The sequence below is a fragment of the Cellulomonas sp. P5_E12 genome (assembly GCF_054049315.1).
Genome location: NZ_JBFUMP010000011.1, coordinates 56,940 through 114,168, shown reverse-complemented (window position 1 = coordinate 114,168; position 57,229 = coordinate 56,940). Strand labels below are relative to the sequence as shown.

Genomic DNA, 57,229 nt, shown 5'->3' with positions numbered 1-57,229 from the left:
CTGCTGCTCGAGTACACGCTCGAGTTCGCGCGGCAGACGCCCGCGGAGTTCGTCCAGCGGTACCTGGTGGACGTGCTGCACGCGCGGACCGTCGTGGTCGGCCGCGACGTGCGGTTCGGCGTCAACAACTCCGGCGACCTCTCGACGATGGTCGACCTCGGCCGCGAGCACGGCTTCGACGTCGAGGTGATCGAGGACGTGGCGCCCGCGGCCGCCGCGGACCCGGGCAGCGCCGAGGATCGTGCGGCGGACCCGCTGCGGCGACGCTGGTCCTCGACGTGGGTGCGCGAGCTGCTCGATGCCGGCGACGTCGTGCAGGCCGCGCGCGTGCTCGGCCGGCCGCACCGCGTGCGGGGCGTCGTGGTGCACGGGGACGCGCGCGGCCGYGACCTGGGCTTCCCGACCGCGAACCTCGGTCAGGAGTCGCAGGGCATGGTGCCCGCCGACGGCGTCTACGCGGGATGGCTGCGCCGGGTGCGGCAGGCGGACGGCTCGCCTGTCGAGGCCACCGATCCCGACCGCGTCCTGCCGGCGGCCGTGTCGATCGGCACGAACCCGACCTTCGACGGCGTCCAGCGCCGGGTCGAGGCCTACGTGCTCGATCGCACGGACCTCGACCTCTACGACCAGGAGGTCGTGCTCGAGCTGGTCGAGCGGCTGCGTCCGACGCTGCGTTTCGACTCCGTCGACGAGCTGCTGGTGCGGATGCACGAGGACGTCGACCGGGTGCGTCAGATCCTCGACGGCGCCGAGGTCACACGGCCCGGTGCGGGGAGCGGTCCCGCAGCCTGATAGTCTGTGTGCGCCGTCTGAACGGCCGCGGAACGAGAGAGCCCGGGTGGACAAGCCCCGGAGCACCGCGCAACGAGACAACCTGGAGAACCGTGCCGCTCGAAAGTGCCGTCAAGCAGTCCATCATGACCGAACACGCCACCCACGAGGGTGACACCGGTTCCCCCGAGGTCCAGATCGCGATGCTCACGCAGCGCATCAAGGACCTCACGGAGCACCTCAAGACCCACAAGCACGACCACCACAGCCGCCGCGGTCTGCTGCTGCTCGTCGGCAAGCGTCGTCGCCTGCTGGGTTACCTCCAGAAGATCGACATCAACCGCTACCGCGTCCTGATCGAGAAGCTCGGTCTGCGCCGATAACGCCGTGCACCAGCCCGGACCCGCTCAAGGGTCCGGGCTGGTGTGGCGTAACGGCCACGAAGCTCCATCCAGCACCACCCGCACGAACAGCACCACCACACCGCGTCGGTCCGCTCGGTCCGGTCCTCGGTAGTGGCTTCCGGAAGCTCCGCAAGGAGAGGTCCGGTGGCCTCGATCGAAGATCGCTCGCGGACGGCCGGCGCCTTCACCAAAGAGGAGGGCACCCGTGGAGGGTCCCGAGATCCAGTTCGCTGAGGCACTGATCGACAACGGTCGCTTCGGCACCCGCACCGTCCGCTTCGAGACCGGCCGCATCGCCAAGCAGGCCGCCGGTGCCGCTGTCGCCTACCTCGACGGCGAGACGACGCTGCTCGCCGCCACGACGGCAGGCAAGCACCCGAAGGAGCAGTTCGACTTCTTCCCGCTGACGATCGACGTCGAGGAGCGGTCGTACGCGGCCGGCAAGATCCCCGGCTCGTTCTTCCGCCGTGAGGGTCGCCCGTCCACCGAGGCCATCCTCGCGTGCCGCCTGATCGACCGCCCGCTGCGCCCCCTGTTCGTCAAGGGCCTGCGCAACGAGGTTCAGGTCGTCATCACCGTGCTGTCGATCCACCCGGACGACTCCTACGACACGCTGGCCATCAACGCGGCGTCCATCTCGACGCAGCTGTCGGGCCTGCCGTTCTCCGGCCCCGTCGCCGGTGTGCGCATCGCGCTCATCGACAACCAGTGGGTCGCGTTCCCGCGGTACTCCGAGCGCGAGCGCGCCACGTTCGACATGGTCGTGGCCGGCCGCGTCGTGGGCGACGACGTCGCGATCGCCATGATCGAGGCCGAGGCGCCCGAGAAGTCCTGGAACCTCATCAAGTTCGAGGGTGGCACCGCCCCCACGGAGGAGATCGTGTCCCAGGGCATCGAGGCGGCGAAGCCGTTCATCAAGGTGCTCGTCCAGGCCCAGCAGGAGCTGGCGTCGAAGGCCGCCAAGGAGACCCAGGCGTTCCCGACGTTCCCGGACTACCAGGACGACGCGTACGCGGCCGTCGAGGGTGCCTCGACGCAGTCGCTGAGCGACGCGCTGGGCATCGCCGACAAGCAGACCCGCGAGAACCGCCTCGACGAGATCAAGGCCGAGGTCGTCGCGCAGCTCTCCGAGCAGTTCGAGGGTCGCGAGAAGGAGCTCTCCGCCGCGTACCGCTCGGTGCAGAAGAAGCTCATCCGCCAGCGCATCCTCACGGACGGCTTCCGCATCGACGGCCGCGGCCTGCGGGACATCCGCACGCTCTCGGCCGAGGTCGAGGTCCTGCCCCGCGTGCACGGTTCGGCGATCTTCGAGCGCGGCGAGACCCAGATCCTGGGTGTCACCACGCTGAACATGCTGCGCATGGAGCAGCAGCTCGACACGCTCTCCCCGGAGACGCGCAAGCGCTACATGCACAACTACAACTTCCCGCCCTACTCCACGGGTGAGACGGGTCGCGTCGGTTCGCCGAAGCGTCGCGAGATCGGCCACGGGGCGCTCGCCGAGCGCGCGCTCATGCCGGTTCTGCCCAGCCGCGAGGAGTTCCCGTACGCCATCCGCCAGGTCTCCGAGGCGCTGAGCTCCAACGGCTCGACGTCCATGGGCTCGGTCTGCGCGTCCACCCTGTCGCTGCTCAACGCCGGTGTGCCGCTGCGCGCGCCGGTCGCCGGCATCGCGATGGGCCTCGTGTCCGACACGGTGAACGGTGAGACCCGCTACGCGGCGCTCACGGACATCCTCGGCGCCGAGGACGCCTTCGGTGACATGGACTTCAAGGTCGCCGGTACCCGCGAGTTCGTCACGGCCATCCAGCTCGACACCAAGCTCGAGGGCATCCCCGCCTCGGTGCTGGCCGGCGCGCTGACGCAGGCCAAGGAGGCTCGCCTGGCGATCCTCGACGTCATCGCCGAGGCGATCGACGTGCCCGACGAGATGAGCCCGTTCGCTCCCCGCGTCATCACGGTGAAGGTCCCCGTCGACAAGATCGGCGAGGTCATCGGGCCGAAGGGCAAGATGATCAACCAGATCCAGGAGGAGACCGGCGCCGACATCTCGATCGAGGACGACGGCACGGTCTACATCGGCGCCACCGACGGTCCGTCGGCGGAGGCCGCGCGTGCGGCGATCAACGCGATCGCCAACCCGCACATGCCCGAGATCGGGGAGCGCTTCGTCGGCACGGTCGTCAAGACCACGACGTTCGGCGCGTTCATCTCGCTCTCCCCGGGCAAGGACGGTCTGCTGCACATCTCGCAGATCCGCAAGCTCGTCGGTGGTCGTCGCGTCGAGAACGTCGAGGACGTCCTGGCCGTCGGCCAGAAGGTCCAGGTCGAGATCGGCGAGATCGACCCGCGCGGCAAGCTGTCGCTGCACGCAGTGATCGACGAGGGCACGGCTGGCGACGAGGAGCAGGCCGCTCCCGCCGAGGGCACGGCCGAGCCGGTCGACGCCTGACGATGCCGCTGGACCTTCCGCTCGTCCGCCCGGGTCAGCCCGGGGCCGAGCAGTCCGTCGGGCAGGACGGCGACGCGATCGTGCGTCGTTCCGTCCTGCCCGGCGGGGTCCGCGTGCTCACGGAGCACATGCCGGGCCTGCGCTCGGCGACCGTGGGCGCGTGGGTGGGCGTGGGCTCGCGCGACGAGTCCGACGGCCACCACGGCTCGACGCACTTCCTCGAGCACCTGCTGTTCAAGGGCACCGCGCGCCGCACCGCGATGGACATCGCGGAGGCGTTCGACGCCGTCGGTGGAGAGGCCAACGCCGCCACCGGCAAGGAGCACACCTGCTACTACGCCCGGGTGCTCGACACGGACCTCCCGATGGCGGTCGACGTCATCGCGGACATGGTCACCTCCGCGCGCCTGGACACCGACGAGCTCGAGACCGAGCGCGGCGTGATCCTCGAAGAGCTCGCGATGAACGACGACGACCCGAGCGACGTCGTCCACGAGCAGTTCGCCGCCGCTGTGCTGGGCGCTCACGCGCTCGGCCGGCCGATCGGCGGCACCCCCGACACCATCCGCGCGGTGCCGCGCGACGCGGTGTGGGAGCACTACCGCGAGCACTACCGACCCTCGACGCTGGTCGTCACGGCCGCCGGCGGCGTCGACCACGACGTGCTCTGCGCGCAGGTCAGCGAGGCGCTCACCACCGGTGGCTGGGCGCTCGACGCCGGCGCGGAGCCGCGCAGCCGCCGGATCCCGACGGACGTCGCGGTGCAGGCGGGCGAGGGCGGCATCCCGGCGAAGGGTGTCGAGCTGACCATCCGCCGGCACACCGAGCAGGCGAACGTCATCATCGGCGGCACCTCGTTGACCGCGACCGACCCGAGGCGGTTCACGCTCTCGGTGCTCAACGCGGTCCTGGGCGGCGGCATGTCCTCGCGCCTGTTCCAGGAGATCCGCGAGCGCCGCGGCCTGGCGTACTCCACGTACTCGTTCGCGTCCGGGCACGCCGACACGGGCGTCTTCGGGCTCTACGCGGGCTGCACGCCCGGCAAGGTCGACGAGGTCGTCGCGCTCATGGTCGCCGAGTGGGAGCGCATGGCCGACGCGCCGATCACGCAGGCCGAGCTCCAGCGGTCCATGGGCCAGCTGGCCGGCGGGCTGGTGCTCGGCATGGAGGACTCCGGGTCGCGCATGAGCCGCCTGGGCAAGTCCGAGCTGGTGCACGGCTCGCTGCTCAGCATCGACGAGTCGCTGGACCTCATCCGCGCGGTCACCGTGCAGGACGTGCAGGACCTGGCCGCCGAGCTGGCGTCACGCCCGCGCTCGGTCGTCCGCGTCGGACCGTTCGGCGACTGACCGCCCCCACGCGCGCCCGACGCGCGCGATGATGGGGCATGGCCCTCGACCAGGTCGTCTACCGGCGCTACGCGCCCCCGCCGAGCGCGCTCGGGATCGTCGAGCACCTCTGGGTGGTGCACGTGCCCGAGGGCGTCGTCGAGCGCGAGGTGCTGCTGCCCGACGGGCACGGTCTGGTGACGGTCGCGGTGGGCACCCCCGGTGAGCACGTCGACCCCCTGAGCCTCTCGCGCGCACCCGACGGCAGCGGCGTCCGGGGTCTCGCGGAGCGGGCGTTCGTCCGTGAGCAGCGAGGTCCCTCGGTCCGGCTCGGGGCGCAGCTCGACCCGGTGGCGCTGGCGCGGATGGGCGTCCGGGCGCCGTCCTACGACCCGATCGAGCTCGCGACGTTCCTCGGGGCACACGTCGAGCAGGAGTGCGCGGCGGCGTTGGGGGAGGGGCGCGACGCGGACGCGGCCGCCACCCTCGGCTCGGCGCTGGCGGTGCGGGCGGCGCCGGTCATCGTCGGGTCGACGCTCGAGGCCCTCGCGCCGGTGCTGCGCAGCGTGATCGACCAGCGCGGCCTGGTGCGGGCCTCGGACCTGGCGCGGCAGGCGGACCTCGCGGTCGGCGTGCTGTACCGGGAGGTCGTCCAGACGGTGGGGATCACCCCCGAGGCGTTCCTCGCCGCCGTCCGGTTCTCGGCGTTCGTGCGCGACGCGGTCGGGACAGGCCCGGTCCGTCCGGGCGACGCCCTCGCGGTCCTGCAGTGGTACCTGCGGGCCGGGTACCCGCCGCGGGAGGTCGAGCGCTTCACGGGGCTGAGCCACGTGGAGCTGCGCCGGCTGGAGACCGGCATCGCGGCGGCGCTCGGGGTCCCGGCCTGAGGTTAGGGTTGCTGGTCGTGAGCGAGCGCATCAGGGTGGCAGTGCTGGGTGCGGCGGGCCGCATGGGATCGACCGTCGTGGCCGCCGTCGAGGCAGCCCCCGACCTGGAGCTCGTCGCCGCGCTCGACGCCGACGCCGACCTGCGGGCGGTCGTCGACGCGGGCGCCCAGGTCGCGGTCGACTTCACGGTCCCGTCGGCCACCGAGGGCAACGTGCACGCGCTGGTCGACGGCGGGGTGCACCTGGTCGTCGGCACCACGGGCTGGACCGACGAGTCCCTGGCGCGCGTGCGCGACCACCTGGCGGACCGGCCGGGCGTCGGCGTGGTCGTGGCCCCCAACTTCGCGCTCGGCGCCGTGCTGGCCATGGCGTTCGCGGCGCGGGCCGCCCGCTGGTTCGAGTCCGTCGAGGTGATCGAGCTGCACCACCCGGACAAGGTCGACGCCCCCTCCGGCACCGCGCGGCACACAGCGTCGGCCATCGCGGCGGCGCGGGCGGCGGCCGGGCTCGGGACCGCTCCCGACGCGACGACACAGGCCCTCGACGGCGCCCGCGGGGCCGACGTCGACGGTGTCCGCGTGCACTCCGTGCGGCTGCGCGGGCTCGTCGCGCACGAGGAGATCCTGCTGGGCAACGCCGGCGAGCAGCTCACCATCCGGCACGACTCGTTCAACCGGGTGAGCTTCATGCCCGGCGTGCTGCTGGCCGTGCGCCAGGTGGGGGCGCGTCCCGGCCTCACGGTCGGGCTCGAGCACCTGCTCGACCTGGCGTGAGCGTGGCCACCTCGTCCAGCCGCGCCCGGTGGACCGCGCTGGCCGGCGCGGTCGCGCTCACCGGCCTGCTGGTCCTCTACGTCTGGGTCGTGGCCACCCGGGCCACCGCCCTGATCCGCACGGGAGAGCCCGTCGGCATCGCGTTGGGCATCGCCTTCTGGATCCTGCCGCCGCTGGTGATCTGGCTGGTCGCCCGCGAGTGGCGGCTGGCCGTGGACGTGCAGCGGATGGCCGACGAGCTGGCCGAAGCGGACGAGCTGCCCGTCGACGACCTGCCTCGCTCACCCGGTGGTCGCATCGACCGCGCGGCCGCCCGGGCGGCGTTCGAGCCGGCTCGCGAGCTGGCCGAGGCGGAACCCGACGACTGGCGGTCCTGGTACCACCTGGCGTTCGCCTACGACGCGGCGGGGGACCGGCGGCGCGCCCGCGAGTCCCTGCGCAAGGCGAGCCGCCTGCACCGCTCGTAGGGCGTCAGATCGACGCCGACCAGCGGTGCTCCGTCACCGTGCGCGTCGACCCGTCGGGCATCCGCCCCGAGATCAGCTCCCGGGCGACGTCGTCGGGACCCAGACCGGCCGACGCGAGGAACTGCGCACGCGCCGCGTCGCCGTCCAGGACCCACGTGTGGACCTGGTCGGCGCCGTCCTCGCGCAGGGTGTCGACGGCGGCCGCGAGCAGCCGCGAGCCGTGGCCGACCCGCTGGCGGGCCGGCTCGACCTCGAGCGCGAGGATCGCCCCGCCGGGCGCGTCGAACGGTCGGTCCTCGGGGGCCGGGACGGGCGCCACGGAGACCACGCCGACCACGGTCGGGCCGTCGCACGCGACGAGCACGCGGAAGCCGGCACCGGGGGGAGCGACGACAGCCGCGGCCCACTGCGCCTCGATCGCCTTCTCGTCGAGCAGGTCGAGGGCGCCGTGGCCCAGGACCTCGGCGTGCGAGACCCGCCACGCCTCGACCTGCACGCGGGCGATCGCGTGCTCGTCGCCGCGGACGGCGGGGCGGACGGAGACGTCCGCGTTGTCGGTGAACAGGGGCATCAGACCTCGACGAGTTCGGGGGTGGTCGCGGGCGCCACGGCCTTGGGCGGGTGCTTGACCGACATCTTGTCGATCCACGCTAGCGCCACCGCGGAGACGATGAACGCGAGGTGGATGACGGTCTGCCACAGCAGCACGTCGGTGCCGCTGGAGTCGATGATCGTGCGCGCCTCGATGAAGCTGCGCAGCAGGTGGATCGACGAGATGCCGATGATCGACATGGCCAGCTTCGTCTTGAGCACGTTGGCGTTCACGTGCGAGAGCCACTCGGGCTGGTCGGGGTGGCCGTCGAGCCTGATGCGGGACACGAACGTCTCGTAGCCGCCGACGATCACCATGATCAGCAGGTTCGCGATCATGACGACGTCCACGAGGCCGAGGACGCCGAGCATGATCGCCTCCTCGGAGAGGCCGCCGTGCAGGAAGACCTCCTCGGCGATGTGCCAGAGCTCGAGCATGAACTGCCAGACGTAGATCGCCTGCGCGACGATCAGGCCCAGGTACAGGGGCACCTGGAGCCAGCGCGAGAAGAAGATGAGCGAGCCGAGACGGTTGCGGTTGGTGGGAGCGGCCACGGGGTCCTCCGGAGGGTGACGGGTGCCGGGCGCGAGGGCGCGCCACGCGGCAGGGCGTTCGGACCCCCAACGGGTGGGGGCGGCGAATGGTGCCCGCTACGGCATGCCGAGCGCGCGCAGGATGGCCGCGGTGACCGCGGCGAGGAGCACGACGACGACGAACGGCGCGCGCAGGACCAGCGCGACGGCGGCCACGACGAGCGCCGGGAGCCGTGCGTCGAGCACGATCTCGTTCCCGCGCGTGGCGGCCTGGACCGCGACCAGCGCCGACAGCAGCGCGACCGTGACCAGCGCGGCGGTGCGGGCGACCCGCGGCTCCGCCAGCCAGTGCTTGGGCACCAGGTGGCCCGCCAGCTTGAGCGCGAAGCACACGGCGCTGGCGACGAGCAGGGCGACCCAGGTGACGGCGCTGCTCATACCGCGGGCTCTTTCGCGACGAACCCCACCACGATGGCCACGCCGCCGGCGAGCAGCACCGGGATCCCGGCGGGGGTGACCGGCGTGAGCGCCAGGGCGACCACGACCGCGCCGCCCGCGACGAGGCGCGCCAGACCGGTGCCGGGCCCGGTGACCCGCGGCCACACCAGGGCGAGGAACGCGGCCGCAGCGGCGGCGTCGAGCCCGTACCTGCGCGGGTCGCCCAGGCGGTCGCCGACGAGCGCGCCCGCGAGCGTGAACAGGTTCCAGAGCACGAAGACGCCGACGCCGGTCCACCAGAAGCCGAGCCTGGCGGCGTGCGGCGCCTTGTGGACGGTCGCGACCGCGGTCGACTCGTCGATGGTCAGGTGCGCGGCGAGCGGGCGGCGCCAGCCGTGGGCGTCGATCAGCGGCGCGACCTGCGGACCGTAGAGGCCGTTGCGCACGCCGAGCAGACCGGCGGTGGCGATCGCCGCGCCCGCCAGGCCGGCGGCGCCGACGACGCCGATGAACGCGAACTGCGAGCCGCCCGAGAACATGAGCAGGCTGAGCGCCATCGCCTGCGGCACGGACAGCCCCGCGGCGACGGCGAGCGCTCCGAACGAGATGCCGTAGAGCCCGGTGGCCAGCGAGACGGAGACGGCCTGCCGGATGGCGGCCCGTCCCTCGGCGTCCTGCGTCACGCGGGCAACTGTGGCACAGGGGTCGTGCGTCAGATGGCCACGTACACGCTGTCGAGATACTCCTCGATGCCGGCCTCGCCGCCCTCGCGCCCGAGTCCCGACGACTTCACGCCGCCGAACGGCGCGCTCGCGTCCGACACCAGCCCGCGGTTGATGCCGAGCATCCCGGTGTCGACGGACTCCGCCAGGCGCAGCGCCCGGGCGATGTCGCGGGTGTACGCGTAGGCGACCAGGCCGAACGGCGTGGAGTTGGCCAGCGCGACGCCCTCGTCCTCGGAGCCGAACGTCACCACGGGGGCGACCGGGCCGAACGTCTCCTCGGTGATCACGCGCAGGTCGGCGGACACACGGTCGAGCACGGTCGGTGCGTAGAAGTAGCCGGGCCGGTCGGGACGGCCGCCGCCGATGCGGACCCGCGCGCCGGCGTCGACGGCCTCCGCCACGACCTCCTCGACGCGGTCGACCGCCGACGCCTCGATCAGCGGACCGACCGTCGTCCCCTCGTCCGCCCCGTGCCCCACGACGAGCTTGTCGAACGCCGCGGTCAGCCCGGCGGTGAACTCCTCGGCCACCGACGCGTGCACCAGGAAGCGGTTGGCGGCGACACAGGTCTGCCCCGCGTTKCGCATCTTCGCCTGCACCGCGCCCTGCACGGCGGCGGGGATGTCGGCGTCCTCGAAGACCAGGAACGGGGCGTTCCCGCCGAGCTCCATCGAGGTGCGCAGGATGTTGTCGGCCGACGCCTTGAGCAGCGCGGCGCCCACCTCGGTCGAGCCGGTGAACGACAGCTTGCGCAGCCGCGGGTCCGCCAGGAGCGGGCCCGAGATCGTGCGCGCCGAGGCGGACGGCACCACGTTGATCACGCCGGTGGGCAGCCCGCGGCCCTCGAGCTCCTCGCGGATGATCTCCGCGACGTACGCCGTGGTCAGCGGGGTGAGCTGGGCGGGCTTGATGACGACCGTGCAGCCTGCCGCGAGCGCCGGGGCCACCTTGCGGGCGATCATCGCGATCGGGAAGTTCCACGGCGTGATGAGCAGGGCGGGGCCCACCGGGCGCCGCAGCACCAGCTGGTGGTTGGCCCCCGAGGGCGCGCGGCGGGCGAGGCCCTCGAAGCGCACGGCCTGCTCGGAGTACCAGCGGACGTAGTCGGCGCCGTAGGCGACCTCGGCGCGGGACTCGGCCAGCGGCTTGCCGCCCTCCGCCGTGACCAGGGCCGCGATGTCGTCGGTGCGCGCGGTCAGCGTCTCGTAGACGGCCCGCAGCAGCTCGGCCCGGACGCGCGGAGCCGTCGCGCGCCACTCCGGGAAGGAGTCGTGCGCCGCGGTCAGCGCGTCGAGCGCGTCCTGCTCGCCGCCGTCCGCGACGTCGAAGAGCGTCTCGGTGGTCGCGGGGTCGGCGACCTCGAACGTGCGGCCGGTGCTCGCCGGACGCCACGCCCCGCCGATGAGCACTCCCGTGGGCACGTGGGCGGCGACGGTGGGGGGCAGGGACGGCGGCGTCATACCCGGCAGTATGTCTCGCCGGGCGCGCCGACGCACGGACGGACGTGCCCGCGGCCGGGCGGTCCCGCGACCTACGATGGCGACCATGACGGACGCGCCAGTGCCTTCCCCGTACGAGGACCTCCTGCGGCTGGTCCTCGAGACCGGAACCCCGAAGGCGGACCGCACCGGGACCGGCACCCGCAGCGTGTTCGGCCACCAGATGCGGTTCGACCTGTCGGCCGGATTCCCGCTGGTCACGACGAAGCGGGTGCACCTGCGCTCGATCGTCCACGAGCTGCTCTGGTTCCTGCGCGGCGAGTCCAACATCGCCTACCTGCACGAGAACAACGTGACCATCTGGGACGAGTGGGCGAGCCCCGACGGCGAGCTCGGCCCGGTGTACGGGGTCCAGTGGCGCAGCTGGCCGACCCCCGACGGCGGCCACATCGACCAGATCACCGAGCTGCTGGCGAACCTGCGCCGGGACCCCGACTCCCGTCGGCACATCGTCTCGGCGTGGAACGTGGCCGACATCCCGTCGATGGCCCTGGCCCCCTGCCACGCGTTCTTCCAGTTCTACGTGGCCGACGGCCGGCTGAGCTGCCAGCTGTACCAGCGGTCGGCGGACCTGTTCCTCGGGGTGCCGTTCAACATCGCGTCGTACGCGCTGCTCACGCACATGGTCGCCCAGCAGGTGGGACTCGAGGTCGGTGACTTCGTGTGGACCGGCGGTGACTGCCACATCTACGACAACCACGTCGAGCAGGTGCGCGAGCAGCTGACCCGCACGCCGTACCCGGCGCCGACGCTGGTGCTGCACCAGGCGGCCTCGCTGTTCGACTACACGTTCGAGGACGTCGACATCGTCGACTACGCCTACCACCCGGCCATCAAGGCCCCGGTGGCCGTGTGAGCCTGGCGCTCATCTGGGCCCAGACGCCGGCGGGCGTCATCGGGCGCGACGGCACGCTGCCGTGGCACATCCCGGAGGACATGGCGCACTTCCGTGAGCTCACCCGCGGGCACCCCGTGATCATGGGACGGGCGACGTGGGCGTCCCTCCCGCCGCGGTTCCGCCCGCTGCCCGGCCGGGACAACATCGTGCTGACGCGCACACCCGGGCTCGAGGCGGCCGGGGCGCTGGTCGCGCACGGGATCGACGAGGCGCTGCGGCTCGTCGGGGACCGCCACGCGTGGGTCATCGGGGGCGGTCAGGTCTACGAGGCGTTCCTGCCGCTGGCCGACCGCGTCGAGATCACCGTCGTGTCGCTCGACGTCGGCGGCGACACGCGAGCTCCGGCGCTCGACGCGGGCACCTGGCGGCGCAGCGGGATCGACCGCGACGAGAGCTGGCAGATCTCCTCCGCCGGCGGGACGCGGTACCGGTTCGAGACCTACCTGCGCGCCTGACCGGCGGATCGTCCGGACGGCGAACCGCCCCGGGGCGGTACCGTGGCCCCATGCCGCGCACCTCCTCGTCTGCCCGCCCGTTCGGGACCGTGCTCACCGCGATGGTGACGCCGCTGACGGCAGACGGAGCGGTCGACATCGGCACCGCCGTGCAGCTCGCCCGGCACCTGGTCGACCACGGCAACGACGGGCTCGTGCTCAACGGCACGACGGGCGAGGCGTCCACGACGCACGCCCCCGAGAAGGCCGAGCTCGTCCAGGCGGTCGTCGAGGCCGTCGGCGAGCGCGCCTGGGTCATCGCGGGCGCGGGGTCCAACGACACCGCGCACGCCGTGCGGATGGCCGAGCAGGCGGCCGAGGCCGGCGCGCACGGCCTCCTCGTGGTCAGCCCGTACTACTCGCGCCCCTCTCAGGAGGGCGTCCGCCGGCACGTCCAGTCCGTCGCGGACGCCACCGCGCTGCCGGTCATGCTCTACGACGTCCCGGGCCGCACGGGCGTCCGGTTCGCCGCCGAGACCATCGAGGCGCTCGCGGACCACGACCGCGTCGTCGCCATGAAGGACGCCAGCGGCGACCTCTACGGCGCCGCCAAGGCCATCGCCCGCACGGGGCTGGCCTGGTACTCCGGCGACGACAGCGCGTTCCTCGCGCTGCTCGCGCACGGCGCCGTCGGGATCGTCAGCGTGTCCGGGCACGTCGCCGGCGACCAGCTCGCCGCGATCGGCCGCGCGTTCGACGCCGGTGACCACGACACCGCCCTCACCCTCTTCCGATCGATCATCCCCGCGATCGACGCACTCAACGGCGCCGGCTTCCAGGCCGTCGCCGCGAAGGCCGCGCTCCAGGTGCTGGGCGTGCTGCCCGAGCGCTCGGTGCGCCTCCCGCTCGTCCCCGCGTCCGACGACGAGCTCGCGCTGATCCGCGACGGCCTGCGGGCCGCCGGGCTGCTCGATCTCGCCGTCGGTTGACCGCACGTGATCCCACCAGGAGCCCCATGAGTCACCCGCACCCCGAGCTCACCCTGCCGCCGGCCCTCGCCGCCGGCGCCCTGCGAGTCGTCGCGCTGGGTGGTCTCGGAGAGGTCGGCCGCAACATGGCCGTCCTCGAATACGCCGGCCGCCTGCTCGTCATCGACTGCGGCGTCCTGTTCCCCGAGGACCACCAGCCCGGCGTCGACCTGATCCTGCCCGACTTCGAGTACATCAAGGACCGGCTCGACGACATCGAGGCGATCGTCCTCACGCACGGCCACGAGGACCACATCGGCGCCGTGCCGTACCTGCTGCGCCTGCGCAAGAACATCCCGCTGGTCGGCTCGAAGCTCACGCTCGCGTTCATCGAGGCCAAGCTCAAGGAGCACCGGATCCAGCCGACGACGCGTGAGGTCCGTGAGGGCCAGCGTGTGTCGTTCGGAGCGTTCGACTGCGAGTTCGTCGCGGTGAACCACTCGATCCCCGACGCCCTGGCGGTCGCCGTCCGGACCCCGGCCGGCACGGTGCTCCACACCGGTGACTTCAAGATGGACCAGCTCCCGCTCGACGGTCGCATCACCGACCTGCGCGCGTTCGCCCGTCTGGGCGAGGAGGGCGTCGACCTGTTCATGGTCGACTCCACCAACGCCGAGGTGCCCGGGTTCGTGGCGCAGGAGCGCGGCATCGGGCCGGTCCTCGACCAGGTCTTCGCCGACTCCACCAAGCGCATCATCGTCGCGTCGTTCGCCTCCCACGTGCACCGCGTGCAGCAGGTGCTCGACGCGGCGTACGCGCACGACCGCAAGGTCGCGCTCGTCGGCCGGTCCATGGTCCGCAACATGGGCATCGCGTCCGACCTCGGCTACCTCAAGGTGCCCGAGGGCGTGCTCATCGACCTCAAGCAGGTCGACTCGCTGCGCGACGACGAGATCGTGCTCATGTGCACCGGCTCGCAGGGCGAGCCCATGGCCGCGCTGTCCCGGATCGCCAACAACGACCACAAGGTCTCGGTCGGCCCCGGCGACACCGTCATCATGGCGTCGTCGCTGATCCCGGGGAACGAGAACGCCGTCTTCCGCGTGATCAACGGCCTGACCCGCCTCGGCGCGCGCGTCGTCCACTCGGGCAACGCCAAGGTGCACGTCTCCGGCCACGCCAGCGCCGGCGAGCTCCTGTACTGCTACAACATCCTCAAGCCGCGCAACGTCATGCCGGTGCACGGCGAGATCCGGCACCTCGTGGCCAACGCGGCGCTGGCCGTGCAGACCGGCGTACCGGCCGACCGGGTCGTGCTCGCCGAGGACGGCGTCGTGGTCGACCTGGTCAACGGCCGGGCGAGCATCGTCGGGGCCGTGCCCTGCGGCTACGTGTACGTCGACGGCTCGAGCGTCGGCGAGATCACCGAGGTCGAGCTCAAGGACCGCCGGATCCTCGGCGACGAGGGCTTCATCTCGATCTTCGCGGTGGTCAGCTCCGCCGACGGCAAGGTGCTCGCCGGTCCGCAGATCCACGCCCGCGGGTTCGCGGAGCAGGACGCCGTGTTCGACGACATCCTGCCGGAGCTCACCGCGGCCCTCGAGGAGTCCGCACGGAACGGGAACTCCGACGCCCACGTGCTGCAGCAGGTGATGCGTCGGGTGGTCGGCCGCTGGGTCTCCAACCGCCTGCGCCGCCGCCCGATGATCATCCCGGTGGTCGTCGAGGCCTGACCGAGCCCGCGCACGCCGCACGGCCCCGTCCTGTCCGCAGGGCGGGGCCGTGAGGCGTCGTGGGTCAGTTCGGCGTGACGCCGTCGGTCGCGAGCGTCTGCTCGACCGTCGCCGGGCCTGCTGGCTCCGACGGCACGGGTCTGTCGTCGCGCGGACGGCGCGAGGCGGCCGCCGACCCGAGCAGGATCAGGGCCGTCGCGGCGAGCACCGTGATCGTGATCGCCTCGTCGAGCACGAGGGCGCCGAGCGCCACCGCCACGACGGGGTTGAGGTACGCCACGAGCGTGGACCGCGCGGCGCCGACCTCGACGATCAGGCGGAAGAACAGGACGAACGCGAGCGCGGTGCACAGGGCGCCGAGTCCGACCAGCGCAAGCACGGCGTTCAGCGGTGGCCAGGGCTGCGGGCCCGTGGCCAGCACGAACGGGGCGTACACCAGGGCCGTGATCGCGAGGCACGTGGCGGTCAGCGGGATCGCCGGGACGTCCCGCAGCCAGCGGTCGGCGATGATCGGCGCCGTCGCGTAGCCCAGCGCCGCGAGCAGCACCTGCGCGACGGCCCACGGGTCGCCGCCCGCGGCGCCCGGACCGAGCAGCAGCGCCACGCCGCCGAGCCCGACCAGCAGCCCGATCCAGCGCACGAGTGCGACGGGCCGGTGGTCGACGAACCGGCCGAGGACGACCGCCGCGATGGGGACGGTGGCGACCAGCAGCCCGGTGGTCGAGCTGGACAGCGTCCGCTCGGCGTTGGACAGCAGGATCCACGGCAGGACGATCTCGAGCGTCGCGAACCCGAGGACGGCGCGCCAGTGCCCGCGCAGCACGCGCAGGCCCCCGCCGCGGACGGCGAACGGCAGCAGGAGCAGCGCACCCAGCGCCGTGCGGACGAAGACGACGGTCGCCGGGGTGACCTCCCCGACGGCGACCTTGATGAGCAGGTACGGGATGCCCCAGATCACGCCGACCGCGACCAGGAGGAACCAGCCGCGGCGGCTCACGTGGGATCCAGGCAGGGGAGCGACACCGTCGCCACGAGAACCATGGATCCACCGTAGGGCGCCCCACCGACACTCACGGCGACGTGCGGAACGTCGCCCGGTGCTGGCGCGGGCTCGTGCGGAACTCGCGCGCGAAGTGCTGGCGCAGCGCCGCGGACGAGCCGAACCCGGCGGCGGCCGCCACCTGCTCGACGGGCGCGTCGGTCGACTCGAGCAGCACCCTGGCGCGCACCAGGCGCTGGCGCAGGAGCCACTGCGCCGGGCTCGCACCGGTGCGCGCGCGGAAGTGGCGCGTGAACGTGCGCCGTGACTGGTGCACGCTCGCCGCCCAGGCGTCGAGGTCGAGGGGCTCGTCGAGGCGGGCGGCGGCCCAGCCCATGGCGACCTCGACGGGGTCGGCGGACGGCTCGGGGGCCACGGGTGCCGGGATGTACTGCGCCTGGCTGCCGTCGCGGTGCGGGGCGAGCACGAGGGTGCGCGCCACGTCGGCGGCGAATGCGGCGCCGTGGTCGCTGCGGACGACGTGCAGGCAGCAGTCGAGCGCGGCCGCGACGCCGGCGGAGGTGACGACGTCGCCCAGGTCGCACCACAGGACGTCCGACCGCACCGTGGCGGACGGGTGCCGCCGCGCGAGCTCCGGAGCCGCGGACCAATGGGTCGCGACGTCGCGGCCGTCGACCAGCCCGGCAGCGGCGACGACGAACGAGCCGAGGCAGAGCCCGACGACGCGCGCGCCGCGGGCATGGGCGCCGCGGATCGTCGCGAGGAGGGTGTCCGACGGCTCGAGGTCGGTGTGCCAGCTGGGGATCACCACGGTCTGCGCCTCGGCCAGGGCGTCGAGGCCGCGCGCGACGACGAGGTCGTAGCCCGCGTCGGTGCTGATCGGGCCGGGGGTCTCCGCGCAGACCGTGACGCGGTAGCGCGGGGTCGGCGCGCTGCGCGAACGGGCGGCGAAGACGGTGGACGGCACGGCCAGGTGGAACGGGCTGATCCCGGGGAAGGCGACGACGGCGACCTCGTGCATGGCCCGATCCTAGCGAACATCGTCCTGCGGGCCACTGGTCGTGCCCGCGCAGGTGGGCCGACGCTGGAGGCATGACCTCCTCGATCACCGCGACGTTCGTCGGCGGACCGACCCTGCACCTCACCTACGCGGGTCTCGCGTTCCTCACCGACCCGACGTTCGATCCGCCGGGCGAGCACTCGGGCGCCGGGATCACGCTGCACAAGCTGGTGGGACCGGCGGTCGCGCCCGAGCAGCTGGGCGCCGTCGACGTCGTCCTGCTCTCGCACGACCAGCACGCCGACAACCTGGACCGGGCGGGGCGCGCGCTGCTCGCCTCGGTGCCGACGGTCCTGTCCACACCGGACGCCGCGGCCCGCCTGGACAGCGTGCGGGGCCTCGAGCCGTGGGAGCGGGTGACCGTCGGCGCGGTGACGGTCACCGCCGTGCCCGCGCGGCACGGGCCCGAGGGGGCCGAGCCGGTGACCGGTGTCGTCACCGGCTTCGTCCTCGCCGCCGACGGGTGGCCGACGCTCTACGTGTCGGGCGACAACGCCTCGATCGACGTCGTCGACGCGATCGCCCGCCGCGTGCCGGGGATCGAGCTGGCCGTCCTGTTCGTCGGCGGGGCGGACGTCGGCCGGTTGGGTGACGAGCCGCTCACCCTCGACGCCGCCCGGGCGAGCGCCGCCGCGGACCTGCTGCCCGGCGCGCGGATCGTCCCGGTGCACCACAGCGACTGGGCGCACTTCGTCGAGCCGCTGGCGGCGGTGGAGGCGCGCTTCGAGGCCGGGGGCCGGCGCGACCGGCTGGTCGTGCTCGAGCGAGGGGTCCCGACAGAGCTCTAAGAAGGCGGCGCCTCAGGTCGGCGTCAGCCCGCGGAACTCGGCCAGCCGCTCGTGCTCGACGCCGACCGCGTCCTTGGTCCGCGCCGACCACGGCACCCACTGGTCGAGCTCGAGCGCGAGGGTGCTGCCCTTGGCGCGCGGTCGCCAGGTGCCGACGATCTCGCCGTCCGCCAGGACCGCGCCCGGGCGGCCGATGCTCTGCCAGAGCGCCTTGTGATGTGCCTTGTCGGGCACCAGGAGCTCGCGGTCGCGGCCCTGCAGGTACAGGTCGTACGGTCCGAGCAGCCGGACGACCGGCTCGTCCGGCGGGTCCTCGAGGGCAGCGCGGTCCGCGTCCAGGAGCCAGGCGGGGTGACCGTCGAGATCGATCTCAACGGCGTCGTCGGGCCACCGCTCCTTGACGTCCCGCACGGGCGAGTCGACGTACGCCGCCGCTTGCTTGTGCGTGAGCGGGCCGAGCAGGTGCAGGAGGCCGCGGACGAGGTCCAGCCGTCCGTCGTCCTGGGTCGGTGGGCGGTCCAGGACGCCCACCTGGCCCGCGGGCCAGCGCGGGATCCGCCGGAGGACCGGGGGAGAGGTGTAGGGCTCCAGCTCGAGGCCGGCGTGCAGTGCGGCGAGCCGGAACGGCATCTCGTACATGTGCGTGACGCCGCAGGCCTCGCACCACCGGAGGTACGGCACGGTCATCTCGGCGGTCATCCGCGTCGACACGGCGCCCTTGTCCCTCGGCTCGTCGACGACCCGCCGCATCGTGCGYGCCGTCTCGGCGAGGCCTTCCACCACCGTGATGTCCGCCGCCTTCAGTGACGGGGCCGCGTTGAGCACGCGCGACGCGGCGTCGGCCTCGGAGTAGGGCCGCAGGGCCTTCTCCACGGACGTCAGGTCGGCACGCCGGTACGCGTGCGGCGCTGCCCGGAGGGTCCACGCCAGCGCGAGCTCGCGGGGCCACTCGTGCGCGCGCACCGGCACGCCCCGCAGCGCGAGCGCCCACAGCGCGCCATCGGGACCGGTGTCCTGCACGCCGAGGTCGAGGATGGCGGCGTCGTCCGGTCGACGGTCCTTCCGCGTCGACCGGTCGAGCTGCTGTGCGTGCACCCGGTACCGCAGCACCTGCGTTCGGCTCACGGACATGGCTCCACGGTGGCACGAGCCTCCGACAACGGCAGGTCGGCCGCCGCCGCGCGGCTCAGAGCGCGTGCGCCGCGACCAGCGTTTCCAGCTGCCCGCGGTGTGCGTCGACGAACTCCTGCTGGAGCACGTGCCAGGCGGCCGTCGTGGCCTCGTCGTACCCCGTGGACGCGCGGCAGGTGAGGTCGGCGACCGCCAGAGCGATCTCCGCCTGCTGTACCTCCTCCGGGTCGGGGAAGGTGCCGTCGTTCGTGGCTGCGGACGCCTGCTGCTCGGCGTCGTCCGGAGAACCGACGTCGTAGCCGGCCTCGTCCATGCACGCGGACCACGGCTCGTCGGCCGCGTGCACGCGAGGGTCGTCGACACTGGCCAGCGCCCAGCCGATGAGCTCGGCGTGCAGGTCCGCGAACTCCGGGTCGTCCTGCCAGGCCCGCGCGGACTCCTCGACGTCGGCGGACGCACAGCCGGCGAGCGCGGCCTCGTATCGCTCGCGGTCCGGTCCGGACAGGCTGCGGACGAACGCGGCGTTGAGGTCCGCCGTGCTGACCGGGGAGATGCTCAGGCCGCCGTACCCCCACGCGCGCGCGAACGGCAGGGTGTCCTGCATGAGCTCGTGGTTCGGGTCGTCCGGCCAGTACATGAACCCCGCGTCGGCCACGCAAGCCCGGGTCCGCTCCTCGTTCACCCGCCTGGCGGCACTCACGTCGACCTGGTCGAGGTACGTCCACAGCGGTCCCGGAGCGGGCCGCTCGACGGGAGGGACCGCCGGTGGGACCGCCTCCGGGGCGGGTTGGCCGCAGCCCGCGACGAGCGACGTGACAGCGAGGGCGACCACGAGGGCGGTCCGGTGCGGCACGGTGCGCTCCCGTCGTCCGACGACCGGGCCCTGCGCCGGTCGCGTCCCGCCGACCCTAGCGACGGCAGGGGCGAGCTGTCCGGGGATCACGACGGCCGATCATCAGCCGCCGAGGATCGCCGGGCCCGCCGCCCGCAGCACGCGGGTGTACCGGTCGTCGGCCCCACCCGGCAGCAGGCCGTCGAGCTCCAGCTCGACCAGGCCGTGGACCAGCGCCCAGAGCCCCAGCGCCGGCTCCTGCGCCACGGCATCGTCGACGCCGAGCACGCGCGCGACGGCGTCGCGCAGCACGCCGAACGTCGCGCTGGCCGTGGCCGTGCCGCGCGTCCCGTCCTGGAGGCCGGCGCCGCGCGCGCCGAACATCACGCGGTAGAAGTGCGGGTCGTCCAGCGCGTGCTGCCGGTAGGCGAGCCCCAGGCCCAGCAGGTCGGCCGCGGGGTCGGCGGTCCGGGGGACCGCGGCGAGGCGCTCGGCGAACCGTGCGAAGGCCTCGTCGCCCACGGCCCGCACGAGGTCGTCGCGGCTGCCGAACAGCGAGTAGACGGCGGATGGCGACGTGCCCGCGCGGGCGGCGAGGTCGCGGACGGTCAGCGCGGCCGCGCCGCCCGTCGCGACGAGGGCCGACGCCTGCTCGAGCAGGCGTGCGCGCAGGGCGTCGTCGTGGACGCGGGGACGGGCCATCGGGCGAGTCTAGGGGTTGACGCACGTTTGCGAACAGCGTTCTATAACAGTGTTCGTAAACGAGGAGGAGCCATGATCGAGCTGACCGACGCCGCCCGGACCACCGCCGGGGTGGTGGCCCTCACGGTGGTCGCGATCGAGTCCGGGGGCGCGTTCCTGCTGCGGGTCGCCACCGGCAAGAACCAGGCGACCGACTTCCAGAAGGCCTTCTACCGCGCCGGCCACGCGCACGCCGGCGTGCTGGTCACGCTCGGGCTCGTCTGCCTGCTGCTGGGGGAGGCCACGTCGCTGACCGGGTTCTGGCGCTGGCTCGCGCAGACCGGCGTGCTGCTCGCGGCGATCGTCATGTCGGCCGGCTTCTTCTTCTCGGCCATGGGTCCGGGGCGTGAGCGGCCGAACCGGGCCGTCGCGCTGCTCGGCGTGGGGGCCGTGCTGCTCGCCGCCGGGGTGGTCACGCTGGGCGTCGGCCTGCTGCTCGGGTGAACGCGCGGCCGACACGCACCCGGGCGCGCCCGTCTCCGCGGCGCCGCCGACTACTTTGAGGACCATGGCGACTCGTACGTCCACCCCTCGCGCCCGCTCCGGTGCGCCGGCGACGTCGCGCGCCTCCGGCAGACCGTCCGGATCCTCGCGCCCGCAGGGCCGCAAGCCGGCCCCGCCGCCGCCGCGCCCGGCGCTGCCCGTGCGCATCGTCAAGGGCGTGTTCATGGGCACGGCGCACCTCGTCGGCGGCACCGCGCGCCGCGTGGGACGCGGCGCCCGGGACCTCGACCCGTCGCACCGCCGGGACGGTCTCGCGTTCACCCTGCTCGCGCTGGCGATCGTCATCGCCGCTCGCGAGTGGTGGGACCTGTCCGGCACCGCCGGGACGGCCGTGCACAACATCGTCGCCGGCACGTTCGGCAAGGTCGGCGTCGTGGTTCCGATCGTGCTGCTGGGGATCGCGATCCGGCTCATGCGACACCCGGAGCGCGTGGAGGCGAACGGGCGCATCGTCATCGGCCTCGGCGCGATCACGCTGGCCGTCTGCGGGCTCGTCCACATCGGCGCCGGGATGCCGGGCACCGACGACTTCGCGGCACTGCGCGCCGCGGGCGGGATCGTCGGCTTCCTCGTCGGCACCCCGCTGGCCAGCCTGCTCACGCCCGGGGTGGCCGTCGCGCTGCTGATCCTGCTGGCGTTCTTCGGCGTGCTCGTCGTCACCGCGACGCCGGTGCACCAGGTGATCCCGCGGCTGCGCGGCGTCTACGACAAGCTGACCGGTAACCACCGGGACGCGGCCGAACCGGTCGAGGTCGACGACGACGCGCCGCTGGTCATCAACGCCTTGCATACCGCGGTGCCCGAGATCGAGGCACCGCCCGCCAAGCGGAGCCTGCTCGGGCGCCGGCGCAAGCGTGCCGACGAGGTCGACGAGCCCGAGGACACCCGGCTCGACGAGTACGACGGCGACGAGGCGTTCGCGCGCGCGGCGATCGTCGCGGCCGCCGAGGCCGAGGCGGAGGCGCAGGCGGCGCGCGACGCCGCGCCGGACACCGTGCCGACGACGGTCGTCGCGAAGGCGCCGCTGGTCGCCCCGGAGACCACGCCCGTCCCGCGGGGCGAGCAGCCGATGCTCGGCGGCGACGTCCTCTACACGCTGCCGGCCGAGGACGCCCTCGCCAAGGGCGCACCGCACAAGGTGCGCTCGGCGGCGAACGACCGCGTCGTCGAGTCCCTCACGTCCGTGCTCGAGGCGTTCGAGATCGACGCGCAGGTCACGGGCTTCACGCGCGGCCCGACCGTCACGCGGTACGAGGTCGAGCTGGGCCGGTCCGTCAAGGTCGAGCGCGTCACCGCGCTCAGCAAGAACATCGCGTACGCGGTGGCCAGCGCGGACGTCCGGATCCTCTCGCCGATCCCGGGCAAGTCCGCCATCGGCATCGAGATCCCCAACACCGACCGGGAGACCGTGTCGCTGGGCGACGTGCTGCGCTCCAGCGCGGCCAAGCGCACCGAGCACCCGATGGTGATCGGCGTCGGCAAGGACGTCGAGGGCGGCTACGTCACGGCCAACCTCGCCAAGATGCCTCACCTGCTCGTGGCCGGCGCCACCGGCGCGGGCAAGTCGAGCTTCGTCAACTCGATGATCGTCTCGATCCTCATGCGCGCGACGCCCGACGAGGTGCGCATGGTGCTGGTCGACCCCAAGCGGGTCGAGCTGACGATCTACGAGGGCATCCCGCACCTCATCACGCCGATCATCACGAACCCGAAGAAGGCCGCCGAGGCGCTCGAGTGGGTGGTGCGCGAGATGGAGGCGCGCTACGACGACCTGGCGAACTTCGGGTTCAAGCACATCGACGACTTCAACACAGCGGTCCGCGCGGGCAAGGTCAAGCCGCTGCCGGGCTCCGAGCGCAAGATCGCGACCTACCCGTACCTGCTCGTGATCATCGACGAGCTGGCCGACCTCATGATGGTCGCCCCCCGTGACGTCGAGGCGTCGATCCAGCGCATCACGCAGCTCGCCCGCGCGGCCGGCATCCACCTCGTGCTGGCCACGCAGCGCCCCAGCGTCGACGTGGTCACCGGCCTCATCAAGGCCAACGTGCCGTCCCGCCTCGCGTTCGCCACGAGCAGCCTGACGGACTCCCGCGTCGTGCTCGACCAGCCGGGCGCCGAGAAGCTCATCGGGCAGGGTGACGCGCTCTTCCTGCCGATGGGCGCGGCCAAGCCCATGCGCACCCAGGGCGCGTGGGTCTCGGAGTCGGAGATCCACGCCGTCGTCGAGCACGTGAAGAAGCAGCTCAAGCCCGTCTACCGGCAGGACGTCACCGTGGCCGCGGTGAAGAAGCAGGTGGACGAGGACATCGGCGACGACCTCGACCTGCTCCTGCAGGCCGCGGAGCTGGTGGTGACCACGCAGTTCGGCTCGACGTCGATGCTGCAGCGCAAGCTGCGCGTCGGGTTCGCCAAGGCCGGCCGCCTCATGGACCTGCTGGAGTCGCGCGAGATCGTCGGGCCGTCCGAGGGCTCCAAGGCGCGCGAGGTGCTGGTGCAGCCGGACGACCTCCCGGGGACGCTCGCGATGCTCCGCGGGGCACCGGGCGAGGAGGAAGACAGGTACGCCACGGTCGACGGCGCCCTCCCGGGCGAGCCGCCGGTGGCCACCGACTACTTCGACGGCGCGGAGGAGGACGACGCCGGACGCTGGTCCGGCGGGGGTCGGTGACCGCCGCGACCTCCGACCCACTCGGGGTCGTCAGCACGGTGATCGCGATCGTCGCGATCGTGTCCCTGGTCGCCGTGCTCATCCTGCTGGGCAAGCAGCGCGCCCAGGTGCGGCGGGCGAACGAGCTGCTCGAGCTGTCGCGGGAGCTGCGGCACCGGTACGACGCCCTCCAGTCCGTGACCAAGGAGGGCGTGCTGGTCCAGTCGCTGTCCGGCAAGGTGCTCGACATCTCCGAGCGGGCGGCGGCGATCCTCGGCATCGACGCGGCGTCCTCCGTCGGGCGGTCGGTGGGTGACCTGCCCGTCGTGCTGGTCAACGAGATGGGCCTGGCGATGAACCCGGCCGCGGTCCTGGGGCACCGGTCCGGGGTGGCGCGCGCGGGGTGGACGGTCGACTCCGAGCTCGTGGGCGTCGCGCTGCCGGGCACCGACACCACGCAGGCGCGGATGGTCCAGGTGGCCAGCCAGCTGGTCCCGGCCGGCGACGGTGACGCCGCGGCCGTGCTCACCACGCTGGTCGACGTGACGGGCCGTCGGGAGGTCGAGGCGGCGCTGTCGCGCAGCGAGATGCAGTTCCGGGTCGCGATGGAGAACGCGCCGATCGGCATGGCGCTCGTCGACGTGGAGTGGCGGATCGTCGAGGCCAACGCCGCCTTCGCGGAGCTGCTGGGCACCAGTGTGGGCGCCCTGCGCGGCTACCGCATGGAGGACCTGAGCACCCCGGAGGGGCGGCCCGCCGAGCGCCTCGAGGTCGACCGCCTGCTGGGCGGGGGGCAGCATCGGTTCTCCCTCGAGAAGCGCTACCAGCGGGCCGACGGGCACCAGGTGTGGGTCGCGCTGGACGCGGCGCTGGTTCGCACGCCGGCCGGCGCGCCGGACCACTTCGTCGTGCAGGTGCGCGACTCGACCGAGTCGCGGCTGCAGGCCGAGATGCTCACCCACCGTGCGATGCACGACCCCCTGACGGGCCTTGCCAACCGCACCCTCCTGCAGGAGGTCCTCCAGTCGGTCCTCGAGCAGCCGGGCATCGTCGACCGCGTCGCCGTGCTGGCCTGCGACCTCGACGGCTTCAAGGAGATCAACGACCGGTACGGCCATGCCGCGGGCGACGAGGTGCTGGTGCACGTCGCGGGCGTGCTGCGGGCCGCGACCGCCCGCCGGGGGACCGTCGCGCGGCTCGGTGGCGACGAGTTCGTCGTCGTCGTGCAGGACCTCGACGGTCCGCGGGCGGTGTTCGAGGTCGCGGCGGCGATCCACTCCGGCCTGCTGGAGCCGGTCCGGGTCGGTCGGCGACGACTGACCGTGGCGGCGAGCATCGGGATCGCCCTCGCGGACCCGGACACGATCGAGGGCGGGGCGCCCGCGCTGCTCGCCGCGGCCGACGCGGCGCTGTACCGCGCCAAGGGGTCGGGCCGCGGTCGCACGGAGGTCTACGAGGCGTCGATGACCCAGGGTTCGGCGTCCGACCTGCACCGCGAGCTCACCGCGGCGATCGCGGAGAACCAGCTGGTGGTCCACTACCAGCCGATCGTCGACCTGTCCGACGCCCGGGTGGTCGGGTACGAGGCCCTGGTCCGCTGGGAGCATCCGACGCGCGGCCTGCTGCTGCCGGCCTCGTTCCTCTCGCTCATCCAGGAGACGGGCATGTCCGTCGCGCTCGGCCAGCTCGTGGCCACGCGTGTCGTGGAGTTCGTCGCGTCGATCCACGACCGCACCCGCTGGGTGTCGGTCAACGTCTCCGCCGACCAGCTGGGCGACGGGGAGTTCGCGACGACGCTGCTCGCGGAGATCTCGCGGCACCGCCTGACCGCGGGCCGGATCGTCGTCGAGCTCACCGAGTCCTCGCTCGTGGCGTCCGGTACCCGGATCCGCCACGAGCTCACGCAGCTGTCCGCCGCGGGCGTCCCGATCCTGCTCGACGACTTCGGCACGGGGGTGTCCCCGCTGTCCTACCTGCGGGACCTGCCCGTCGCCGGCGTCAAGCTCGACATGTCCTTCACCTCCGGCATCCCGGAGGACCCGACCGCCGGCAAGGTCGCCCGCGCCCTCGGCGCCCTGGCCCGCGAGCTCGCCATGGTGACCATCGCGGAGGGCATCGAGCACGAGGAGCAGGCCGAGTACCTGCACCGCAACGGGTGGCGCTACGGGCAGGGCTGGCTGTACGGCAGCGCACAGCCGGGCGACATCAGCCGCTGACGCGGGCCACGACGACGGGCGCCCGCCCGGTCGGTGCGAGGGGAGAGGTCCGCTGCGGCGCGGCGGTGCCGGCGGCGGCGACCACCCGGGCCGTCCGGTCCGCCACCTGCGCGGACGTCAGCGTGCCCGTGCCGGCGGGGATGTCGACGAGCGCGTGGACCTGGTGGCCGCCGAGGCGGTCGACCGTGACCGGCGTCCACTCGACGCCGGTCACGCGGGCGGGTCCGGCCTCGCGGCCCTGCGCCGGGAAGGCGCCGGTGGCCTCCACGTGCGCCGTGAGCAGCAGCCCCGAGTCGGTGTTCTCCACGCAGCACTCGCTGTCCTGGTTGGAGACGTAGTTGCCGAGGCCGTAGGCCACCCACATGCCCTCGCCGCGCGGCCCGCCGGCCAGGTGGACCACCGGCTGCGGGACGTGCGCGTGGTGGCCGATGACCAGGTCGATCGCGCCGGAGTCGGCCAGCTGCTGGTCGATCGCCACCTGCTCGGGCGTCGGCTCCGTGCGGTACTCGACGCAGCAGTGGATGCTCGCGATCACGAGGTCCGCGCCGGCCGCCCGCGCGGCGCTGGCCTGCGCCACCAGCGCCGGGACGTCGATGAGGTTCACCGACCACGGCTTGTCAGAGTCGATCGGCATCCCGTTCGTGCCGTACGCCGCGGCGACCTGCGCCACGGTGATCGTCCGCCCGGCCCGCTCGAGCATGTACAGCTGCGGCTGCGACTGCTCGAGCGCGCTGCGGGCGGTGCCCACGTGGCCGAGCCCGGCGGCGTCCAGCGCGTCGAGCGTCGCGGTGACGCCCGCGAACCCCTGGTCGACCGAGTGGTTCGATGCGGTCGAGCAGCCGTCCCAGCCCTGCGCCTCCAGGGACGACGCGATTTGCGCCGGTGTGCCGAACATCGGGTACCCGCTCGGCGGTGTGCCGGCGGGAGCGATGGGCACCTCGAGGTGGCACAGGGCGAGGTCGGCACCCTGGATCCACGGGTCCATCGAGGAGAGCACGGGAGCGAAGTCGTAGCCGCCGCCGGCCACCCGGGCGTCCGCGAGCACCGGCAGGTGCGGCAGCACGTCCCCGGCCGCGACGATCGAGAGCTCCGCGTCGGGATCGGCCGTCGGGGTCGGCGTCGGTGTCGGCGTGGTGGGGCCGGCCGTCGGCGCGGTGGGTGCGGAGGTCTGCGAGGCGACCCTCTGGTCCGACGAGCGCAGGGCGGCGGCTCCGGCGGCACCGAGGCTCACCACGACGACCAGCAGGACCGCGAGGCCGACGGCTACGGGCAGGCCTCGGCCGGCGCGGGCATGGCGGGTCACGGGCGGACTGTAATGGGTGGACGGGCCACCTTCCGCATCGCTCTAGGCTGTCTGGGTGTCCGACGCCGTACCCCCAGCGCCCTCCGTGCCCGCAGCGTCCTCCGGGCCGTCCGCCTGGAACCTGGCGAACGCGCTCACGGTGCTGCGGATCGCGATGGTGCCGTTCTTCGCCTGGGCCCTCCTGATCGACGGAGGTCACAGCACGACCGGTCGCCTCGTCGCGACCGCGCTGTTCGCCCTCGCGGCGGCCACCGACCGCCTCGACGGCTGGCTCGCCCGCCGCTCGGGCCAGGTCACCAACCTCGGCAAGCTCCTCGACCCGATCGCGGACAAGGTGCTCATCGGCACGGCCCTGATCCTGCTGTCTTACCTGGGCGACCTGTCCTGGTGGGTCACGGTCATCATCCTGGTCCGCGAGCTCGGCATCACGGCGATGCGCTTCTTCCTGCTGCGCTACGTGGTGCTGCCCGCCTCGCGCGGCGGCAAGCTGAAGACCGTGCTGCAGTCCGTCGCCATCGGCCTCTACCTGCTGCCGCTCGACCAGCTGCCGACGTTCGTCATGGTGGTCGCGCAGATCATGATGGCCGCAGCGCTCGTGGTGACGGTCGTGACCGGCCTCGACTACGCGCGCACCGGGCTGCGGATCAGCCGCGCCGCGAGCCGGCCGCCCGCCGCCGGGCTGTGACGTGTCGCTCGCCTCGGACCTGCTCGCGGCCGTCGGTGCACGCGGCTGGACCCTGGCCGTCGCCGAGTCGCTGACCGGCGGGCTGGTCAGCGCGACCCTCGTCGACGTGCCCGGCGCCTCGTCCGTGCTGCGGGGTGCCGTCGTCGCCTACGCCACCGAGCTCAAGGCGGCGCTGCTCGACGTGGACCAGGTGCTGCTGGCGGAGCGTGGCGCCGTCGACCCCGACGTCGCCCGCGCCATGGCCACCGGCATCCGTGCGCGGCTGGGCGCCGACGTCGGCCTCGCGACCACCGGCGTCGCCGGTCCCGACCCGCAGGACGGGCACCCGCCCGGCACCGTGCACGTCGCGGTCTCGACGCCCGGCGGCACGCACGTCCGGTCGCTCCGGCTGGTCGGCGACCGGGGAGCCGTCCGCGCGCAGAGTGTGGAGGCGGTGCTGGCGCTCGGGGTGGAGATCGTGGCCGATCGGGGTGAATCTCGCGCGTCCGAGGGTGCACCGGGCAGGTGAGCGGGAACACTTGCGCTCGACGGACCGTTACTACGACCGTGATGAGCACTCGACCCCCGGCACGACGCATGCCTTCGCGTGTCGGCGGTGCAAGGTACGGTGGAATCCTCCCGGTCAAGGGACAGCAGGGTTCTTCGGTTGTTCGGACTCCGGTTCCCGGAGTGGATGTGGCACGTGACGCGAGAGGGGGAGCCCGGATGGTTGTACTCCGTCGAGAGATCGGCGATGTGCTGCGGGATGCGCGACAGCGCCAGGGGCGCACCCTGCGCGAGGTGTCGTCGGCCGCCCGCGTCTCGCTCGGGTACCTGAGCGAGGTGGAGCGGGGTCAGAAGGAAGCGTCGTCGGAGCTGCTCAACAGCATCTGCGAGGCGCTCGATGTCCCGATGTCGCTCGTCCTGCGCGAGGTCAGTGACCGCGTCGCAGTCGCCGAGGGTCTGCTGATCCCCGACACGGTGCCCGCGGACCTCGCGGCGTCGGTGGCCGGTGCCGCCGACTCCGGCTGGGCGCGGTCGCGGTCGGAGCTCGCCGCCATCGGCTGATCGGATGGCCTCGGCCATCCTTCGATGATCGGGCGGATCCGTCCGTCCGATCGGTGGGTCGCTCTGGGGCGCGCCCACGACGACGGACAGCGATGTCCGGACGTCCTCATGCACGGTCCGTGGACGATGTCCGCGGGCCGTTGCTCGTTTCCGGTCCGACGCCGTGAAAGGCCCGTGGAAGAAGTCCGCGGGCCGGTGCTCAATCCCGCTCCGACGTCGTGCACGGTCGGTGGAGGAAGTCCGCAGGCCGTTGCTCGTTCCCGCTTCATGCACGGTCCGTGGAAGAAGTCCGCGGGCCGTCGCTCGTTCCCGCTCCGACTTCATGCACGGTGAGTCGCGACGTCCGCTGCTCGTTCCCTCTTCGACGCCCGAGGCCCAGTCGGGGGCCCATGGGGGACTGCGGGCTCAGCCGCGGTCGGCCTGGCAGCGCGGGCAGTAGAAGATCGGCCGCTCCATCGGCGGCTTGCGGGCCTGGCGCACCTCGATCCGGGCACCGCAGCGGTGGCATGGCTGGCGCAGCCGCCCATGGACGTGCCCCGGCGGCCTCCCGTCGGCGACGGCGCGCTGCAGCAGTCGGCGCGCGACGGCGAGCAGCCGGGACGGGTCCGGTATCGCGTCGGCCGGCGTCCAGGGCCAGAGGCGCTCGGCGAACAGCGACTCGGCGGCGAAGATGGTGCCGATCCCGGCGACGACCGTCTGGTCGAGCAGCACCTCGGCGACCGGCGTCGCTCCGCGGGCCGCCCAGCGCCGCAGCGCCTCGTCGACGTCGACCGTCTCGCCGAGGAGGTCGGGTCCGAGGTGACCGATGAGGGTGCGCTCGTCCCGCGTGCGCACCACGTCGAGCATCCCCAGGTGATGTCCGACCGCGGTCCAGGCGTCGGTGGCCAGGACGGCGCGGACCTGCGGTGAGCGCGCGGCGGCCTCGCGGGTTCCCGTCCGCCAGATGCGCCAATAGCCCTCCATGCGCAGGTGGGTGTGCAGCGTGCGGCCGTCGTCGAACCGGGTGAGCAGGTGCTTGCCGTAGGAACGGGTCTCCAGCACGGTCGTGCCGACGAGGTCCACCGTGGCGGCGGACGGCCAGCGCAGGTCGGAGCGGACCACGACGTGCCCGGTGAGCGCGAGCTGGAACCGGTCGGCGGTCCGGCGCAGGATGTCGCCCTCAGGCACGGGGGCTCGCCGTCACGGGCGGTCCCGCAGGCGCAGCCCGCGGGGCGTCGTCGCGAATCCCGCGCCGACCAAGGCCTGCCCCAGGGTGCCGTGCAGCGCGCCGGCCAGGACCTCGACGCCGTCGATGCGGACGATCGTCAGCCGACCGGAGCGCCGGGTGCGCACCGTCGACGCGAGCCCGTCGGCGGCCGCCGTGAGCACCGCGGCATCGGGTGTGAACGACAGCACCGTGCGGCCGCCCCGCTCGAGGTAGAGCACCAGCGCCCCGTCGACCAGCACGACGAGGGCTCCGCCMTTGCGGCCCGGTCGGTGGCGCCCGGCGGCCGGGTCGTTCGGCGTGGGGCCGGGTGGCGGCCACGGCAGCGAGGCGCCGTAGGGGTTCGCGGGGTCGGTCGCGGCGAGGACGACCACCTGCCTGTCGTGCGCGGCCTGCTCGTCGGCTGCCCGGTCGACCACCTGGGCGTCGACGCGCAGCCGGTCGACGGCGCCGGGCAGCGCGAACTGCGAGCCGCCGAGCCGCTCCACGAAGTAGCCGCGGCGCACCTGCCCGCCCTGCTCGAGCGCGGACAGCACCTTGTAGACGTCGCCGAACCGGGCGCCGATGCCCTCAGCCGGCGCGACCGCCCGCGTGAGGATCCCGTGCCGGTCGAGCAGCTGGGCGGCGAGCGCGTGGGCGCGCAGGGTCGGATCGGCCTCGCGCGCCGGGAGCAAGGACCACCGGCCGCCGCTCGCGGCCCCGTTCACGCCGAGCGCGGACGACCGTGTGCCGGGGTCCCCGGCCAGCTGGACCGCGGCCCGCAGCCCGAGCCGCGGACGCAGGGATCGACCGCGCGGCGCGGCCGCTCGGGTCTTGTGCGCCGTGCTGCCGCTGCCCAGCCAGGCGCGCAGCGGCGCGAGCCCGTCGTTGGTCACGTGCCCGCTCCACACGAGGTCCCAGACCGCCTCGGCGACGGTCGCCTGGCTCGGCGAGGCCTCGTCGGCGTGGAGCTGGCGGACACGCTCGGCGAGCGCGCCGAGGAACCAGGCGCCGCCCCCGTCGAGCGCCTCGAGGATGGCGGCGTGCAGCGGCTCGTCAGGCAGGGCCAGGGCCGGCGGCAGGGTCAGGTCCGCCACGGCCGCGGGGTGCAGCGAGATGAGTCCGTCGTGACCGGCGAGCGCTCCGTGGCCCGCCCAGACGACCTCGCCGGCGGCGGTCAGCTCGTCGAGCATCGCGGGGGTGTAGTCGGCCACGCGCGCGGGCAGCACGTGGGTCTCGAGCGCCGACGCGGGCAGCACGGCGCCGGCGAGCTGCTCCACCACCCGGGCGACCCCGTCGACGCCGCGCAGCGAGCCGGTCGCGGAGCTCCGCCCGGACCCACCGACCGGCTGGACGCCCTGCCAGCGCGGCAGGAAGACCCCCAGAGCCTGCGGGGCGACCGGTTCGACCTCGGCCCGCAGCGCGGCGAGCGAGCGTCGTCGCAGCGTCCGCAGCACGTCCGCGTCGCAGAACTCGTCGCCCGTGCCGCCGAGCACGTCGGGGCGCAGCCGCCCCTGGACCAGCACCCCGAGCCGCTCGAGCCGGCGCAGGGTCTCGGTCACCACCGCGACGCCCCAGCCGAACCGGGCGGCGGCCTGCGCGGCGGTGAACGGGCCGTGCGTGCGCGCGTGCCGGCGCAGCAGGTCACCCACAGGATCGGGCACGATCTCGGTGAACACCTCGGGCACACCGACCGGAAGGGCGACCCCGAGCGCGTCTCGCAGCCGCCCTGCGACCTCCACGGCCGCCCACTGGTCCGCACGCTCGGGGCTCACGGCACCGAGCCGCACACGGATCAGGCGCCGAGCGCTCTCGAGCTCGGTCAGCCAGGGCGGCACCTGGTCCCGGACCTCGGGCCGGGTGCGCTCGCGGAGCTCGTCGGCGGTGAGCGGGCCGTGGCGCCGGACGGCGTCCGCGAGCTGCTCGAGCGTGCCCGCCTGGCGCTCGGGCGCGCGACCGCTGAGCTCGGCCTCGGTGCGCACGACCGCCTCGGGGTCCAGAATGTCGGCCAGCTGGGACTCCCCGCCCTGCCCGAGCAGCTCGGCCAGCAGGGTCGGGTCGAGGGTCAGGGCCGCCGCGCGGCGCTCGGCCAGCGGTGCGTCGCCGTCGTAGAGGAACTGCGCGGTGTACCCGAACAGCAGCGACTGCGCGAAGGGCGACGGCTGCGTCGTGGTGACCTCGACGACGCGGATCCGGCGCGCCGCGACGTCCCGCATCAGGGTGGTGAGCGCGTCGGTGTCGAAGTCGTCCTGCAGGCACTCGCGGACGGCCTCGAGGAGGATCGGGAAGTCGGGGTACTCCGCCGCGACCGCCAGCAGCTGCGCGGACCTCTGCCGCTGCTGCCACAGCGGCTGGCGCCGGTCAGGCCGGCGCCGGGGGAGCAGCAGCGCTCGGCTGGCGGCCTCGCGGAACCGCGCGCCGAACATGGCCGAGGAACCGAGCTCGGCCCGCACGGCATCGAGCACCTCGTCGGGGTCGATCAGCAGGTCTGCCATTGCGATCGCCGGGCCGGTCGACTCCGCCCACGGGTCCTCGACCCCGAGGCCGCCCTCGAAGCCCGCGTCGAGCATGTCCGGCAGCCGCAGCACGATCCCGTCGTTCGAGTGCATCGCCGCCGCGTCCACCCCGTACCGCTCGCGCAGGCGGGCACCGATGACGATCGCCCACGGGGCGTGCACGCGCGCGCCGTACGGGGAGTGCACGACCACCCGCCAGTCGCCCAGCTCGTCGCGGAACCGCTCGACCACCAGGACGTTGTCCGACGGCACCTCGCCGGTCGCCTCGCGCTGCTCGCCCAGGTAGGTCAGGAGGTTGTCGGCGGCCCACGGGTCCAGGCCCGCGCCCTCGACGCGGGCGCGGGCGTCGTCGGGCGACAGTGCGCCCAGCTCGCGCACCCAGGCGCCCATCGCCTGGCCCAGCTCTGCGGGGCGGCCGGGTGCGTCGCCCTTCCAGAACGGCAGGCGGCCCGGCACCCCGGGGGCCGGGGTGACCAGGACGCGGTCGGGCGTGATGTCGTCGATGCGCCAGGTGCTCGAGCCGAGCGTGAACATGTCGCCCACGCGCGACTCGTAGACCATCTCCTCGTCCAGCTCGCCCACGCGCTTGCCGCCGCGGACGGTGCCGCCCGTGCGCTCGGCGTCGACGGGCACGTCGCTCGTGGTCGCGCTGCTGGCGAGGAACACGCCGTAGAGCCCGCGGTCCGGGATGGTCCCGCCGCTGGTCACCGCCAGGCGCAGCGCGCCGGGACGGCCGCTGAGCACGTCCCGCACGCGATCCCACACCAGCCGGGGGCGCAGCTCCGCGAACTCCTCGCTGGGGTACCGCCCGGCGAGCATGTCGAGCACCGCGCGCAACGTCGCCTCGCCCAGCCCGGAGAACGGCGACGCGCGGCGCACGACGGCGGAGAGCTCCTCGAGCGACCAGTCCTCGATGGCGACCATGGCCACGATCTGCTGCGCGAGCACGTCGAGAGGGTTGCGCGGGATCCGCAGCGCCTCGAGCGCGCCGTCCCGCATCCGCTGCGCCGTCACCGCCGCGGGCACCAGCTCGCCGCGGAACGTCGGGAACACGATTCCGCGGGACACGGCCCCGACCTGGTGGCCCGCGCGGCCGACGCGCTGCAGCCCGCTGGCCACGGACGGCGGCGAGCCCACCTGCACCACGAGGTCGATCGCGCCCATGTCGATGCCGAGCTCGAGCGAGCTGGTCGCGACGACCGCGGGCAGCAGCCCGGCCTTGAGCTCGGACTCGGTGCGGGTCCGCTCCGCGCGGCTCATCGAACCGTGGTGCGCGCGCGCCAGGATCGTCGCGGCCTCGCGGGTGTCGACGCCGACGGCGGTGCCGGACTGCGCCGGGACCTGCGCCGCGCGGAGGGTCGCGGGATCGGGCACGTCCTCGCCCGACCGCTCGGCCCACACCTCGTTCATCCGCGCCGTGAGCCGCTCGGCCCCCCGGCGCGAGTTGGTGAACACGAGCGTGGAGCGGTGCGCGGCGACCAGGTCGACCACGCGTTCCTCGACGTGCGGCCAGATGGAGGGGCGCGGCAGCTCGCCCGCCGCCGCCCCCGACAGGTCGGGCTCGTCCGCCGGCGACGCGCTGCGCAGGTCGGAAAGGTCCGGCACGGGGACGACGACGTCGACCACGATCTTCTTGGTCGACGGTGGCTGCACGACCACGACCGACCGGCCCCCGTCCTCAGGCGTGCGGGCACCGCCCAGGAACTCGGCGACCGCGTCGACCGGGCGCACCGTGGCCGACAGGCCGATCCGCTGCGCCGGCCCGGGACCGCCGGGGTGGTCGAGGAGGGCGTCGAGCCGTTCGAGCGACAGCGCGAGGTGCGCGCCCCGCTTGGTGCCGGCGACCGCGTGGATCTCGTCGATGATCACCGTGCGCACGCCCGCGAGGCCGGAGCGGGCTCCCGACGTCAGCACGAGGTACAGCGACTCGGGCGTGGTGATGAGGATGTCCGGCGGCTTCGTCGCGAAGGCCCGGCGCTCGCTGGGCGGTGTGTCGCCGGTGCGGATGCCGACGGTCACGTCCGGCAGGGTCAGGCCCAGGCGCGTCGCGGCCTGCCGGATACCGACCAGGGGCGAGCGCAGGTTCCGTTCGACGTCGGTGGCCAGCGCCTTGAGCGGCGAGACGTAGACGACCCGGCACCGCTCGACGGGGTCCTCGGGTGCCTGACCGGTGAGCAGACCGTCCAGCGCCCAGAGGAAGGCCGCGAGCGTCTTGCCCGACCCGGTCGGTGCGACGACGAGCGCGTGGTCGCCGCCCGCGACCGCCGTCCAGGCGCCCAGCTGCGCGCTGGTGGGCTCGAGGAACGCACCCGTGAACCACGCCCGGGTCGGGTCGGAGAAGCTCCTCAGCACCACCGGGCCATTCTGTCGGCCCCCACCGACACCCGCGCCCCCCGGGGGATGGCAGTGTGTCCCCGTGAGGCTACGAGAGTTCTGGCAGCTGGTGGACGAGGTGCTCGGCAGCGCGCACGGGCGTGAGCTCACCCGCGAGCTGGTGCTGCGTGGGCTCGACCAGCGGACCGCGATGCAGGCGCTCGACGACAACGTCGAGCCCCGCACGGTCTGGCACGCGCTCTGCGACGAGCTCGAGATCCCCGACAACGAGCGCTGGGGGGCTGACGCCAGGCGTCCGGCCCCGCCGCGGGCATAGGAGCGGCACCCCCGATGACCTCATCGACCGGCATGCGCACCCCGACCTGGATGCCGACCCTGCGCGACATCGGGGAGGCGGTGCTGACGCTCGCCACGACCACCCTGGGTCTCGCCATCGCCGTCTGGCTCATCGACGGCGTCCGCGCGGACAGCCCGTGGGCCATCGTGCTCGCGGCGGTCGTGGTGGCGGCGGGCGACCTGCTGCTCCGGGCGCCGCTGCGGTTCCTGGCCCGGCGGGGGAGCGCCGCGCTGGCGCTCGGGCTCGGGCTGCTCGCCCAGGTCGCGGTGCTGTGGCTCGCCCTCGGGCTGGTACCCGGCATCGGCGCGGACAACCTCTGGTCCGTCCTCGGGGTCCTGGTGCTCACGGCGGTCGTCATGGCGATCGGCCGGTGGGTGATCGGCGCGAGCAACAGCGACTACGTCGTGTCCGACCTCGTGCGGCGGGCGCGGCGGCAGGCTCGTCGAGAGGGTGTCAGCGCACCCGTGGCAGGCGAGGAGCGCCGGGCCGGGATGCTCGTCGTGCAGCTGGACGGAGTCGCCGCGCCGGTGCTCCGGGAGGCCATCGAGGCCGGGCTTGCACCCAACATCCAGCGCTGGTTGAGCACGGGCGGCCACACCCTCGAGGACTGGTGGGCCCGGATCCCGTCCACCACGCCCGCGAGCCAGGCGGGCCTGCTGCACGGCGACTCGTCGCAGATCCCGGCGTTCCGCTGGTGGGACCGCGACCTGGGCCGGCTCGTCGTCACCAACCACCCCGAGGACGCCGCCCTGGTCGAGCAGCGGCTCACCACCGGCAAGGGGCTCCTCGCGGGCGGCGGGACGGCGGTCTCCACCATGTTCTCGGGCGATGCCGCCACGGCCTTCGTGGTGATGAGCCGGTCCCGGACCAAGGGGCCCGACGGAGGTCTCGGGCCCGGTCCCGCGTACGTGCGGTTCTTCGCGAGCCCGTTCGTGCTGGCCCGCGCCGTGACCCTGTCGGTCGGCGAGATGCTCAAGGAGCTGTACCAGGCCCATCGGCAGCGGGTGCGCGAGGTCCAGCCGCGCATCTCGCGCGCCGGCTGGTACGTCGTGCTGCGGGGGATCACGAACGTTCTCCTGCGCGACCTCAACACGTCGCTCGTGGCCGAGGCGCTGCTGCGCGGTGCGCCGACGATCTACGTCGACCTCGTCGACTACGACGAGATCGCCCACCACGCCGGGCCCACCCGGCCGGAGTCGCTGCGCTCGCTCGAGGGCCTCGACCGGGTGCTCGGCACCCTCGAGCGCGTGGTGGCGGTCGCGCCGCGCGACTACGAGATCGTGGTGCTCTCCGACCACGGCCAGGCGCTTGGTGCCACGTACGAGCAGCTCGGCGGCGAGACGCTGCTCGACTCCGTGCGCGCGCTCATGGCGGAGCCGGCTGCGGACGGCGTCGAGAGCAGCACCGGCGAGGACTGGGGGCTGCTCAACGCCCTGGTCAACAGCGCCCTCAACCTCTCGCGCGGCTCGACCGTCCTCGGGCCCGACCAGGGGCGCCCCAAGAAGCCCGCCGACGTCGACGACCTGCCCGACGTGGTCACGGTCGGGTCGGGGAACCTGGGCCTCGTCTGGTTCCCGCAGGTGCCGCACCGGCTGACGCTCGAGGAGTTCCAGGAGCGCTGGCCGGGCCTGGTGACCGGGCTCGCCGAACGGCCAGGGGTGGGCGTCGTCGTGGTCGACACGCTGGCCAGCGGCCTGGTCGCCATCGGCCCCCGCGGTCTCGTGCTCCTCGAGCAGCCCGGCGCCGAGCCGGAGGGCGAGGACCCGCTCGCGCCCTACGGCCCCCGCGGGCACGCGGACCTCCTGCGCGCGGCGCGGCTCTCGCACACGGGGGACCTGCTGCTCATCTCGACCGTGACCGACCGCGGGCACATCCACGCGTTCGAGGGCCAGGTCGGCTCGCACGGTGGCATCGGCGGCGCCCAGAACCACGCCTTCCTGCTCCACCCGACGCGATGGGCCCTGTCCGACGAGCTGCGCGAGCCCGTCGGCGACCACGAGATCCTCGTGGGCGCCGAGGCGGTGCACGAGCAGCTGGTCCGGTGGGCGGACGCCGCGGGCCTGCGGCCGTGAACCTGCAGGTCCGCTGGCTCGGCCACGCGAGCACCGTGCTCGACGTGGACGGCGTCCGGCTGCTCACCGACCCGTTGCTGCTCCGGCACGCGGGGCTCCTGCGTCGCCGGGGCGCCGCGCCCCGCCGCGGAGACTGGCAGGACCCCGACGCCGTGCTGATCTCGCACCTGCACCACGACCACGCCGAGATCGGCTCCCTGCGCCTGCTCGACGACGTCCCGGTGGTCAGCGCGCCCGCCAACGCCCGCTGGCTGCGCCACAAGGGGATCGGTGGCGCCGTCGGCCTCACGGACACCGAGTGGTGGTCGGTCCCCGGCTCCGACGTGCGGGTGCGCCTGGTCCCCGCGATCCACGTGCACCGGCCGATGCCCCACCGGCCGAACGCGACCCACGGGTTCGTCGTCGCGACGGACTCCCTGCGCGTCTGGTTCGCGGGGGACACCGCGCCGTTCGCGGCGATGGCGGACATCCCGGCGCTCGCGGGCGGCCCGATCGACCTCGCGCTGGTGCCCGTCGGCGGGTGGGGTCCGCGCCTGTCGGGCGGCCACATGGACGCCGTCCAGGCCGCGCGCGCCTGTGCCGTGGTCGGCGCACGGGTGGCCGTCCCGGTGCACTGGGGGACGCTGCACGCGCCCGTGTCGCGACGCCTGCCGCCGGGGTGGATGGACCACTCCGGCCCCGCGTTCGCCGCCGCCGCCGCCCGCGTCGCGCCCGGCCTGCAGGTGCACGTGGCGATGCCCGGGGAGCAGATCAGCGTCGCCTGAGACACGCTGCGACACGCTCACGGCGTGTCGCGTGCATCGAACATCTGTTCGGCTAGGGTGGATCGTGCGGGTGAGCGACCGAGCCTCCCACAGCCCCTCCGGCGTCTGCCGGATCCCCGGGGCGGGGGTGGTCCGGTCGGGATGTCGGTGGTCGGGCATAGCGTCACTCGCGACGAGACCAGCCCCCGTACCGCAGCACCACGCTGCTCGAGACAGACGAGGTCGGACATGCCCGCACCCCAGGATCGTGCCAAGGCCCTCGAGGCCGCACTCAGCCAGATCGACCGCCAGTTCGGCAAGGGATCGATCATGCGCCTCGGCGACGACGGGCGCGCCCCGGTCGAGGTCATCCCCACCGGCTCCATCGCGCTGGACGTCGCGCTCGGCATCGGCGGGCTGCCCCGCGGCCGCGTCGTGGAGATCTACGGCCCGGAGTCCTCGGGCAAGACCACGGTCGCGCTGCACGCCGTGGCCAACGCGCAGCGGGCCGGTGGCATCGCCGCGTTCATCGACGCGGAGCACGCGCTGGACCCGGAGTACGCCAAGAAGCTGGGCGTCGACACCGACGCGCTGCTCGTCTCGCAGCCCGACACCGGGGAGCAGGCGCTCGAGATCATGGACATGCTGATCCGCTCCGGCGCCATCGACATCGTCGTCATCGACTCGGTGGCCGCGCTCGTGCCCAAGGCGGAGATCGAGGGCGAGATGGGGGACAGCCACGTCGGCCTCCAGGCGCGGCTCATGTCGCAGGCGCTGCGCAAGATCACCGGTGCGCTCAACCAGTCCGGCACCACGGCCATCTTCATCAACCAGCTGCGCGAGAAGATCGGCGTGTTCTTCGGCTCGCCCGAGACGACCACGGGTGGCAAGGCGCTCAAGTTCTACGCCTCGGTCCGCCTGGACATCCGCCGCATCGAGACCCTCAAGGAGGGCACGGAGGCGGTCGGCAACCGGACGCGCGTGAAGGTCGTGAAGAACAAGATGGCGCCGCCCTTCAAGCAGGCGGAGTTCGACATCCTCTACGGCGTCGGCATCTCCCGCGAGGGCAGCCTCATCGACATGGGCGTGGAGCACGGCTTCGTGCGCAAGTCCGGCGCCTGGTACACGTACGAGGGCGACCAGCTGGGGCAGGGCAAGGAGAACGCCCGCTCCTTCCTCAAGGACAACCCCGACCTGGCCAACGAGCTCGACAAGAAGATCAAGGAGAAGCTCGGCATCGGCGCCCGCGTCGATGCGCCGGCCGACGCCTCTCCGGCCGTCGACTTCTGAGCAGTCCCATGACCGGTGGTACCCGACGTCGGGGGCGGGACGGCAGCGAGCCGCCTCCGACCGGCTCGGCGGCTCAGGACGTCGAGCCGGACCAGGAGTCGGTGGCGCGAGCGATCGCGCTCCGGCTCCTGACGTCGTCGGCGCGGAGCCGGTCGCAGCTGGCTGAGGCGATGGCGCGCAAGGACGTGCCGGACGACGTCGCGCAGCGGGTGCTCGACCGGTTCACCGAGGTCGGGCTCATCGACGACGCGGAGTACGCCCGGATGGTCGTGCGGACCCGGCACGCGGAGCGCGGCCTGTCACGCCGGGCCATCGCGGTCGAGCTGCGGCGCCGGGGGATCGACGACGAGCTGGCCGGCGAGGCCCTCGAGCAGGTCGACTCCGACGACGAGGAGACCGCCGCGCGGGAGCTCGTGCGGCGCAAGCTGAGGTCGACCGCCGGGCTCGACGCGCAGACGCGGGCGCGGCGGACGTTCGCCGCCCTGGGTCGCAAGGGGTACCCGCCGGGCCTGGTCGCGCGGCTCGTGCGCGAGGAGCTCGACGCCGTCGGCGCGGCGGACGGCGCCGGGCTCGACGGCTCCGACGTGGGCCTCTGACCCGTCGAGAGCCGGGATTCCGCCGGTTTCGACCGGGTGGCGATGTCCCGGGCGGCCGGTCCCGGTGAGGGACAATGAGCCGGACCGCGCACCGGCTTCGTTGCGGGTCCCACCCGGACGGACCAGGAGAACGACGTGGACGCAGGCGCCATCGCCACCATCGTGGGGCTGCTCGGTGCCTGTCTCGTCGCTCTGGTGCTCGTTCTCGTGGCTCGCCGCGAGGCGGGCGTGCTGCGCGCCCGGGCCGAGCACGACGTCGCCTCGATCAAGGACGAGGCCCGGGCCATGCTGGCGGACGTCGAGCGACGCGAACGGCGGCTGACCGAGCGCGAGCAGCTGGTCGCGGCGGACCGCTCGGCGGTGGACGAGCTCGAGCGCCGCAGCCGGGTGGACGCCGACGCCGCGGCGGAGGCCCGCCGCGCGGGTGCGCGGGTCGTCGAGGAGGCCGAGCGCGCGGCGACCCAACAGGTGGCCGATGCCGAACGGTCCGCGCGTGCGGAGCTCGAGGCCGTCAGCGGCCTGACGGCCGACGACGCTCGCGCCGAGCTCACGCGGCGGATCGTGGCGGACGCCCAGAACAATGCGGCGGCCCAGGTGCGTCGCGCGGAGGCGCAGGCGCGCCGGACCGCGGAGGCGCGGGCGCGACGGATCGTCACGACGGCCGTGCAGCGGCTCGCGGTCCCGACCAGCTCGCAGTCGGCGCTCACCGTGCTGGCGCTGCCCTCGGACGAGATGAAGGGCCGGATCATCGGCAAGGAGGGCCGCAACATCCGGTCCTTCGAGGCGCTGACCGGCGTGAACGTGCTCATCGACGACCAGCCGGACGCCGTGGTGCTCTCGTGCTTCGACACCGAGCGCCGGGAGGTCGCCCAGGTCGCGCTCGAGGCGCTCATGGCCGACGGTCGGATCCATCCGCAGCGGATCGAGCAGGCGTACGCCGAGGCCCTGGCCGGGGCGGAAGAGCGGACCGACGCGGCGGGCCACGACGCCGCCGAGCGCGCGGGCGTGCGGGGACTGCACCCGACCCTGGTCCGGACGTTGGGTCGGCTGCGGCTCCGCACGTCCTACGGGCAGAACGTGCTCGAGCACCTGGTCGAGTCCGCCGTGCTCGCCGGCGCGATCGCCGCGGAGGTGGGTGCCGACGTCGAGGTCAGCCGGCGTGGGGCGTTCCTGCACGACCTCGGCAAGGCGCTGACAGCCGAGGTCCCGGGCACGCACGCGCTCGTCGGCGCCGACCTGGCGCGTCGCCACGGCGAGTCGGCGACCGTCGTCAACGCCATCGCTGCGCACCACGACGAGGTCCCCCCGGAGACCGTCGAGGCCGTGCTCGTGCAGGTGGCAGACGCCATCTCGGCCGCACGCCCCGGCGCGCGCCGTGAGGAGCTGGACCAGTACGTCGAGCGCATCGACAAGCTCGAGCAGCTCGTGGCCGCGCACGCCGGCGTGCGACGGGCGCTCGCCATGTCCGCGGGCCGGGAGGTCCGGGTGGTCGTCGAGCCGTCCGAGGTGGACGACTACGCCCTCCCGCAGCTCGCCGTGGCCATCGCCCGGCACATCGAGGCCGACCTCGCGTACCCGGGCGAGATCAAGGTGACCGTCGTCCGCGAGATGCGCGCGAGCGCGACGGCGGGCTGACCCTCAGTCCTTCCCCGTGGCGACCACGAGGCTCGGTGCCTCGGCCCGCGGTCGTCCGGCCGTGCGCTTGCCGACGCGCCCGGCGAGCAGGGACGCCAGCCGCGTGAGCGCGTAGTTGATGACGATGAAGATGAGCGCCGCGACGACCAGCGACTGCAGGATGTTCCCGTTCCCGGACCCGAACCGGCGGGCGGCGTCGAGGAGCTCCGGGTACGTGATGATGACGCCGAGCGCCGTGTCCTTGAGGATGACGACGAGCTGGCTCGCGATCGCGGGCAGCATCGCGATGAGGGCCTGCGGGACCTCGATCATCCGCAGCGACTGCCCGTCGCGCAGCCCGATCGCGAGGGCCGCCTCCCGCTGGCCGCGGGGCAGGCCGTGGACGCCGGAGCGCACCAGCTCGGCGAACACCGACCCGTTGTAGAAGGTGAGCCCCAGGACGACGGCGACCAGCGGCACGTCGGAGGGCTCCATGACCCTCATCTGGCCGAGCCCGAGATAGAAGAAGATCATCATCAGCAGCACGGGGACGGCGCGGAAGAACTCGACGATCGCGCCGCTGACCGTGCGCACGGCCCGCGACGGCGACAGCCGCCCGAGCCCGAACACGAAGCCGAACAGGGCGGACGTCACGATGGAGATCCCGGCGGCCTTGAGGGTGTCGCGCAGGCCGGGGAGGAGGTAGTTGGTCCACGGGTTGGCGGTGAGGAACGGCTTCCAGAGGGCCGGGTCGAGCTGACCCTTGGCGCCGAGCCGCGCGAGCACCCACACCCCGATCCCGGCCACGACCACGGTCGCGGCGAGGTTCACCCACACCATGCGGCGCCGGGCGACGGGCCCGGGGACGTCGAACAGGGTGCTCATCGGGCCACCGCCAGTCGTCGGGACAGCGCGGTGGTCGCCAGGCCGATCGGCACGACGATGATGACGAAGCCGAAGGCGAACGTGAGGAAGATCGCGACGATGACGTCCGGCCGGAACTCGATCATCGTCTTCATCAGGCCGGACGCCTCCGCGACGCCCGCCGCCGAGGCGACGGTCGAGTTCTTGGTGAGCGCGATCAGCACGTTGCCCAGCGGGGCCACGGAGCCGCGGAACGCCTGCGGCAGGATGATCAGCCGCGCTGCGGGCCAGAACGACAGCCCGATCGCCCGGGCCGCCTCTGCCTGACCGACGGGCACGGTGTTGACGCCGGAGCGCAGCGCCTCGCAGACGAACGCCGCGTGGTAGACGGCCAGCGCGAGGACGGCGAGGCGGAAGAAGTTCGTCTGGAAGTTGGTGGAGAGCGTGAACCCGAGCTGGCCCCACAGGCCCAGCACGCAGAAGACCATGATGATCGTCAGCGGCGTGTTGCGCAGCAGCGTGACGTAGGTCGACCCGGMCCAGCGCAGGCTCGGCACGGGGGAGATCCTCATGGTCGCCAGCACGGTGCCGAGGATCAGGGCGAGGATGCCCGCGAAGAACGTCAGCTGGATGTTGACCCAGAACGCGGCGGGCACGTCGAACTCGCTGAACAGCGACACGAACTGCTGGAGGAAGCCGTCGTCCACCGACGCTCCTTGCTCTCAGAGGTTCCGAGGGCCCGCGCGACCACCGCGCGGGCCCCCGGAGGACGGATCAGGCGCAGGCGGCGGGCGTCGGGGGGTTCAGACCCTCGTTCGCCTTGTAGCCCGAGGCGCCGACGTTCTTGTCGAGCAGCTTCTTCCAGGTGCCGTCGTCGATCATCTCGGTGATCGCGGCGTTGATGTCCTCGCACTTGTCGCTGTCCTTGGGGATGCCGACCCCGTAGTTCTCCTCCGAGAACGGGTTGCCGACGACCTTGACCTTGCCCTTGTTGGCGGGCACGGCGGCCAGGCCGGCCAGGATGATGTCGTCGGTGGTGACCGCGTCGACGGTCCCGGCGGTCAGGGCCGTGACGCACTCGGCGTACCCGGGCTGCTCGAGCAGGTTGGTGCCCGTGGCGTACTCGTCCTTGATGCGCTGCGCCGACGTGGACCCGGTGACGGAGCAGAGGTTCTTGCCCTCGAGGTCCGCGGGGCCCGTGATGGAGTCGTCGTCCGCGGCGACCAGGAGGTCCTGCCCGGCGACGAAGTACGGACCGGCGAAGGACACGACCTGCTTGCGCTTGTCGTTGATCGAGTAGGTCGCGAAGATCATGTCGACCTGGCCGTTCTGCAGCAGCGTCTCGCGCTGCGCCGACGGCGACTGGACCCACTCGATCTGGTCCTCGCCGTAGCCGAGCTTGCCCGCGACGTACTTCGCGACGTCGACGTCGAAGCCGGTGTACTCGCTGCCGTCCTGGTAGCCCAGGCCGGGCTGGTCGAACTTGATGCCGATCTTGACGGTCCCCTCGGCGCCGCCGCTGCTGCTGGCGGACGTGTCGCTGGTCGCGCCGGCGTCGTTGTCGTCGTCGCCGCTCGAACAGCCGGCCAGGCTGAGCGTGGCGGCGGCTGCGAGAGCCAGTACCAGTCGTCCTCGTCGCATGGTGTGTCCCCTTCGTGTGGTGTGCGGTGTCGGTTCGGTTCCTGTGTGGGGTTCTCGGGGTCTCAATGGGTGAGGATCTTGGACAGGAAGTCCCGTGCGCGGTCGCTCGCCGGGGCCGTGAAGAACGTCTCGGGGTCGGCCTCCTCGACGATCTGGCCGCCGTCCATGAACACGACGCGGTTCGCCGCCTTGCGGGCGAAGCCCATCTCGTGGGTGACGACGATCATCGTCATCCCGTCGTGCGCGAGGCCGACCATGACGTCGAGGACCTCGTTGATCATCTCGGGGTCGAGCGCCGACGTCGGCTCGTCGAAGAGCATGACCTTCGGCTGCATGGCCAGGGCACGCGCGATGGCGACCCGCTGCTGCTGACCGCCGGACAGCTGGGCGGGGAGCTTGTCGGCCTGGTCCCGGACGCCGACGCGGTCGAGGAGGTCGAGCGCGATCTCCCGGGCCTTCGCCGGCTTCACGCCCTTCGCCTTGACCTGGCCGAGCACGACGTTCTGCAGGACGGTCTTGTGCGCGAACAGGTTGAAGGACTGGAAGACCATGCCGACGTCGGCCCGCAGCCGGGCGAGCGCGCGTCCCTCCGCGGGCAGCGGCTGGCCGTCGAGCGAGATGGTGCCGGAGTCGATGGTCTCGAGGCGGTTGATCGTCCGGCACAGCGTGGACTTGCCGCTTCCGGACGGCCCGATGACGACGACGACCTCGCCGCGACGTACGGCGAGGTCGATGTGCTGGAGCACGTGCAGCGGGCCGAAGTGCTTGTCGACGCCGCGGAGCTCCACGAGGGCGTCGGACGTCGTGTCGGGCGGGGCGGGCGAGACGGCTGAGATGTCCACCATTGGATGAACCTACGGGGGGTTTGCCCGATCTGGCGAGCGTCGACGGTCACGGTTCGGCAACGTACCCGTCAAGCAAGACCCCAGGTGAGGGGCTCACGGCGGGCGGCCGTACCCTTGTCGGTGATGTCCACGACCCTGCCCTTCGCCCTGCCGTACGCCCCGTCGGCGACCCCGGAGGCGCGCACCTATCTGGTCAAGACCCTCGGCTGCCAGATGAACGTGCACGACTCCGAGCACATGGCGGGCATGCTCGAGCAGGCCGGATACGTCGCGGCCAGCCCCGCGGACGCGGCCGCGGAGGACGCCGACGTCATCGTGATCAACACGTGCGCGGTCCGGGAGAACGCGGCCGACAAGCTGTACGGGAACCTGGGCCGGCTCGCCGGCACCAAGCGCGCGCGCCCCGGCATGCAGATCGCCGTCGGCGGCTGCCTGGCACAGAAGGACCGCGCGGGCATCGTGGAGCGCGCGCCGTGGGTCGACGTCGTGTTCGGCACCCACAACCTCGACGTCCTGCCGACGCTGCTGGAGCGGGCCCGGCACAACGCCGAGGCACAGGTGGAGATCGAGGAGTCGCTGCAGGTCTTCCCCAGCACGCTGCCCACGCGGCGCGAGTCGGTCTACGCGGGCTGGGTGTCCATCAGCGTGGGGTGCAACAACACCTGCACGTTCTGCATCGTGCCGCACCTGCGCGGCAAGGAGCGCGACCGCCGGCCGGGGGAGATCCTGGCCGAGATCGAGGCGCTCGTCTCGCAGGGCGCCATCGAGGTCACGCTGCTCGGCCAGAACGTGAACTCCTACGGCGTCGGCTTCGGCGACCGTGGCGCGTTCGCCAAGCTGCTGCGCGCCGCCGGGGCGATCGAGGGGCTCGAGCGGCTGCGCTTCACGTCCCCGCACCCGGCGTCGTTCACCGACGACGTCATCGCGGCGATGGCGGAGACGCCCACGGTGATGCCGCAGCTGCACATGCCGCTGCAGTCCGGCTCCGACCGGGTCCTGCGCGCGATGCGCCGCTCGTACCGGTCGGACAAGTTCCTCGGCATCCTCGACCGCGTCCGGGCCGCCATGCCGGACGCGGCCATCACGACGGACATCATCGTCGGGTTCCCCGGGGAGACCGAGGAGGACTTCGCGGAGACGCTGCGCGTGGTCGAGGCGTCGCGGTTCTCGTCCGCCTTCACTTTCCAGTACTCGCCGCGCCCCGGCACGCCTGCGTTCGACCTGCCGGGCGAGATCCCCAAGGCCGTCGTACAGGAGCGCTACCTGCGCCTGACCGCCCTGCAGGACCGCATCTCGCACGAGGAGAACCTCGCGCAGGTGGGCCGGACGGTCGAGGTGCTCGTCTCCGAGGCCGACGGGCGCAAGGACGAGGCCACGCACCGCGTCACGGGGCGCGCGGCCGACAACCGCCTGGTGCACCTGGCGCTGCCCGGCGGGGACGCCGACGTGCCGCGCCCGGGCGACCTGGTGGCCGTGAGCGTCACGCGCGCCGCGCCGTACCACCTCGTGGCCGACTCCGCCCTGACCGGCGGCACCTTCGCGGTGCGTCGCACCGCGGCCGGCGACGCGTGGGAGCGCCGGCAGAGCGGCGACGACGAGCACAGCCACGGCGGAAGCGGTGACTCCTGCGGTACCGGCGGCCCGACCGGCCCGGTCGTGCTGGGCCTGCCGACGATCGGCCGGCGCTGACGGTCGGTTAGTTGTCGGGCACGTCCGGCGGCGGGGCGCCGTCGTGGGGGAGCACGGCCTCGAGCGACGAGAACATCTGGACGCCCGTGCCCAGCCCGCAGGCCAGCAGCTGCGCCAGCTGGGGGTCGGTGACCCCCGGCTCGAAGTCGGCCGACACCTCGGAGTAGAGGGCGAGGACGCCCTCCTCCTCGCGCAGGTACGCCTTGGGCCAGATCCGCTCGCGGTTCCAGTCGTTGACCGCCAGGGACGCGATCTCGCGCTGGTCGAGCGGCAGGCTGCGGTGCCAGCGCCCACGGACCTGCAGGATCTCCTGCTGCTCGCCCAGGAGCAGGAACCAGAACCGGCTCCCGTCCCACGTGCCGGTGAGGTCGCCGTCGTCGTCGATCACGAACCGGTAGCCGCGGCCCACCAGGTAGTCGGCGATGCGCTCGCGCGTGAGCGGACCCGGCGGCTCGTCGTCGGGCGTCGGACGCTTGGTGGGCTTGGGAAGCCCGCCGAGCACCCGCAGCAGCCATCCCGGGCCGCTCACGGAGCCACTCCCGCCGGGTCCGGGTACCGCTCGTCGAGGGCGTCGAAGAACATGCTGCCGGTGGACAGGCCGCAGAAAAGCATCTGGCTGAGCTGGGAGTCGGTCGCGCCGTGCTCGAGGTCGGTGGCGACCTCGGAGACGACGTGCACGCGCCCGTTGTCCCGCACCCGCACGTACGCCTTGGGCCAGATGCGGTCGGCGTTCCACTCGTTGCACACGTCGAGCACCTCCTCGAGGCGCTCGATGGCGACCTCGCGGTGCCACTGCCCGCGGACCTGGAGGATCTCGGACTTCTCACCGAAGAGGAAGAAGTAGAACAGGCGCCCGCGCCACAGCCCGCCCAGGTCTCCGTCGTTGTCCACGAAGTAGCTGAACTGGTTGTTGGTCATCCACGCCGCGATGCGTGCGGGGGTCACGTCCGTGGGCAGGTCCGTCGCGGGCTCCGCGACGCCGAGCTCGCGCGCGAGGAGCTCCGCCACCCGGTCGTGCAGCTCGTCGTCGTCGGCTACCGGCGCCGGGAGCCGGTCGGGTGCCTCAGGGCGCGGACGCCCCGAGAACCATCGCCGCGCACGTTCCCCGAACGACCCCATGCGCACGACAGTACCGGCGCTCGCCCACACACGGAGGCAGTCATCCGGGGGACGCCCGTGTCGCGTCGGCGTCGCGTAGGTTCACCGCATGCTCGTCCGCGCAGCCCTCGTCCCCGACACCGCCCTGCTCCTGCCCGGGGCCGCGGGATCCGCCGACGTCCTCGTCGGGCTGCGCTCGGCGGCGCTCGCTGCGGTGGCCGAGGTGGTGGCCTCCGGCGCCTGGACCGTCGTGGTCGTGGCGCCCGGACCGACGTCGCGGGAGCTCGTCGGCACGGTGCGGCCCTCGCTGGGTGCGGCAGGGATCCCGGACGACCTGCTCTGGTGGCCGACGACCGCCGTGCAGCTGCCCGGCGCCGGGGCGACGGCGCCGTCGGTGCCCAGCGCGGTGGCGCTGCACCTGCTCGCYCGGGCGCGTCCGGACGCGGCGCTGCGGGTCGTCGAGGTGACCGGTCGGGAGCGGGCCGACGACCTCGCCGCGCTCGGGTCCGCGCTCGTCGCCGACGGCCCGACCGGGCTGGTCGTCGTCGGCTCCGGGAGCGGTCGGCGCGGCCCGGACGCACCCCTGGCCGACGACCCGCGCGCCGTGGCCCACGACGCCCGTCTGCTCGAGGACCTGACCGACGCCGGCCCGGACGCCCGCGCKCGGCTCGCGCTCGACGACCCGGCCCTCKCCGACGAGCTCGCCGTCCGCGGCTGGGCCCCGTGGCAGGTGCTGCTCGGCGCGGTCGGCGCCGGCGACGCCGTCACCGGGAGACTGCTGGCGGCCAGCACCGAGCTCGGCGCCCAGCACGCCGTCCTCGTCTGGGAGCCCGTGCGGGACGCCGGGTAGGGTCTCGCTGTCCACCCCCTGACACCCGAGGTCCCGATGTCTGCCGACGCCCCCGAGCCCACCCTCCCGCCGCTCACCATCGACCGCGTGGCCGCGCGGCTCGACGCGCGCGGCTCGGTCTACGGCCGCGACGCCGACGGCGACCTGGTCGGCCGGTGGGACGGGCACCCGTTCTGGTTCATCACGATGGGCCGCGCCAAGGAGTACTTCCAGGTGCGCGGCCGCTGGGCGCGCCAGGTGCCGTCGAGCGAGTTCGGCAACGTCCTGCTGGGCGCCAACGCGTGGTCGGAGACCATGGTCTGGCCGAAGCTCTACGTCCGCATCGAGGCCGGCCAGGTGGCCGTCTACACCGAGCACACCGTCGACTACGAGCACGGCGTGAGCGACGCGCAGCTGGACCTGCACGTCACCGGCGGGATCGCCAGCGCTCTGCGCTTCTTCGCCGAGCTCGACGAGAAGTACCCGGACGCGGTCACCCCCCAGCCGACCCCGCCGCAGGCGCCGCCGCCGGTGTCGTACAGCGACCCGGCGCGGCCGACGATCGACTGACCACTGTGGACCTCTCGGTGAACCGGGTGGTCGCGCTCGTCGGCCCGACGGCGACCGGCAAGTCCGACCTCGGGCTCGCGCTCGCGCACGCCCTGGGCGGCGAGGTGGTCAACGCCGACGCGATGCAGCTCTACCGCGGCATGGACATCGGGACCGCCAAGCTCACGCCCGACGAGCGCGAGGGCGTCCCGCACCACCTCCTCGACGTGCTCGACGTGCACGAGGACGCGTCGGTCGCCGACTACCAGGCGCGTGCCCGCGCGGCCCTGCAGGACGTCGCGGCACGGGGCGCGCGGGCGGTGGCGGTGGGCGGCTCGGGGCTCTACGTCCGCGCGCTGCTCGACCACATGGACTTCCCCGGCACGGACCCTGAGATCCGCGCGCGCCTCGAGGCGAGGGTCGAGACCGAGGGGGCGCGGGCCCTGCACGCGGAGCTGGTCAGCAAGGACCCCGTCGCCGCCGAGGGCATCGGCCCCCGCAACGCCCGCCGCACCGTGCGCGCGCTCGAGGTCATCGAGATCACCGGGCGCCCCTATTCGGCGAGCCTGCCCCAGCACGTGTACGAGGTCCCGGCGGTCCAGATCGGGCTGGACTGCGACCGCGCGGTGCTCGACGAGCGCATCACCGCCCGCGTGGACCGCATGTGGGCGCGCGGCCTCGTCGGGGAGGTCGAGCACCTGCGCGCGCACGGCCTCGGCCGGACCGCCTCTCGTGCGGTCGGCTACGCCGAGGTGCTCGCGATGCTCGACGGGGAGCTGACAGCCGACGAGGCGCGGGCGGCGGTCGCCGCGGGCACCCGCCGTTTGGCGCGCAAGCAGATGGGCTGGTTCGGCCGCGACCCGCGGGTGCACTGGCTCGACTCCCGCGACCCGGACGTCGTCGCGCGCGCCCTCGCGCTCGTCGCTGCCGCCGACGCCGGCGACCTGGGACCGGCCACGGACGATCCCGCGCCACGACGTAGCCTGGGTTCATGACCGTCGTCGACACCCCGACGCTGCACGTGACCAAGGGTCACGGCACGCAGAACGACTTCGTGCTGCTCGACGACCGCGATGCCCGCGTCGACCTGTCGGCCACCCTGGTCCGGGAGCTCGCGGACCGACGGGCGGGCGTCGGCGGTGACGGCGTCATCCGGGTGGTCGCCGGCGAGCTCGTGCCCGAGGGCGTCGCCGCGCTGGCCGAGGAGCCGGCCGCACGCTGGTTCATGGACTACCGCAACAGCGACGGCTCGGTCGCGGAGATGTGCGGCAACGGGGTCCGGGTCTTCGCGGCCTACCTCGAGCGGCTCGGCCTGTGGGACTCCGCGGACGGCGAGCTGGCGCTGGGCACGCGCGCCGGAGTCCGCCGCGTGCGCAAGGTGCCGGTTCCCGAGGGCATCGGCGACGACGTCTGGTACGCGGTCGACATGGGGCGCTGGGACCTGCCGGGGGGGCTCGAGGCCGCGCGGGCCGGTGCCGACGCCGAGGTCGAGGTCGTCGGCCTCGAGGTCGCGCGCGCCGGACTGAGCGTGGACGTCGGCAACCCGCACGTCGTGCTGGCGCTCATGGACGAGGACGAGCTGACCGCTGCGGACCTCACGCACGCGCCCCTGGTCACGCCCGTGCCCCCGAACGGCACCAACGTCGAGCTGGTCGTCCCGCTCGGCGAGCAGCACGCGCCCGACGGCACTCTGGTCGGCCGGGTGCGGATGCGCGTGCACGAGCGCGGCGTGGGCGAGACACGGTCCTGCGGCACGGGGGCGTGCGCCGCGGCGCTCGCGGTCCGCACGTGGGCCGGGGTCGGGGCGCCGGACGTGTGGCTGGTCGACGTGCCCGGCGGCACGGTCCGGGTCAGCGTGCTGCCCGAGGGGCACGTCGAGCTCGCCGGTCCCGCGGTGCTCGTGGCGTCCGCCGACGTCGACCTGTCCGCGCTGACCGCCGGCCGATGACCACCCGCCTGACCCCGGACGACCTGGGCTCGCCGCTCGGCGAGCGTGCGACGGTCGTGCAGTTCTCCAGCACGTTCTGCGCGCCGTGCCGGTCCACGCGGTACGTCGTCGAGCGGGCCGTCGCGACGACACAGGGTGTGGCGTACGTCGACCTCGACGTGGCGGACCGCACCGCGCTCGGCGAGCGCCTGGACATCGACGTGACGCCCACTGTCCTCGTGCTCGACGCCCGCGGCGACGTGGTGCGGCGCGCCTCGGGCGTGCCGACGCTCGCTCAGGTGCGCAGCGCGCTCGACGCGGCGTCGTCGGTGGCGTCCTCCGCCTGACGCCGACCGCTGCCCACGCGCGGTCCGACCAGGGCCGCGCCGACGGCGAAGAGGGCGGCGACTGCCAGCGCGGTGGTGAAGGGCGCGTCGGGTCCGCGGTCGGCCGCGGCGCTGAAGGCCAGCCCCGTCAGCGCGAGCGCGAGCGCCGCGCCGATGGAGTCCGCGATCGAGAGCGCGGAGCTGTTGACGCCCTGGTTGCCCGGCGTCGAGTACGCCAGCACCAGGACGGTCAGACGCGTGTAGACGAGGCCCATCCCCGCACCGGCGAGCGTCCAGGAGGCGATCGCGACCGGCGCCGGGAGGTGGCCCGCCGCGACGGCGACGACGCCGGCGACCGCGACGGCGACCAGGACCGAGCCGACGACGACGGCCGTGCGATGCGGCAGCCGGTCCCCGAGGCGGCCCTGGAACCACGACGTGCCGGCCCACGCGACGCCGGCGAAGGTCAGCGCGATCCCGGCCGTCGTCGGCGAGAACGCGTACCTCTCCGTCAGCAGGTAGGGGAGGTAGACCTCCGCCCCGAGGAATGCCCCCGAGACCAGCCCACGCGTCGCGACGACGCTCGGCAGGCCCGGGGCCGCGCGCAGGGTGCCCGGCGGCACCACCCCGCGGAGCGCGACGAGGGCCGCGACGGCCGTACCGATCGCCACCAGCGCAGCCCACGGCAGCGGCACCTGGGCGGCCAGGTTGAGCCCGAGCACCGCTGCCGCGGCCAGGGCCGCCCACGCGACCCGCCCACGCGGCGCCGCGTCGCCGCGCGTTTCCGGTGGCCCGATCCTGCGCAGCGCCGGGACCAGCACCAGCGTCGTCGGCACCACGAGGAGCGCGACGCCGAGGAACACCCAGCGCCACCCGACGTGCTGCGCCACGGCGCCCGCCCCGGCGGGACCCACGAGCGAGGGCACGATCCACGCCGCCGCGAACCAGGCGAACACCCGCGGGTGCAGCAGCGCGGGGTACAGCCGTGCCACGACGACGTAGACCGCGACGGTCATCGCGCCACCGCCCAGCCCCTGGAGCAGGCGACCCGCAACCAGCACGCCCATGGTGGGCGCCGACCCCGCGACGAGGATGCCCACCGTGAACAGGCCGACGGCGACCAGAAGCGGGGTGCGCGGGCCGCTGCGGTCGCTCCACGGGCCGGCGAGCACCATCCCGACCACGCCGGTKGCCAGCGGTCCGGCGAACGCGAACGCGTACAACGAGGCGCCGTTCAGCGCGTTCGACACCGTCGGCATCACCGTGGTCACGGCCAGCGACTCGAACGCCACCATGAAGATGAGCGCGACCAGGCTCCAGGTGGTCGGGCGCAGCGACCGCCAGTCGTTCATCGGTCGCGCACGGCGAGCACCCGGAAGCCCTTGGCGCTCGCGGTCCGCTCGACGGCGACACCCAGCTCCGCCGCGATCCAGCGCTGGAGCGAGTCGGCACCGAGGTTCTTGCCGACGACCAGGTGCGCCTCGCCGCCCGGCGCGCGCCGACCGAGCCACAGCCTGAGCATCGCGTGCAGGGCGTCCTTCCCGACCCGGATCGGCGGGTTCGACCAGATGGTCGCGAAGATGACGTCCTCGGGGACGCGGTCGGGCGTGACCGCCCGGAGGTTGGTCACACCGAGCCGCTCGGCGTTGCGCCGGGTGAGGTCGAGGGCGCGCTCGTTGACGTCGACCGCCCAGACGCGCGCACCCGGGGACTGCAGCGCGAGCGTGAGCGCGATCGGACCCCAGCCGCAGCCGAGGTCCAGCAGGTCGCCCTCGGTCGGGGGCGCCGGGACGTGGTCCAGGAGCACCCGGGTGCCGAGGTCCACGTGGTCGGGGGAGAAGATGCCGCCGGCGGTCTCCACCTCGACGTCCCGCCCGGCGAGCCAGACGCGCAGGAGCCGTCGCTCGTCGGGCGAGGCGGGCTGGGCGGTGAAGTAGTGGTCGGGCTGGCTCACGCGCCGACGATACCCAGGACCGCGCGATCGGCCTGCAGCGAAATATCTCGTCCGCCTCCGATCGGGCGTGCGACCCTGGAGGCACCGCACGAGAAGAGGAACCGTTGACCGACCCGCAGCCCATCACCCGCGAGACCCACGACGCCCCGCTCGAGCGTTCTGCACAGGACGTGGCCGACGACGTCGTCGCCCGGGTGCTCGCCCGGGCCGGGAGCTCGCTGCACGCCGGTGGGACGGTGCACTCGTCGTACGACGGGGACCAGCTGGAGCTCGAGGAGCGCACGTCGCTGCGCCGCGTCGCCGGCCTCTCCACCGAGCTGCAGGACGTCACCGAGGTCGAGTACCGCCAGCTGCGCCTGGAGAAGGTCGTCCTCGTCGGTGTCTGGGGGTCCGGGTCCGTCACCGACGCCGAGATCTCCCTGCGCGAGCTCGCACAGCTGGCCGAGACGGCCGGCTCGGAGGTGCTCGACGGGTTGCTGCAGCGCCGGCAGAAGCCGGACCCCGGCACCTACCTGGGCTCCGGCAAGGCGTCCGAGCTGGCCGCGCTCGTCGCGGCCGTCGGCGCGGACACCGTCGTCGTCGACGGCGACCTCGCCCCGAGCCAGCGCCGCGCGCTGGAGGACATCGTCCGCGTCAAGGTCATCGACCGGACCGCGCTGATCCTCGACATCTTCGCCCAGCACGCCAAGTCGCGTGAGGGCAAGGCGCAGGTCGAGCTCGCGCAGCTCGAGTACCTGCTGCCACGCCTTCGCGGCTGGGGCGACTCGATGTCCCGGCAGGCCGGTGGCCAGGTCGGCGGCGCCGCCGCAGGCATGGGCTCGCGCGGTCCCGGTGAGACCAAGATCGAGCTCGACCGCCGGCGCATCCGCAACCGCATGGCCAAGCTCCGCCGGGAGATCGCGGCGATGGAGCCCGCCCGCGTGACCAAGCGGACGTCGCGCAAGAAGCACGCGATCCCGTCGGTGGCCATCGCGGGCTACACCAACGCGGGCAAGTCCTCACTGCTCAACCGGCTCACCCAGGCCGGGGTGCTCGTCGAGAACGCCCTGTTCGCCACGCTCGACCCGACCGTCCGGCGCGCGGAGACCGTCGACGGGCGGGTCTACACGCTCGCGGACACCGTCGGCTTCGTCCGGGCCCTCCCGCACCAGCTGGTCGAGGCCTTCCGCTCGACGCTGGAGGAGGTCGCCGACGCCGACCTGATCCTGCACGTGGTCGATGCCTCACACCCCGACCCGGAGGGCCAGATCGCGGCCGTGCGGCACGTCTTCGCGGACATCCCGGGCGCCATGGACGTGCCCGAGATCATCGTGCTCAACAAGGCCGACCTGGCCACGCCCGAGGCGATCGCCCGCCTGCGGTCGCGGGAGGTGCACTCGATCGTCGTGTCGGCGCACACCGGCGAGGGCATCGACGAGCTGCAGGCGCTCGTCGCCGACCAGCTGCCGCGCCCCGGCGTGGCCGTCGACCTCGTCGTGCCCTACCACCGCGGTGACCTGATCAGCCGGGTGCACGAGCACGGCGACATCCAGGCCGAGGAGCACACGGCCGACGGGACGGCGATCCGCGCGCGCGTCGACGCCGGCCTGGCCTCCGAGCTCGAGGCGGCCGCGCTCGCGCGTCCGTGAGCGTCGTCGGCCGCCACTAGGCTGACGCGGTGCCAGACGCCGACCCCTCCGTCGACAAGCTGCTCGACGTCGCGGTCGAGGCGCTCGGCGGCGTCCGTCGTGACGGTCAGCACCAGATGGCGGTGGCCGTCGCGGAGACCATCGACAAGGGCGAGCACCTGCTCGTCCAGGCCGGGACCGGCACCGGCAAGTCGCTCGGGTACCTGGTGCCCGCGCTGCGCCACGCGGTGCTCGAGAACGAGCACGTGGTCGTCTCCACGGCGACGCTCGCGCTGCAGCGGCAGATCATCACGAGGGACCTGCCGCTCGTCGCGAAGGCCCTCGAGCCGCACCTCCCGCGGACGCCGTCGATCGCGCTGCTCAAGGGCTGGCACAACTACCTCTGCGTGCACAAGGTCGCCGGCGGTTACCCCGACGACGACACGGGCACGCTCTTCGACCTCGGCGAGCACGCGGGCGCGGCCGAGCACCCTGCGCCCGCCCGCACGGGTGCGACCGGCCCGACCGAGAGCCTGGGCGAGCAGGTGCTGCGGCTGCGGGAGTGGGCCGACGAGACCGAGACCGGGGACCGCGACGACCTCGTCCCCGGCGTCACGGCGCAGGCCTGGCGGCAGGTCTCGGTCACCTCGCTGGAGTGCCTCGGCGGCAAGTGCCCGATGCTCGCCGAGTGCTTCCCCGAGAAGGCGAAGGCCGCGTCGCGCGAGGCGGACGTGGTCGTCACCAACCACGCGATGCTCGGGATCGCCGCGTCGGGATCGCCCGGCGTCCTGCCCGAGCACCAGGTGCTCGTCGTCGACGAGGCCCACGAGCTCACGGACCGCGTGACCGCCCAGGCGACCTCCGAGCTGTCCGTGGCCACCATCGAGCACGCCGCCCGCCTGGCCCGACGGCACGGCGGGGTCCCGACGACCGACCTGGACGCCGCGAGCCAGGCGCTCGCGACCGTGCTCGTCGGCCTGCCCGAGGCGCGCTTCCGCGACGGACTGCCGCCCGCCGCCCGGGACGCGGTGGCGAGCGTGCGCGACGCCACGCGCGCGCTGCTCAGCGTGCTCAAGCCGGAGTCCGGGCCGAACGCGCCCGCCGAGGGTGGCCGCAAGATGGCCCAGGCGACCATGCTCGCGCTGCACGAGGTGGCCGACCGGATGGCCGCGGACCCCGACGACAACCGGCACACCGTCCTGTGGTGCTCCCGCAGCGAGGACCGCCGCGGCAGCATGCTCACGCGCCTGTACGCCGCCCCGCTCGCCGTCAACGGCCTCATCCGCACCCATCTGCTGGCGGGTCGCTCCGGTGTGCTCACGTCGGCAACCCTCGAGCTCGGCGGCTCGTTCGACCCGATCGCCCGCGCGGTCGGTCTCGAGGTGCGCCCCGACGCCGAGCCGGTCGGACCCACCTCGCTGGCCGGCGCACCGAGCGCCGCGCCCGCCGGGCAGCCCTGGCGCGGGCTCGACGTCGGCAGCCCGTTCGACTACCCGAAGCAGGGGATCCTCTACCTCGCGCGGCACCTGCCGAAGCCCGGGCGCGAGCCGGCCACGGACGCGCAGCTGGACGAGATCGCGGAGCTGGTCACCGCGGCCGGCGGCCGGACGCTCGGCCTGTTCTCGTCGCGCCGCGCGGCGATCGCGGCCGCGGCCGCCATGCGCGAGCGCCTCGACGTCCCGATCCTCGTCCAGGGCGACGACCAGCTGCCGACCCTCGTCTCGCAGTTCATCGCCGACGAGCCCACCTGCCTGTTCGGCACCCTGTCGCTCTGGCAGGGCGTCGACGTCCCCGGCGCCACCTGCCGTCTCGTCATCATCGACCGCATCCCGTTCCCGCGGCCCGACGACCCCGTGACCTCCGCCCGCTCGGACGCGATCGAGGCGGCGGGCGGGAACGGCTTCCTCGCGGTCTCCGCCACCCACGCCGCTCTCCTGCTCGCCCAGGGCGCCGGTCGCCTGATCCGGACCAGCGAGGACCGTGGTGTCGTGGCGGTGCTCGACCCCCGGCTGGCGACCGCCGGCTACGGCAGCTTCCTCACGCGGTCGCTGCCCGACTTCTGGCGGACCACCGACCGCGCCGTGGCCGTCTCCGCGCTGCAGCGGCTCGCCACCGCCGGATAGCCTCGTCGGGTCGACGACCCGGAGGTAAGCAAGATGACCGAGAGCCTGGACATGGAAGACGTCGGCATGGCCCCCTACCGGAGCGCGCGCCGCACGTCGAAGCTCGCGATCGTGGGCGCGGGGGCCGTCGGATCGACGATGGCGTACGCCGCGCTGATGCGCGGGGCCGCCCGCTCGGTGGCCCTGTACGACATCAACGCGGCGAAGGTGCAGGCGGAGGCGCTCGACCTCGG

General features: G+C 73.6%; 54 protein-coding genes (2 of these 54 only partly in view). 33 read left to right on the top strand and 21 right to left on the bottom strand.

All coding sequences use genetic code 11. The features are described from left to right. The 7 genes from ACXJKA_RS11335 to ACXJKA_RS11305 all read left to right on the top strand — a co-directional run. A protein-coding gene (locus ACXJKA_RS11335; protein ID WP_456825305.1) for a bifunctional riboflavin kinase/FAD synthetase crosses the window boundary here: on the top strand, positions 1-792 show its 3' portion. 267 nt of this gene lie to the left of the window's left edge; only the last 792 of its 1,059 coding nucleotides appear in the window; its start codon lies beyond the left edge, outside the window; it ends in the stop codon at positions 790-792. A 92-nt stretch (positions 793-884) separates the two neighbouring features. Beyond that, positions 885-1,154, top strand: a complete 270-nt coding sequence (rpsO, locus tag ACXJKA_RS11330) for a 30S ribosomal protein S15 (RefSeq protein WP_456825304.1) — start codon at positions 885-887, stop codon at positions 1,152-1,154. 226 nt (positions 1,155-1,380) lie between these two features. Further along, the gene (locus ACXJKA_RS11325) at positions 1,381-3,627 is read left to right on the top strand and encodes a polyribonucleotide nucleotidyltransferase (RefSeq protein ID WP_456825303.1); all 2,247 of its coding nucleotides are present in this window, start codon (positions 1,381-1,383) and stop codon (positions 3,625-3,627) included. 2 nt (positions 3,628-3,629) lie between these two features. Next, on the top strand, positions 3,630-4,976 hold the full coding sequence (locus ACXJKA_RS11320) for a M16 family metallopeptidase (protein ID WP_456825302.1): 1,347 nt from the start codon (positions 3,630-3,632) through the stop codon (positions 4,974-4,976). Between the two features lie 38 nt (positions 4,977-5,014). Then, entirely contained in the window at positions 5,015-5,842 is an 828-nt protein-coding gene (locus ACXJKA_RS11315; protein ID WP_456825301.1) for a hypothetical protein, read from the top strand. A 17-nt stretch (positions 5,843-5,859) separates the two neighbouring features. After that, positions 5,860-6,615, top strand: a complete 756-nt coding sequence (gene dapB / locus ACXJKA_RS11310) for a 4-hydroxy-tetrahydrodipicolinate reductase (protein ID WP_456825300.1) — start codon at positions 5,860-5,862, stop codon at positions 6,613-6,615. 2 nt (positions 6,616-6,617) lie between these two features. Continuing rightward, on the top strand, positions 6,618-7,082 hold the full coding sequence (locus ACXJKA_RS11305) for a hypothetical protein (RefSeq protein WP_456825312.1): 465 nt from the start codon (positions 6,618-6,620) through the stop codon (positions 7,080-7,082). Positions 7,083-7,086: 4 nt separating this feature from the next. On the opposite strand, the gene ACXJKA_RS11300 is transcribed toward ACXJKA_RS11305, so the two are convergent. The 5 genes from ACXJKA_RS11300 to ACXJKA_RS11280 form a co-directional block, all read right to left on the bottom strand. Continuing rightward, positions 7,087-7,653 (bottom strand): N-acetyltransferase family protein, encoded by a 567-nt coding sequence (locus tag ACXJKA_RS11300; RefSeq protein ID WP_456825299.1) that lies wholly within the window; start codon positions 7,651-7,653, stop codon positions 7,087-7,089. Continuing rightward, positions 7,653-8,228, bottom strand: a complete 576-nt coding sequence (locus ACXJKA_RS11295; protein WP_456825298.1) for a TIGR00645 family protein — start codon at positions 8,226-8,228, stop codon at positions 7,653-7,655. The genes ACXJKA_RS11300 and ACXJKA_RS11295 overlap by 1 nt, the downstream gene beginning before the upstream one ends. A gap of 96 nt (positions 8,229-8,324) precedes the next feature. After that, positions 8,325-8,645, bottom strand: a complete 321-nt coding sequence (locus ACXJKA_RS11290) for an AzlD domain-containing protein (RefSeq protein ID WP_456825297.1) — start codon at positions 8,643-8,645, stop codon at positions 8,325-8,327. Beyond that, on the bottom strand, positions 8,642-9,328 hold the full coding sequence (locus ACXJKA_RS11285; RefSeq protein WP_456825296.1) for an AzlC family ABC transporter permease: 687 nt from the start codon (positions 9,326-9,328) through the stop codon (positions 8,642-8,644). Before ACXJKA_RS11285 ends, ACXJKA_RS11290 begins: the two co-directional genes overlap by 4 nt. 29 nt (positions 9,329-9,357) lie before the next feature. Next, the gene (locus ACXJKA_RS11280) at positions 9,358-10,830 is read right to left on the bottom strand and encodes an NAD-dependent succinate-semialdehyde dehydrogenase (protein WP_456825295.1); all 1,473 of its coding nucleotides are present in this window, start codon (positions 10,828-10,830) and stop codon (positions 9,358-9,360) included. A gap of 85 nt (positions 10,831-10,915) precedes the next feature. Here ACXJKA_RS11280 and ACXJKA_RS11275 point away from each other — a divergent pair, with 85 nt between their 5' ends. Genes ACXJKA_RS11275 through ACXJKA_RS11260 form a run of 4 tightly spaced genes read left to right on the top strand, consistent with a single transcriptional unit; the run spans position 10,916 to position 14,902 of the window. Then, positions 10,916-11,725 carry a thymidylate synthase gene (locus tag ACXJKA_RS11275; protein WP_456825294.1) on the top strand — a complete coding sequence of 270 codons (810 nt, stop codon included), beginning with the start codon at positions 10,916-10,918 and terminating at the stop codon, positions 11,723-11,725. Continuing rightward, the gene (locus ACXJKA_RS11270; protein ID WP_456825293.1) at positions 11,722-12,222 is read left to right on the top strand and encodes a dihydrofolate reductase; all 501 of its coding nucleotides are present in this window, start codon (positions 11,722-11,724) and stop codon (positions 12,220-12,222) included. The genes ACXJKA_RS11275 and ACXJKA_RS11270 overlap by 4 nt, the downstream gene beginning before the upstream one ends. A gap of 50 nt (positions 12,223-12,272) precedes the next feature. Then, positions 12,273-13,190, top strand: coding sequence for a 4-hydroxy-tetrahydrodipicolinate synthase (dapA, locus tag ACXJKA_RS11265; RefSeq protein WP_456825292.1), 918 nt, complete (start codon positions 12,273-12,275; stop codon positions 13,188-13,190). A 26-nt stretch (positions 13,191-13,216) separates the two neighbouring features. Next, entirely contained in the window at positions 13,217-14,902 is a 1,686-nt protein-coding gene (locus tag ACXJKA_RS11260) for a ribonuclease J (RefSeq protein ID WP_456825291.1), read from the top strand. Between the two features lie 64 nt (positions 14,903-14,966). Here the strand turns inward: ACXJKA_RS11260 and ACXJKA_RS11255 are convergent, their stop codons facing one another. Both ACXJKA_RS11255 and ACXJKA_RS11250 read right to left on the bottom strand, forming a co-directional pair. Next, on the bottom strand, positions 14,967-15,899 hold the full coding sequence (locus tag ACXJKA_RS11255) for a DMT family transporter (RefSeq protein ID WP_456825290.1): 933 nt from the start codon (positions 15,897-15,899) through the stop codon (positions 14,967-14,969). Positions 15,900-15,972: 73 nt separating this feature from the next. Then, positions 15,973-16,923, bottom strand: coding sequence for a GlxA family transcriptional regulator (locus ACXJKA_RS11250; RefSeq protein WP_456825289.1), 951 nt, complete (start codon positions 16,921-16,923; stop codon positions 15,973-15,975). Between the two features lie 71 nt (positions 16,924-16,994). On the opposite strand from ACXJKA_RS11250, the gene ACXJKA_RS11245 reads away from it, so the two are divergent. Continuing rightward, on the top strand, positions 16,995-17,750 hold the full coding sequence (locus ACXJKA_RS11245) for an MBL fold metallo-hydrolase (RefSeq protein ID WP_456825288.1): 756 nt from the start codon (positions 16,995-16,997) through the stop codon (positions 17,748-17,750). A gap of 12 nt (positions 17,751-17,762) precedes the next feature. Here ACXJKA_RS11245 and ACXJKA_RS11240 read toward each other — a convergent pair whose 3' ends face one another. The 3 genes from ACXJKA_RS11240 to ACXJKA_RS11230 form a co-directional block, all read right to left on the bottom strand. After that, complete coding sequence (locus ACXJKA_RS11240; RefSeq protein WP_456825287.1) at positions 17,763-18,881, bottom strand: winged helix DNA-binding domain-containing protein; 1,119 nt, start codon at positions 18,879-18,881, stop codon at positions 17,763-17,765. A 55-nt stretch (positions 18,882-18,936) separates the two neighbouring features. After that, positions 18,937-19,734, bottom strand: a complete 798-nt coding sequence (locus tag ACXJKA_RS11235; RefSeq protein WP_456825286.1) for a hypothetical protein — start codon at positions 19,732-19,734, stop codon at positions 18,937-18,939. Between the two features lie 102 nt (positions 19,735-19,836). Beyond that, positions 19,837-20,415, bottom strand: coding sequence for a TetR/AcrR family transcriptional regulator (locus tag ACXJKA_RS11230; protein ID WP_456825285.1), 579 nt, complete (start codon positions 20,413-20,415; stop codon positions 19,837-19,839). Between the two features lie 72 nt (positions 20,416-20,487). Between ACXJKA_RS11230 and ACXJKA_RS11225 the strand changes: the two genes are divergently transcribed. The 3 genes from ACXJKA_RS11225 (at position 20,488) to ACXJKA_RS11215 (ending at position 25,824) form a co-directional block, all read left to right on the top strand. Continuing rightward, on the top strand, positions 20,488-20,898 hold the full coding sequence (locus tag ACXJKA_RS11225) for a hypothetical protein (RefSeq protein WP_456825284.1): 411 nt from the start codon (positions 20,488-20,490) through the stop codon (positions 20,896-20,898). A 64-nt stretch (positions 20,899-20,962) separates the two neighbouring features. Then, a complete protein-coding gene (locus ACXJKA_RS11220) occupies positions 20,963-23,629 on the top strand; it encodes a DNA translocase FtsK 4TM domain-containing protein (protein ID WP_456825283.1) in 2,667 nt (888 codons plus the stop codon). Further along, entirely contained in the window at positions 23,626-25,824 is a 2,199-nt protein-coding gene (locus tag ACXJKA_RS11215; protein ID WP_456825282.1) for a putative bifunctional diguanylate cyclase/phosphodiesterase, read from the top strand. Before ACXJKA_RS11220 ends, ACXJKA_RS11215 begins: the two co-directional genes overlap by 4 nt. On the opposite strand, the gene ACXJKA_RS11210 is transcribed toward ACXJKA_RS11215, so the two are convergent. Beyond that, positions 25,814-27,127 carry a CapA family protein gene (locus tag ACXJKA_RS11210; RefSeq protein WP_456825281.1) on the bottom strand — a complete coding sequence of 438 codons (1,314 nt, stop codon included), beginning with the start codon at positions 27,125-27,127 and terminating at the stop codon, positions 25,814-25,816. The two genes, ACXJKA_RS11215 and ACXJKA_RS11210, sit on opposite strands and share 11 nt — an antisense overlap. A 55-nt stretch (positions 27,128-27,182) precedes the next feature. Between ACXJKA_RS11210 and pgsA the strand changes: the two genes are divergently transcribed. The 3 genes from pgsA (at position 27,183) to ACXJKA_RS11195 (ending at position 28,859) form a co-directional block, all read left to right on the top strand. After that, positions 27,183-27,812 carry a CDP-diacylglycerol--glycerol-3-phosphate 3-phosphatidyltransferase gene (gene pgsA, locus ACXJKA_RS11205; protein ID WP_456825280.1) on the top strand — a complete coding sequence of 210 codons (630 nt, stop codon included), beginning with the start codon at positions 27,183-27,185 and terminating at the stop codon, positions 27,810-27,812. A 1-nt stretch (position 27,813) separates the two neighbouring features. After that, positions 27,814-28,320, top strand: coding sequence for a CinA family protein (locus ACXJKA_RS11200; RefSeq protein WP_456825279.1), 507 nt, complete (start codon positions 27,814-27,816; stop codon positions 28,318-28,320). A 197-nt stretch (positions 28,321-28,517) separates the two neighbouring features. Then, positions 28,518-28,859 (top strand): helix-turn-helix domain-containing protein, encoded by a 342-nt coding sequence (locus ACXJKA_RS11195; protein ID WP_056021088.1) that lies wholly within the window; start codon positions 28,518-28,520, stop codon positions 28,857-28,859. Between the two features lie 405 nt (positions 28,860-29,264). Here the strand turns inward: ACXJKA_RS11195 and ACXJKA_RS11190 are convergent, their stop codons facing one another. Beyond that, positions 29,265-30,026: a DNA-formamidopyrimidine glycosylase family protein gene (locus ACXJKA_RS11190; protein WP_456825278.1), complete on the bottom strand. Its 762-nt coding sequence runs from the start codon at positions 30,024-30,026 to the stop codon at positions 29,265-29,267. Positions 30,027-30,038: 12 nt separating this feature from the next. Beyond that, positions 30,039-34,913 carry an ATP-dependent helicase gene (locus tag ACXJKA_RS11185; protein ID WP_456825277.1) on the bottom strand — a complete coding sequence of 1,625 codons (4,875 nt, stop codon included), beginning with the start codon at positions 34,911-34,913 and terminating at the stop codon, positions 30,039-30,041. 61 nt (positions 34,914-34,974) lie between these two features. On the opposite strand from ACXJKA_RS11185, the gene ACXJKA_RS11180 reads away from it, so the two are divergent. From ACXJKA_RS11180 to rny, 6 genes are all read left to right on the top strand, one after another. Next, positions 34,975-35,208: a DUF3046 domain-containing protein gene (locus ACXJKA_RS11180; RefSeq protein ID WP_456825276.1), complete on the top strand. Its 234-nt coding sequence runs from the start codon at positions 34,975-34,977 to the stop codon at positions 35,206-35,208. Between the two features lie 14 nt (positions 35,209-35,222). Next, a complete protein-coding gene (locus ACXJKA_RS11175; protein WP_456825275.1) occupies positions 35,223-37,301 on the top strand; it encodes an alkaline phosphatase family protein in 2,079 nt (692 codons plus the stop codon). After that, positions 37,298-38,065, top strand: a complete 768-nt coding sequence (locus tag ACXJKA_RS11170; RefSeq protein ID WP_456825274.1) for an MBL fold metallo-hydrolase — start codon at positions 37,298-37,300, stop codon at positions 38,063-38,065. Before ACXJKA_RS11175 ends, ACXJKA_RS11170 begins: the two co-directional genes overlap by 4 nt. A gap of 228 nt (positions 38,066-38,293) precedes the next feature. Then, on the top strand, positions 38,294-39,334 hold the full coding sequence (gene recA / locus ACXJKA_RS11165) for a recombinase RecA (protein ID WP_456825273.1): 1,041 nt from the start codon (positions 38,294-38,296) through the stop codon (positions 39,332-39,334). An 8-nt stretch (positions 39,335-39,342) separates the two neighbouring features. Then, positions 39,343-39,930, top strand: coding sequence for a regulatory protein RecX (locus ACXJKA_RS11160; RefSeq protein WP_456825272.1), 588 nt, complete (start codon positions 39,343-39,345; stop codon positions 39,928-39,930). A gap of 135 nt (positions 39,931-40,065) precedes the next feature. Beyond that, complete coding sequence (rny, locus tag ACXJKA_RS11155) at positions 40,066-41,565, top strand: ribonuclease Y (protein WP_456825271.1); 1,500 nt, start codon at positions 40,066-40,068, stop codon at positions 41,563-41,565. Positions 41,566-41,568: 3 nt separating this feature from the next. Here the strand turns inward: rny and ACXJKA_RS11150 are convergent, their stop codons facing one another. From ACXJKA_RS11150 to ACXJKA_RS11135, 4 genes are all read right to left on the bottom strand, one after another. Next, complete coding sequence (locus tag ACXJKA_RS11150; protein ID WP_456825270.1) at positions 41,569-42,429, bottom strand: amino acid ABC transporter permease; 861 nt, start codon at positions 42,427-42,429, stop codon at positions 41,569-41,571. Next, on the bottom strand, positions 42,426-43,115 hold the full coding sequence (locus ACXJKA_RS11145) for an amino acid ABC transporter permease (protein ID WP_456825269.1): 690 nt from the start codon (positions 43,113-43,115) through the stop codon (positions 42,426-42,428). The genes ACXJKA_RS11150 and ACXJKA_RS11145 overlap by 4 nt, the downstream gene beginning before the upstream one ends. Positions 43,116-43,182: 67 nt before the next feature. Beyond that, on the bottom strand, positions 43,183-44,049 hold the full coding sequence (locus ACXJKA_RS11140; protein WP_456825268.1) for a glutamate ABC transporter substrate-binding protein: 867 nt from the start codon (positions 44,047-44,049) through the stop codon (positions 43,183-43,185). A 62-nt stretch (positions 44,050-44,111) separates the two neighbouring features. Continuing rightward, complete coding sequence (locus ACXJKA_RS11135; protein WP_456825267.1) at positions 44,112-44,894, bottom strand: amino acid ABC transporter ATP-binding protein; 783 nt, start codon at positions 44,892-44,894, stop codon at positions 44,112-44,114. A 123-nt stretch (positions 44,895-45,017) separates the two neighbouring features. Between ACXJKA_RS11135 and miaB the strand changes: the two genes are divergently transcribed. Next, positions 45,018-46,583: a tRNA (N6-isopentenyl adenosine(37)-C2)-methylthiotransferase MiaB gene (gene miaB / locus ACXJKA_RS11130; protein WP_456825266.1), complete on the top strand. Its 1,566-nt coding sequence runs from the start codon at positions 45,018-45,020 to the stop codon at positions 46,581-46,583. Between the two features lie 7 nt (positions 46,584-46,590). Here miaB and ACXJKA_RS11125 read toward each other — a convergent pair whose 3' ends face one another. Next, complete coding sequence (locus tag ACXJKA_RS11125; protein ID WP_456825265.1) at positions 46,591-47,112, bottom strand: YbjN domain-containing protein; 522 nt, start codon at positions 47,110-47,112, stop codon at positions 46,591-46,593. After that, positions 47,109-47,702 carry a YbjN domain-containing protein gene (locus ACXJKA_RS11120; protein WP_456825264.1) on the bottom strand — a complete coding sequence of 198 codons (594 nt, stop codon included), beginning with the start codon at positions 47,700-47,702 and terminating at the stop codon, positions 47,109-47,111. The genes ACXJKA_RS11125 and ACXJKA_RS11120 overlap by 4 nt, the downstream gene beginning before the upstream one ends. Positions 47,703-47,790: 88 nt before the next feature. Here ACXJKA_RS11120 and ACXJKA_RS11115 point away from each other — a divergent pair, with 88 nt between their 5' ends. From ACXJKA_RS11115 to ACXJKA_RS11095, 5 genes are read left to right on the top strand one after another with little or no spacing between them, the layout of a single operon-like run. Then, entirely contained in the window at positions 47,791-48,531 is a 741-nt protein-coding gene (locus tag ACXJKA_RS11115) for a hypothetical protein (RefSeq protein ID WP_456825263.1), read from the top strand. Between the two features lie 36 nt (positions 48,532-48,567). Continuing rightward, a complete protein-coding gene (locus ACXJKA_RS11110; RefSeq protein ID WP_456825262.1) occupies positions 48,568-49,080 on the top strand; it encodes a YbjN domain-containing protein in 513 nt (170 codons plus the stop codon). A 5-nt stretch (positions 49,081-49,085) separates the two neighbouring features. Then, positions 49,086-50,054, top strand: coding sequence for a tRNA (adenosine(37)-N6)-dimethylallyltransferase MiaA (gene miaA / locus ACXJKA_RS11105; RefSeq protein WP_456825261.1), 969 nt, complete (start codon positions 49,086-49,088; stop codon positions 50,052-50,054). Beyond that, the gene (dapF, locus tag ACXJKA_RS11100) at positions 50,051-51,007 is read left to right on the top strand and encodes a diaminopimelate epimerase (protein ID WP_456825260.1); all 957 of its coding nucleotides are present in this window, start codon (positions 50,051-50,053) and stop codon (positions 51,005-51,007) included. Before miaA ends, dapF begins: the two co-directional genes overlap by 4 nt. After that, on the top strand, positions 51,004-51,333 hold the full coding sequence (locus tag ACXJKA_RS11095) for a thioredoxin family protein (RefSeq protein WP_456825259.1): 330 nt from the start codon (positions 51,004-51,006) through the stop codon (positions 51,331-51,333). Before dapF ends, ACXJKA_RS11095 begins: the two co-directional genes overlap by 4 nt. Here ACXJKA_RS11095 and ACXJKA_RS11090 read toward each other — a convergent pair. Both ACXJKA_RS11090 and ACXJKA_RS11085 read right to left on the bottom strand, forming a co-directional pair. Beyond that, positions 51,282-52,664, bottom strand: a complete 1,383-nt coding sequence (locus ACXJKA_RS11090) for an MFS transporter (protein WP_456825258.1) — start codon at positions 52,662-52,664, stop codon at positions 51,282-51,284. The genes ACXJKA_RS11095 and ACXJKA_RS11090 overlap by 52 nt on opposite strands. After that, a complete protein-coding gene (locus tag ACXJKA_RS11085; protein WP_456825257.1) occupies positions 52,661-53,266 on the bottom strand; it encodes a class I SAM-dependent methyltransferase in 606 nt (201 codons plus the stop codon). The genes ACXJKA_RS11090 and ACXJKA_RS11085 overlap by 4 nt, the downstream gene beginning before the upstream one ends. Before the next feature lie 104 nt (positions 53,267-53,370). Between ACXJKA_RS11085 and hflX the strand changes: the two genes are divergently transcribed. The 3 genes in view from hflX to ACXJKA_RS11070 are tightly spaced (at most 33 nt apart) and all read left to right on the top strand, a layout consistent with a single transcriptional unit that may run on beyond the window. Beyond that, positions 53,371-54,894: a GTPase HflX gene (gene hflX / locus ACXJKA_RS11080; protein ID WP_456825256.1), complete on the top strand. Its 1,524-nt coding sequence runs from the start codon at positions 53,371-53,373 to the stop codon at positions 54,892-54,894. A 29-nt stretch (positions 54,895-54,923) separates the two neighbouring features. Continuing rightward, the gene (locus ACXJKA_RS11075) at positions 54,924-56,996 is read left to right on the top strand and encodes an ATP-dependent DNA helicase (protein WP_456825255.1); all 2,073 of its coding nucleotides are present in this window, start codon (positions 54,924-54,926) and stop codon (positions 56,994-56,996) included. 33 nt (positions 56,997-57,029) lie between these two features. Next, positions 57,030-57,229, top strand: partial view of an L-lactate dehydrogenase gene (locus tag ACXJKA_RS11070; RefSeq protein ID WP_456825254.1) — the 5' portion only. Its footprint extends 802 nt past the window's final position; only the first 200 of its 1,002 coding nucleotides appear in the window; it begins with the start codon at positions 57,030-57,032; the stop codon falls past the right edge of the window.

Coding starts and splice junctions, on each gene's coding strand:
- ACXJKA_RS11320 (WP_456825302.1), top strand. CDS start 3,630: ATGCCGCTGGACCTTCCGCTCGTCCGCCCGGGTCAGCCCGGGGCCGAG.
- ACXJKA_RS11315 (WP_456825301.1), top strand. CDS start 5,015: ATGGCCCTCGACCAGGTCGTCTACCGGCGCTACGCGCCCCCGCCGAGC.
- ACXJKA_RS11300 (WP_456825299.1), bottom strand. CDS start 7,653: ATGCCCCTGTTCACCGACAACGCGGACGTCTCCGTCCGCCCCGCCGTC.
- ACXJKA_RS11290 (WP_456825297.1), bottom strand. CDS start 8,645: ATGAGCAGCGCCGTCACCTGGGTCGCCCTGCTCGTCGCCAGCGCCGTG.
- ACXJKA_RS11275 (WP_456825294.1), top strand. CDS start 10,916: ATGACGGACGCGCCAGTGCCTTCCCCGTACGAGGACCTCCTGCGGCTG.
- dapA (WP_456825292.1), top strand. CDS start 12,273: ATGCCGCGCACCTCCTCGTCTGCCCGCCCGTTCGGGACCGTGCTCACC.
- ACXJKA_RS11260 (WP_456825291.1), top strand. CDS start 13,217: ATGAGTCACCCGCACCCCGAGCTCACCCTGCCGCCGGCCCTCGCCGCC.
- ACXJKA_RS11250 (WP_456825289.1), bottom strand. CDS start 16,923: ATGCACGAGGTCGCCGTCGTCGCCTTCCCCGGGATCAGCCCGTTCCAC.
- ACXJKA_RS11245 (WP_456825288.1), top strand. CDS start 16,995: ATGACCTCCTCGATCACCGCGACGTTCGTCGGCGGACCGACCCTGCAC.
- ACXJKA_RS11230 (WP_456825285.1), bottom strand. CDS start 20,415: ATGGCCCGTCCCCGCGTCCACGACGACGCCCTGCGCGCACGCCTGCTC.
- ACXJKA_RS11225 (WP_456825284.1), top strand. CDS start 20,488: ATGATCGAGCTGACCGACGCCGCCCGGACCACCGCCGGGGTGGTGGCC.
- ACXJKA_RS11220 (WP_456825283.1), top strand. CDS start 20,963: ATGGCGACTCGTACGTCCACCCCTCGCGCCCGCTCCGGTGCGCCGGCG.
- ACXJKA_RS11195 (WP_056021088.1), top strand. CDS start 28,518: ATGGTTGTACTCCGTCGAGAGATCGGCGATGTGCTGCGGGATGCGCGA.
- ACXJKA_RS11175 (WP_456825275.1), top strand. CDS start 35,223: ATGACCTCATCGACCGGCATGCGCACCCCGACCTGGATGCCGACCCTG.
- recA (WP_456825273.1), top strand. CDS start 38,294: ATGCCCGCACCCCAGGATCGTGCCAAGGCCCTCGAGGCCGCACTCAGC.
- ACXJKA_RS11160 (WP_456825272.1), top strand. CDS start 39,343: ATGACCGGTGGTACCCGACGTCGGGGGCGGGACGGCAGCGAGCCGCCT.
- ACXJKA_RS11150 (WP_456825270.1), bottom strand. CDS start 42,429: ATGAGCACCCTGTTCGACGTCCCCGGGCCCGTCGCCCGGCGCCGCATG.
- ACXJKA_RS11140 (WP_456825268.1), bottom strand. CDS start 44,049: ATGCGACGAGGACGACTGGTACTGGCTCTCGCAGCCGCCGCCACGCTC.
- ACXJKA_RS11135 (WP_456825267.1), bottom strand. CDS start 44,894: ATGGTGGACATCTCAGCCGTCTCGCCCGCCCCGCCCGACACGACGTCC.
- miaB (WP_456825266.1), top strand. CDS start 45,018: ATGTCCACGACCCTGCCCTTCGCCCTGCCGTACGCCCCGTCGGCGACC.
- ACXJKA_RS11120 (WP_456825264.1), bottom strand. CDS start 47,702: ATGGGGTCGTTCGGGGAACGTGCGCGGCGATGGTTCTCGGGGCGTCCG.
- ACXJKA_RS11110 (WP_456825262.1), top strand. CDS start 48,568: ATGTCTGCCGACGCCCCCGAGCCCACCCTCCCGCCGCTCACCATCGAC.
- dapF (WP_456825260.1), top strand. CDS start 50,051: ATGACCGTCGTCGACACCCCGACGCTGCACGTGACCAAGGGTCACGGC.
- ACXJKA_RS11095 (WP_456825259.1), top strand. CDS start 51,004: ATGACCACCCGCCTGACCCCGGACGACCTGGGCTCGCCGCTCGGCGAG.